Here is a 55,525-nt window from a genome sequence, read left to right as displayed (position 1 = left end):
GCGCCGGGCTTTTTGCCGCGGATGAACAGCGACTTGTCGGAAAGCGGCACCACGTCGATCATATCGGCGCTGCCGATGACAAGATCACCGAAGGGCTGGCCTGTATTGAGCGTCAGCGTCTCGTTCGGAGGCAAGGTCACATGCTGGACTGATTCGCCTAAAGTGATGGACTTCTCCTGTGCGTTGGCGCGGCCGGCAACTCCGGGGCCCAAACACACACAGGCCGAAAACACTGCCGCTAGTGCCGCAAGGCTTTTCGTCCTCGCGATTTTTCTCTTGCCGTTCGCCATGCCTGCTTTAGCCCCCTCATCCGGCTCGCCGCACCTGCGGCATTCCGCATCAACATCACTGGACCAGGCCGACTCGGTGCTCCTCGCGCTTCGTCGTGTTCCAGACTCCCACTGTCACCCACTTCGGCTCAACCGGCAACACCGGCTCAACCTTTTGTTCCACAATCTGCACTTGTTTTGCCGGTTCTGGCAACTGCTTTTCCAAATCCTTGCCCAGTTCTGTCGCCATCGCCCCGCCACCGAGGTCGGCGACAGTGATCGGCCGGGTCTGCTCGACTGAGGAAGAGGCAACATTGCGAAGCGCCAGCGAGAGCGTGCCGACACTGGAGCCGAGGGTCAGGCGCTGCGCCTCGTCGGTCGTGACCTCAAAGGTCACCGTTTTCACGACGGATGGCTCGTCCTTGCGCTCGTCTGCCGTCTGGTCCACCGCAAGGACCTTGACGCCTTGCAGCAGCACGTCGACGAAGGTCTGATCGTTGCCCGCCTGCCCGCGCACGACCCGCGTCAGAAGCACGTCGACGCGATCGGAAGGCCTAACGAAGCCGGCAACGCCGAGCACATCGTTGACGCGAATGGAAACGGCCTTCATGCCCTGATCCAGCGCCGCCGACAGAGTGGCGCGTTCGCCAGTACCGGTGATTTTCGAGGATAGAACCGGCTCGCCAGGGTCGATCGCCGCCATGGCATAGCGCGGCTGGGCATCATTGCCGACGACCATCTCGATGCTGACGAATGAGCCTGCGGGTGTTTCATTAGAGGGCCACGGAATGGCTCTGAGGTTTTCGGATCGGATCCGGTCACCGAAGCGCATCGGAGTGGCGGCGACAACAAGTGTCCTTTCCTCCGCCTTTACGCCGCTCATCGCCAGCAGCTTGGCCTTCTGATCGGAAAGATACGCGCGCATGCCGAAAACTGCGGCGGCGGCGAGTACAAATGCAATAACGAGGCTTAAAATTGTTGAAGAACGCATCGCGGTTACTCGCTACACTGGACGGAGCGCATCCATTCATTGATGCTAATTTAGAAGAGAGGGGTTAACAAAACCCCTCGCTTCTGCGAATGCCAGCTTCAGGCTGGGGCCGTCAGGTTGGTCGTAAACCAAGTTGCCCAGCCGTTCCATACGGTAGCGAGATTGGTGCCGGCCAGTGTCACCGCCCCGATCACGCCGCCAACCAGCAACGCAAGCAGAATAAGGTATTCGGTGAGTGCGACGCCATCTTCTTCCCGCGCGAAAGCGCGTACGCTATTTACAAATGCTTTCATCGAGAATTACCTCCCAGGTAAGTGGTGCGCCGTATTTCCCCCGGCACTAGTCGTCGAGACCGCCCCTTCGACTGGGAATATTAATATTCTGTTAATTCTAATTTAGTCAATTGTTTTATACGTGGGCGATATACATATATACTTTATGGTTAAATTGAAAAGTCATATTATTTGTATTCTAAAACAACCTAAGTCGCCGAAGCTGAGTGAAATTGAACGCGAAAGTAGACTATCATAGCCCAGGAAGGTTGGATTCAATGAGAGACATAGTCGTTTTTATTAATTCTATTTCAGTATTACTATTTCTCTACGCCGCCTGGACAGATTTCCGCACATGGAAGATCCCCAACGCAGTCGTGCTTGCGCTCGTGACACTTTATGCGCTGCGCGCGCTGGCCGTGATGCTTGGCTCCGAGGACGTCGGCGCAGCCCTGTTTGCTTCGAGCGGAATTGGTGGCGACCTAGGGGCTGGTCTGCTGATGTTCATGCTTGGGGTAGCGCTCTGGACGTTCCGGCTGTTTGGCGCAGGAGACGCCAAGCTTTTCCTGCCGATCGGTCTTTTTATCGGATGGCACGGAATGCTGCCGTTTGCGGTGCTGCTCTTCGCGCTCGGCATTTTGACGCTGCTGGCCCTGCGGCTGCCGGTGCCGCTGTCCGTCGCGCATCTCGCCTTTTTCATGCGCATTGAGGAAATTCGGGTGAGCCGGAAGATACCCTATGGCGTCATCATGGTTTTCGCGACGCTCCTGACCCTGGCTTTGCCAATGATCCGGCAGCACCTGCAGCTACGGTGACCTACCCTGAAAGGGCTCTGGTCGACCTGTTCTCCAACGCGGCGATCTCCTCGGAGACCTCGCTCAATCGCTGACGCAGGTCGCTGTCGGTGCCGTCATCGACCTCTTCCTCGCCAAAACAATAGCGTGCCTCGTGAAGCTCGAGCTTGGCTTCGAGCTCGGCGCGTCTGGCATATAGGCGCTTGAGATAGGCGTAGTTCATCTCCCGGTCTCCACATCGTCCCGGTGATGGAAAAACGGTGTGGAGGCGGTAAGGTTCCGGTCTATCAGGTGAAAGAAGCGATCGCTGCTCGGCAGGCCTTGGCGAAATGGCCGCAACAGCCGGCGGCGCCCATTGCCTGACGGCTGACGCGCGCGCCTTCGAGCAGCAGCGTCAGCGTATCGGCAAGAAGTTGAGGTTCGCGCGCACCGGCTGCCGAACAGAGCGCGGCCAAGCGATCACGCTGTTCGGCCTTGTGCCTCTCGATCATTTCATGGGCGGGATGCCCTTCTCCCTTGAGCTCGATGGCGGCGTTGGCGAGATCGCAGCCGGCGGGCTCGCCGTTCAGACACTGCGCCCGCATCTCCACCCAGGCGTCGAGCTGGGCGCGGGGATCGCCGGGATGAGCGGCCTCCAGATCGCGCCAAATGGCATCGGCCTTTTCGGAGGCACGCCGCAGCGTCTCGCAGACGAGTTCGTCCTTCGAGCCGAAATGCCGGTAGAGCGTCATCTTATTGGTCGAGGCGGCATCGGCGATGGCATCGACGCCGATGCCGCGGATGCCGCGCTCACGGAAAAGCTCCACGGCCGTCGAGACTATGCGCTCCCGCGGCGGGATGCGATCTTCTGAAACGGTTGCGGAGATTTCATTCGAAGTTTCTGATTTTTTTGCGGACGAAGTCCTTGACATCAATGTGACCGATCGGTAACAACAGCATTGTTACTTACCGGTAACACCACAGGCCGCGAAAGTCAACGCAGAGGGTTGGCGGCGGATGTGGAACACGGGCGACCGCCCACGAAAGGAGGACAAGCCATGAGACAGACCAGAGACGACCTGACAATATCCGAAGCCCTTCGCGACCCCCTGATCGCCATGGTGTTGCGCGCCGACGGCGTGAAGCTCGAAGACTTCAAGCAACTCCTGGAAGCGGCCGCCGGGAAACGCGAATCGCGCCCGACGCCGGTGGGCAAGATGATCGGAGCGCTTACGAGCCGCGCCAATCTGCCGGCTATTGCCTGCTTCGGCTGAAAAAGCCGCCTGAACACCGGGGGATCTCTCCCTGCCCCCGACAAGGGCTGTCGTCATAAAGAGGCGGCGGCCCTTGCTGCTTCATCGTAGTGGCCGGAAAGCGGCGGCGATCAACTTCTCCTTGCCCGCCCGCGCGCCTTTCACGAGGCCGCGCTTTTCGAACTTTCTCCGCTGCGACCAGGCCCTGCTCGCCGCCGGCGACGCCGTGATCGTCACGACGCCGACCGGCGGCGGCTACGGCAAGCCGTGACTGAAGCGCGCATCCTGCCAGATCGTGATTACGCGCTTCAGCTCCTTCTATCCGTGCATGCCTTCATCCCGGAACCGCCAATTCCGGGCGACATGCATTAAAGGATTGGCTTGCCGCCTGTAACCGCGATGGTCGTGCCGGAAACATAGCTCGACAAGGGATCGGCCAGCATGACATAGGCGGTGGCCAGTTCGGCCGGCTGACCCGGCCGTTTCATCGGTACCTGCTTACCGAAATTGCTGACGCTGTCTTCGGGCAGCGTCGAAGGAATGAGCGGCGTCCAGATCGGGCCCGGCGCCACGGCATTGGCGCGAATGCCCTTGTCGGCCAGAAGCTGGGCCAGGCCGGCGGTGAAATTCTGGATCGCGCCCTTGGTCGTGGCATAGGCCAGCAGCGTCGGGTTCGGATTGTCCGAATTGATCGAAGCCGTGTTGATGATGGCGCTGCCGGGCTTCATATGGGCGACGGCCGCCTTGGTCAGGTAGAACATCGCATGGATATTGACCTTGAAGGTCAGTTCCCACTCCTCGTCGCTGATCTCGTCGATACTCTTGAAGCTTGCCTGATGCGCGGCATTGTTGACGAGAATATCGATACCGCCAAGCTCCTTGACCGCGGTTTCGACAATTTGCCGGCAATGGGCGGGATCCTGAATATCGCCGCTGACGAGCACGGCCTTGCGGCCGGCCTGTTCGACGAGCCGCTTCGTCTCGTCGGCATCCTCGTCCTCGTCGAGATAGGAGATTACCAAGTCTGCGCCTTCCCGGGCATAGGCAATTGCCACTGCCCGGCCAATGCCGCTATCGCCGCCGGTAATGATCGCCCGCTTGCCCTTCAGCCGTTCGGATCCGCGATAGGTTTTTTCGCCATGGTCGGGAACCGGGTCCATCTGGGCGGTGAAACCCGGCATGGGCTGTTTCTGGGATGGGAAAGGGGGTGTTGGATAATGCGTCATTATAGCCTCCTGAGTTGAGGGACAAACTCAGGCTGCGGCTGGTTGTTCCAACGGCATTGCAGCCACATCGCTTTCCGAATAAAATGACCAGAAAATTGGTCACGGGGACAATATGATGGCACGTGTCAACCTGGCGGAAGCAAAAGCCCACCTGAGCGAGTTGCTCAATAGGGTGGAGGCCGGCGAAACGATCGAGATATTGCGGCATGGCAAGCCGGTGGCGCAGCTCGTGCCGGTGAAGACGCCGAAACAACCGATCGATGTCGAACGGCTGAAAGCATTGACGGCCTCGATGAAGCCACCGGCCGAGCCGGTCGATTCCGCGACCTTCATTCGCGATCTGCGCGATACCAATCGTTATTGATGCTTTACATCGACACACCAGTCCTCGTCGCCGCATGGACGGTCGAAACCCGCACGGACGACGTGCAGCAATGGCTGGCGGAGCGTCGATCCGACGAGATCGCCGTCAGCAGCTGGACGATAACCGAATTTTCAAGCGCTGTCGGAGTCAAGGCGAGAAACGGACAGATCGATCCGGCCGATCGCAGCAAAGCTTTGGCGCTGTTCAAGGAACTATGTTCGACGACCTTCGAATGCCTGCCGATATCGCGGGCGCACTTCATCGAAGCGGCGCGAATAATCGAACAGTTCAATATCGGTCTTCGTGCCGGTGATGCGCTGCATCTCGCCGTCGCAATCGATAGCGACGCCACGCTCGTCACGCTGGACAAGGGGCTGGCAAAAGCCTGCAGCCTCATCGGAGCGCGTCACCGCTTGTTATGAGGTCGGCGGTATCGGCGGATGCGGAAACCACGCACTCTCCCGGCTCCACCGCCGCCACATTCGCACCGACGATCAACCTACAAAATGTTGCAATTTGCCACAGCGACCGCTGTACCATAGTAATGTAATATGGTCGCAGTGTTCATGAGGTGCATGAAATTGGACGGAAAGACATCGCCCGCAGTTTACTCCGAAGATGAGAGCCTTGCCGGCGAAGCCGGCGGCAAGAGCGCGCGCCGCGCCCGCGTCAGCGGCATCGACCGCGCTCTTCAGGTGATCGATCATCTCTATGAAACAGGATCGCCGGCCGGCGTCTATGCCATCGCCAAGGCGGTAAAGGCGCCGCTATCGACCGTCTACGTCATCGTCGACGACCTCGTCGAAAAGAATATGCTCACGCGCCAGGCGGATGGCTCGGTCTGGCTCGGCGCCCGGCTTTATCATTACGGGCTTGCCTATGCCCGGTCGCTGGATTTCATGAGTATCGCCACTCACGAAATGCACGATCTCTGTCGCCAGGCCGGCGAAACCGTGCAGGTCTGCGGCCGTGACGGCGATTACATGCTGGTGCTTGCCATGGCCGACGGCCCAAGCCACTTCCAGGTGGCGTCGCGCGTCGGTACCCGGGTGCCGCTCAACTGGACGGCGTCGGGCCGCCTGCTCGTCGGCCACCTGCCCGAAGAGGAACGCATCGAGCTTTTCAAACGCTGCGCCCGCTCGTCGCCGACCGGCCGCGCCGAGATTGATCCGCGCACCCTATCGGAAGCGGCCGGCAAGGCCTTCGAGTCGCGCCTGTCGATCCAGGCCGGCGAATCCGATTATGCGGTCGCCTGCATCGCCTCGCCGATCTGCGATCGCGAGGGCCAGTGCGTTGCCACCATTTCGATCGTGCTGCCGGAGCAGAAGGCCTTTTCCGACGAGAACCATTATACGGCGCATGTGCGCAATTCTGCGGAGCGGATCGAAAAACTGATGGGTTGGCGCAACCGCTGACGCGACACGATCCTCGAAGGATTGTCCTCTGACTCGCATTGCATCTATGTTGACGTCACTGACAGCATTTGGGGTCTGAATATGGCCGTTCTGACAGTTCGAAACATGCGCGATGACGTGCATCGCGCATTGCGTGTCCGGGCGGCGATGCATGGCCGCAGCACCGAGGCGGAAGTGCCCGAAATCCTGGAAAATGCCGTAAAGCCCGAGCAGCGCATTCGCATGGGAGACGCTTTGGCTGAACTCGGCCGGCAATTGGCGCTGACCAATGATGATCTCGAGGTGCTTGATCAGCTGCGCGAAAGGGCGGCGGCGGAGCCCTTGAGGTTTGAATGATCGTACGAATGTGCTTTCCGAGATGATGAAACCGACGCCCAGTTTGGCTGTGCGCGCGTGGCTCAACGAGCAAGCCGCGGAAACGCTGTATTTGTCGAGTGTTACCTTGGCCGAATTGATGTTCGGCATCGGCGCCTTACCGGACGATCGACGCAAAGCGGCCCTGACCGAGATGTTTGGCGGCTTACTAGCACTCTTTGGGGATCGGGTATTGCCATTCGACGTCGGAGCGGCCCGGCATTATGCCGACCTTGCCGTCAGAGCTAGAACGAACGGAAGGCTTCCCGACGCCGGCCGGATATATCGCCGCCATCGCCGCTTCGAAGGGCTTTGTTGTCGCGACACGCGATATAAGCCCCTTCGAGGCGGCGGGACTGACTGTCGTAAATCCCTGGAACCATCGATCATCTGAGGCCTCTCGGGAGAATTTATGATCGAACCCCGCCTCGCGGCGGATTCTACCTGTAGGAATAGCCGTGGCTGTGGCGCACCAGCCTGCGCGCCCGCGGCACGTAGCGGCTGGCGGCGACGGCCTCGGCACCCATCACCGCATAGCGTGGCTCGAACAGCTTGTTGAGGACCGAGACATCACCATTCGAATCCGTCGCCTCGAGTTCGGACTCGACGAGGTCGAAAACGGTGAATTCGGCTTGCGCGCCAACCGCAAGCCGGTTCTCCATCGACAGCTTGATGACCGAGGCCGGCGCATGGGTGACTGCTTCCACGACCTTGTCGAAGGGCATGCCGACGCTCAGCAGCTTCGACATCGTCGTCGCCAGGTCCCAGACCGGAAAGTTCATCGAATGGCCGTGCAGGTCGGTCGAGATCGAGAACGGCAGAAGCCCGCGCGCGATCGCCGCTTCGGCGACCTTGAAGGAGAAGGAGGCGCCGCCATGGCCGATGTCGAGGCGGATGCCTTCGGAGGCGCAGCGCTCGGCGAGATTGAAAAGATCCTCGTCCTCCATGATGCTCGAACCGGCCTTCCCGTTGAAGCAATGGGTGACGACGTCACCGGGGCCGAGAATTTCAAGCACTTCGTCATAAAGCGCCGGCGGCTCGCCGACATGGACCATCATCGGCACTTTCAGGATCTTGGCGATCTTCTTGCCGAGCTTGACGGGAGTGACACCCCAGGAGCCGGTGATAACGTGGCTGGCGCGCACCTTGATGCCGACGATGTGCTCGCTGTTTTCAGCGTAGACTTGGAGAATGCGGTCGAGATCGATATCTCTGATATCCCTGAGCTCGGCGACGCGGTTGCAGGCGACGAGACCGATCGAGCCCAGGTTCAGGAAGGCCTTGATGCGCTCGCGCGAGGGCTCGATGATATACTCGCGGAAGCCATGGAAATTCGCCTCGCCGGCCGAACCGGCGTCGACCAGGGTGGTGACGCCGCGCTCGAGACCGCATTCGGACGGGCGGATGGAGATGTCGGTGCCGCCGTGCCAGATGTGGACGTGCAGATCGATCCAGCCCGGCGAAATGAAAGCCCCCTTGCCGTCGATCAGTGTCGCATCCTCAGCGGCTGGAAGCGATGGACCGATCCGGGCGATGCGGCCGTCGGCATTAACGAGAATGTCGATCACCCCCTCGGATGCGCCCGCACCGAAAGCCGTCGGCCTGACATTGGTGAGGAGAAGCGGCTTTTTCGCCTGGTCGCCCGACATGATCATATTTCAAATTCCATAGTTATGGTACATGAAGCCTTATAATAGAATAAAGTCGAAGAGACTGCTGTCAAGAGAATGAAGCGCAGTAACCGCACGGGAACGGCGGCAGCGCGCTCGTTCTCAACCGCCCTCCCCGTCCAGGAGCGGCAGATTTTTCCAGCGATTTCAATCCCGCAGGATTGAATAATCAAGCCGTTCAAGGTGGTCGGGGTCGGCGATGGCTTCGATTGCCGCAATCCTCTTGTCGGCGATAGTAAACGCCACCACGACGCGGATCTGACCCGCGATGCGCACGACGAAGCCAAGCTCGCCGTCGACGATGGCGATCTCTGCCGCCTGCGCCCGGCCCTTGAACAACTCTGCCACTTCGGATGCGCCGCGCCTTTCGCCAAAGGCGCCGAAACGCGCCGCCGTCGCGTCGAGCCGGAAAACAACATCTGGGGCGAGCACCGCAATCAGCGCCTGCAGATCGCCGCTCCGCGAAGCCGCCAGAAAGGCCTCGGCAATCGTTCGCTTGCGGCCAAGATCGACATCCGGCGTCTCGTCCATGCCCTGCACCCGACGGCGGGCACGGCTCGCGAGCTGACGGGCGGCGGCGGATGACCGGCCGATAATCGGCGCAATTTCGTCGAAGGAAAGATCGAACATGTCGTGCAGCACGAAGGCAACTCGTTCGGCAGGCGCCAGCGTCTGCAACACGACGAGCACCGCCACGCCCACCGAATCGGCGAAGGCGGCGTCGCGTTCCGGATCCTTGGCCGGATCGGCGATCGCTGCATGGACCGATGTCTCCAGCCGCTCCTCGCGCCGGGTCTTGCGGGCACGCAGCATATCGAGGCAGATGCGCGCCACCACCGTCGTCAGCCAGCCGGCGAGATTGCCGACGTCAGTCCTATCCGCGCGGGTGAGCCGCAGCCAGGCCTCCTGAACCGCGTCTTCGGCCTCGCTGCGCGACCCCAGCATGCGATAGGCGGCCGCCTTCAGATGCGCCCGGTTGGCTTCGAATTGATCGGCCAGCCAGTTATTCTCGTTCATCCGTCACATTCCTTCGCTGCGTTCCGTCACATCAATGACGAATGAAACCGGGCCGGTGTGACAGCGCCGGCGGATCGTCGCACCCTAAACCATCAAGGAGACCTATCATGCAGGAGAGAATGGGAAATCCCGCCCTCGTGCTTCCAGAAGCCATGCAGGCGCTCAATGCGCTCAGCAAGGTGCCGACCGAAACAGGCCTTTCGCCAAGGCTGCTCGAACTTGTCAATCTGCGCGCCAGCCAGATCAACGGCTGCAGCGTCTGCATCGATGGTCATTGGCGCATTGCCCGCAAACACGGCGAAACGGATGAGCGGCTCTTTGCCGTCGCCGGCTGGCGCGACGCTCCCTATTATAGCGAGGCTGAACGCGCCGCTCTCGCCTTGACCGAGGCGGTGACCCGCACCAGCGACCGCGCCGACCCGGTGCCTGACGAGATCTGGGACGAGGCGACCCGGCATTATGACGGCCGCAGCCTTGCGGCTCTCGTCATCGCCATCGCCAACATCAATGTCTGGAATCGGCTGAACATCGCAACCCGTCAGATCGCCGGCGCCTGGAAACCCTGAGCGATTGCCGGCAGCGTTTCACCCCACGTTGCCGGCGACCACACTTTTATTCAGCCCGGCAGCTCAGATGATGCCGCCGCCGCCGGCAACCGAGGCCGGACGTTCGGCCGCCACCTTTTTGCGGTAGCCGCTGACGCGGTAGGCGGCAATCGGATCGATCGCGCCGCCGGCCCGGCGGCGGGCCTCGGCGAGGATCGGCTCGACATCGGCGCGGTAGGCGCGCTTCAGTGTTTCCGAGGCCATCAGCGCATCATTGTCCTGCTGATAGCCCTCGAGCGCCTTGCGGTCGACGATGAGCGCCTGCGCATAGGCGCGGCGGATTTCGTTGGCGCTGTTGATCAGGCTTTCGATCGGGTCGGTGACATTGTGCGACTGGTCGATCATATGGGCCGGGTTGAAATCGTTGACGCCGCGCTGTTCGGCATCCACCAGCTCGTTGAACACCAGGAACAGCCGGTAGGGATCGATGACGCCGGCGTCGAGATCATCGTCGCCATATTTCGAATCGTTGAAGTGGAAACCGCCGAGTTTGCCGAACTGGATCAGCCGGGCGACGATCATCTCGATATTGGTGTTGGGCGCATGGTGGCCGAGATCGACGAGGCACTGGGCTTTCGGGCCGAGGATCTGGGCGATCAGATAATTGGTGCCCCAGTCCTGAACGATCGTCGAATAGAAGGCCGGCTCGTACATCTTGTGCTCGGAGAAAAGCTTCCAGTCGTCGGGCAGCGCCTTGTAAATGTCAGTCATCGAGGCGAGGTAACGCTCGAATGCCTTGGTGAAATTGCTCTGGCCGGGGAAGTTCGACCCATCGCCGATCCAGACGGTCAGTGCCTTGGAGCCGATCGCTTTGCCGATCTCGATGCATTCGAGATTGTGCTCGACCGCCTGGGCGCGCGTCGCCGCATCGGTATGGCTGAGCGAGCCGTATTTGTAGGAGTGGGCCTGGCCCGGCGCATCGGAAAAGGTGTTCGAGTTCATCGCGTCGAAACCAAGGCCGAGCGCATCGCCCTTGGCCTTCAACTCCCGTGCATCCGCCTTGTCCCAGGGAATATGCAGCGACACATTCGGCGTTGCCTGGGTCAACTGGTTGATGACGGCGCAATCGTCGAGCTTGTCGAAGATGCCGCGCGGCTCGCCGGCGCCGGGGAAGCGGGCGAAACGCGTGCCGCCGGTGCCCACGCCCCAGGAAGGAACGGCGACGGAAAATTCGCTGACCTTGCTTGTCACCGCCTCGATATCGACGTCGCGCCGATCAAGCGTCGCACCCAACGCCTCATAGTCGGCTTTCAGCGCCGCCGCCCGCTTGTCATTTTCACTCGCGATCAGATCTTGTGCGATCCTGAATTCAGCCATTGTTTCCTCCCACGTCGCGAACCACAGAACGTGGTTTGCGTTCTAAAGCTTACATGTCTTCAAAACTCAGGAGCTACGATGGACGTTATCCGCATTCTTCTTGCGATCATCCTGCCGCCCCTCGGCGTATTTCTGCAGGTCGGGATCGGCCTGCATTTCTGGCTCAACATATTGCTGACGCTTTGCGGCTATGTGCCGGGGATCATCCACGCAATATGGGTGATCGTCCGGAAGTAGCTCTGCCCGTTTGCTTGCGCAATTCCGGACGCAAAACCGCTGCACACTTTTGCCGGAATTGCTCTAGCGCGTAAAACTCTGCACGTTGCCGGCGTCGACGTTGATGATGTTGCCGGTCGATTTCGCCGATAGATCTGACGCCAGGAAGTAGACCGCCTCGGCGATATCTTCCGGGAAGACATTGAGCTTCAGCATCGACCGCTTGCGGTAATGTTCCTCCAGCTCGTCGACCTCGATCTTCGAGGAGGCCGCACGCTGTTCACGCCACTCGCCGCTCCAGATCTTCGAGCCACGCAGGACGGCATCGGGATTGACGGTGTTGACGCGGATGCCGGCATCGGCGCCTTCCAGCGCCAGGCAGCGGGCAAGATGGATTTCAGCCGCCTTCGCCGTGCAATAGGCGGACGCATTCGGCGAAGCGGCAAGACCATTCTTCGATGCAATGAAAACGATATTGCCGCCGAGCGCCTGACGGCGGAACAGGCGGAAGGCCTCACGCGAGACGAGGAAATAACCGGTCGCCAGAATGTCGATATTGCGGTTCCACGTCGACAGTTCCGTCGTTTCAATCGGCGCCGACGAGGCGATACCGGCATTCGAAACGAGGATGTCGATGCCGCCGAATTCGACGCAGGATTCGGCGAAGGACGCGATAACGGCATCTTCCTTGGTGACGTCGAGCTTCGCCGTGCGCACGGCGTCCGCGCCATACTTCTTCACGAACTCGGCTTCAGTCGATTCAAGTGCTGCCTGATCGATATCGGCGAGCACCACACAGGCACCCTCGCCGACGAGGCGCGCCGCCGTCGCCCGGCCGATGCCGCCGGCGCCGCCGGTGACGAAGGCGACCTTGCCGGCAAGGCTCTTCGGCTTCGGCATGCGCTGCAGCTTGGCCTCTTCGAGTAGCCAATATTCGATGTCAAAGGCTTCCTGCTCCGGCAGTCCCTGATATTCCGAGACCGTCGAGGCGCCGCGCATGACGTTGATGGCGTTGACGTAGAATTCGCTGGCAACGCGAGCCGTCGCCTTGTCGCGGGCGAAGGACAACATGCCGACACCCGGCACCAGGAAGATGACGGGATTGGCGTCGCGCATGGCGGGCGAATTGTCATGTTTGCAGTCGTTGTAATAGCGGGCGTAGTCGGCGCGGTAATCCTCCAGCGCCTTGTCGAGACCCGCGACGATCGCGTCGACATCCGGTTTGGCCGGGTCGAAATCGATGATCAGCGGCCGAATCTTGGTGCGCAGGAAATGATCGGGGCAGCTGGTGCCGAGCGCGCCGAGCGGCCGCAGGTCGCGGGAGTTGACGAATTCGAGCACGGCGTCCTGATCGTCGAAATGGCCGAGCTTGCGCTCCTGCTTGCCGATGCGACCGCGAATTTCGGGCATTAGGCGAGCGGCGATAGCCCGGCGTTCGGCAACCGGCAGACTCTGCACGACCGCGCCGCCGAAGATCGTCTTGCCCTCGGTCTGAGCGGCGAACCATTCGATCGCCTTGTTGATGATATCGAGCGTCAGCTCGTAGCAGGCCTTGGCTTCGTTGGCCCAGGTGAAGAGACCATGGCTTTCGAGTATGACGCCCTTGGCGTTCGGGTTCGCCTTGACGAAGGCTTCGAGATCGAGGCCGAGCTGGAAGCCCGGACGGCGCCAGGGCAGCCAGCCGATCTCGTCGCCGAAGATCTGCTGCGTCAGCTCGCGCGAGTTTTTCGAGGCGGCGATCGCAATGATCGCATCGGGATGCATGTGATCGACATGGGTGAAAGGCACGAAGCCGTGCAGCGGCGTATCAATCGATGCGGCGCGAGCATTCAGGTTGAAGGTGCAATGCGGCAGGAAGCCGACCATGCGGTCTTCATCCTCGACACCTTTGTAGATTCCCTTCAGCGATTCCAGCTTGTGCTGGTAGAGTGTGGCGAAGCCGTCGAGCTTGATAGTGCCGACATCGCCGCCCGAGCCCTTGACCCAGAGAACCTTGACCTTCTCGCCGGTCAGCGGATCGGTCTCCATGACCTTGGCCGAGGTATTGCCGCCACCGTAATTGGTGATGCGCTTGTCGGCGCCGAGCAGATTTGAGCGATAGAGAAGCTTGCCGGGTTCGTCGAGGCCTGCCGCGTAACCCTCGTCCCACCGGTTTTCCAGAAGCCGGACGTTCGCCGCCATGTCATCCTCCCATATGAAATCATTATCGGGACGCGATAGTTCGCGCCCCTTTTCGCTGACCGGTATCGCTCATGAAAATGGGGTTTGTCAATCGAAAACGATCAAATTCGATTATTGTGCAGCGCAATATGAAAATTTATGATCGTTTATGATTGACAGCTTTTAACGGATACGAAATAAATACGACACGAGGAGGAGCCCAATGCACGAACGCGAACGTCATCGCATCATCTTGAGCGCCGTTCAGGAAAAATCCGTCGTCACGATCCAGGACATTTCCGAATTGACGGAAGCTTCTGAAGCGACAATCCGGCGCGACATTGCGGCTCTTCATGTGCAGGGCAAGATCCGTCGTGTCCGCGGCGGAGCGGAGGCGGTGCATCCGCCGCAGCTCGGCAATCTCGCCGGCCGCCCCTTCCGGGTTTCAGAATCGGTCAACATCGATAAAAAACGCGCAATTGCACGCGCCGCGGTCGATCTCTGCGAGGCTGGCGACGCCATCATTATCAATGGCGGCACCACAACCTTCCAGATGGTGCATTACATGGCCGGCCATCGCATGCAGGTGATGACCAACTCTTTTGCCATCGCCGAACATCTGGTGAAGCATTCCAAGAACACGGTGACGGTGCCGGGCGGCGCGATCTATCGTGAACAGAGCCTCATCCTGTCGCCTTTCGACAATGACGCGATCCGCAATTTTTATGCGCGGCGCATGTTCATCGGCGCGCAGGGCGTCGGCCCGCTCGGCATCATGGAGGCGGACGCCCTCATCATCCAGAGCGAGCAGAAGCTGATGCACCAGGCCGACGAACTCGTCGTCATGGTGGATTCAAGCAAATTCAATCGCCGGTCGAGCCTCATTCTCTGCGCGCTCGACCGCGTTTCTGTGGTCATCACCGATGACGGTATTGCCGATGAGGCGGCTCGCATGGTCGAGAATGCCGGCGTTCGGCTCGTCGTCGCCAGCCCGGTGACCCAGCTTGTGAAGGAGGATTCCTCGTCGGTCGCATGAGGCGCCGCCGAGGTGTGGAAGTCTAATCTTAATGGGAGGAAAGTGACATGAAATTCGCAAAGACACTGGCGCTCGGCGTAGCGCTCGCAGTCGCCATGATGGCCGGCACCGCCAGCGCCAAGGACATCAAGATCGGCCTCGTCGTCAAGTCGCTCGGCAACGGCTTCTTCGACGCCGCCAACAAGGGCGCGCAGGAAGCAGCCAAGGAACTCGGCGGCGTGGAGGTAATCTACACCGGCCCGACCTCGACGACGGCCGAGGGTCAGATCGAAGTCATCAACTCGCTGATCGCTCAGGGCGTTGACGCCATCGCCGTGTCGGCCAACGATCCGGACGCGCTCGTTCCGGCGCTGAAGAAGGCTACCCAGCGCGGCATCAAGGTCATTTCCTGGGATTCCGGTGTTGCACCCGAAGGCCGCATCCTGCAGCTGAACCCGTCGTCCAACGAGCTGATCGGCAAGATGTGCCTGACGCTCGCTAAGGATCATCTGGAAGGCGGCAAGGGCGACTTCGCCATCCTGTCGGCGACGACCACCTCGACCAATCAGAATATCTGGATCGACCAGATGAAGAAGCAGCTCAAGGATTTCCCGGGCCTCAACCTCGTCACCACGGTTTACGGCGACGACCTCTCGGACAAGTCCTATCGTGAAGCCGAAGGCCTGCTGAAGTCGTACCCGAACGTCAAGGTCATCGTCGCTCCGACGACGGTCGGCGTTCTCGCTGCTTCCAAGGTCGTCGAAGACAAGGGCCTTGTCGGCAAGGTCTACGTCACCGGTCTCGGCCTGCCGTCCGAAATGGCCGGCGCCATCAAGTCGGGCGCCACGAAGGAATTCGCCATCTGGAACCCGATCGACCTCGGCTACTCCGCCACCCAGATCGCCTATCGCCTCGTCAAGGGTGAAACCGACGGCAAGCCGGGCAGCGAAATCGAAGCCGGCCGCATGGGCAAGATCAAGGTTGGCGACAACGGCGAAGCCGCCATGGCCGATCCCTTCGTCTATAATGCCTCGAACATCGACCAGTTCTCCAAGGTCTTCTGATCCGAAGCAGCCGTATAAAGCCCGGCGGCCTGATAGCCGCCGGGATTTCTCATTCGACACTGGTAGAAGCTGATGAACGCTGCCTTTCAACAACCCGCCACGGACAGCAAAACCGGCGAAGCGCCCGCCATTCTGGAAATGTGCGGCATCTCCCAGATCTTTCCCGGGGTGAAGGCGCTCGACAATGTCAGCATTGCGCTCCATCCCGGTACGGTGACGGCGCTGATCGGCGAAAACGGCGCCGGCAAATCGACGCTCGTGAAGATCCTGACCGGCATCTACAGGCCGAACGAAGGCGAGATTCTCGTCGATGGCCAGCCGACGAGCTTCGCCAGCGCCCAGGCCGCGATCGACGCCGGAGTCACCGCCATCCATCAGGAAACCGTGCTGTTCGACGAGCTGACGGTTGCCGAAAACATCTTCCTCGGCCATGCGCCGCGCACGCGCTTTCGCACCATCGACTGGCAGGTGATGAACAGCCGCTCGAAGACGCTGCTGACCGCACTTGAAAGCAATATCGACCCGACGATCCGGCTGAAGGACCTCTCGATCGCGCAGCGCCACCTGGTAGCGATTGCCCGCGCTTTGTCGATCGAGGCCCGCATCGTCATCATGGACGAGCCGACGGCCGCCCTTTCGCGCAAGGAGATCGACGATCTCTTCCGCATCATCAAGGGCCTGAAGGAGCAGGGCAAGGCGATCCTGTTCATCAGCCATAAGTTCGACGAGCTTTACGAAATCGCCGACGATTTCGTTGTCTTCCGCGACGGCCGCGCCGTCGGCCAGGGGCGGCTGAAGGAAACGCCGCAGGACGAAATTGTCCGCATGATGGTCGGCCGCGACGTCGAAAACGTTTTTCCGAAGATCGAGGTTGCCATCGGCGGCCCGGTGCTCGAAGTCGAAAAATACAGTCACCGCACCGAGTTCCGCGACATTTCGCTGACGCTTCGCAAGGGCGAGATCCTCGGCATTTACGGCCTGATCGGCGCCGGCCGCTCGGAATTGGCGCAATCGCTCTTCGGCATCACCAAGCCGCTATCGGGGCGGCTGACGCTCGAGGGCCGGGAAATTTCGATCCATTCGCCGCATGATGCCATCAAGGCCGGCATCGTCTATGTGCCGGAGGAGCGCGGCCGCCACGGCCTGGCGCTACCGATGCCGATCTACCAGAACATGACGCTGCCGTCGCTGACACGGACCTCGCGCAAAGGTTTCCTGCAGGCGGCGGAAGAACTCGCGCTCGCCCGCAAATATGCCGAGCGGCTGGATCTGCGCGCCGCAGCCCTCTCCGTCCCGGTCGGCACCCTGTCGGGCGGCAATCAGCAGAAGGTCGTCATCGGCAAGTGGCTCGCCACGATGCCCAAGGTCATCATCCTCGACGAGCCGACGAAGGGCATCGACATCGGCTCGAAGGCCGCCGTCCACGGCTTCATCAGCGAGCTTGCCGCAGAGGGCCTCTCGATCATCATGATCTCGTCCGAACTGCCCGAAATCATCGGCATGTCGGACCGGGTGCTTGTCATGAAGGAAGGCCTGTCCGCCGGGCTCTTCGAGCGCGATCAGCTTTCGCCGGAAGCGCTGGTGCGCGCGGCGACCGGAAATGCATGAGGTGATGAGCATGGCCAAACTGATCAAAAAACGCGAAAATCTGCTCTTTGCCATCATCGTGGTAATGATTGCCGCCTTCTCGACGCGGGCCGCCGATTTCGCCACACCGGACAATCTCGCCGGCATCTTCAACGACACCGCGATCCTCATCATCCTGGCGCTTGCCCAGATGACGGTCATCCTGACGAAATCGATCGATCTCTCGGTTGCCGCCAATCTCGCCTTCACCGGCATGGCAATCGCGATGATGAACGCGGCCTTTCCGGGCCTGCCGCTGATCGTGCTGATCCTTGCGGCGGTGGTGATCGGCGCGGCCCTAGGCACTATCAACGGCTTCCTCGTCTGGCGCCTCGAAATCCCGCCGATCGTCGTCACCCTCGGCACCCTCACCATCTATCGCGGCATGGCCTTCGTGCTGTCGGGCGGCGCCTGGGTGAACGCACACCAGATGACGCCAACCTTCCTCGCCGTTCCCCGCACGCCGATCCTCGGCCTGCCGATGCTGAGCTGGGTTGCGATCGTCATCGTCGCGCTGATGTATATGCTGCTGCGCTACAGCCAATTCGGCCGCGCGGCCTATGCGACCGGCGGCAATCCAACAGCGGCCGTCTATGCCGGCATCGAAACCGGCCGGACGAAGTTCCTGGCTTTCGTGTTGTCAGGCGCGCTTGCCGGCCTCTCCAGCTATCTCTGGGTGTCGCGTTACGCGGTCGCCTATGTCGATATCGCCAACGGCTTCGAACTCGACAGCGTCGCGGCCTGCGTCATCGGCGGCATTTCGATTGCTGGCGGCGTCGGCTCGGTCGCCGGCACGGTGCTCGGCGCACTCTTCCTCGGCGTCATCAAGAACGCCCTGCCGGTCATCGGCATTTCGCCCTTCACGCAGATGGCGATCTCCGGCACCGTCATCATTCTCGCCGTCGCCTTCAACGCCCGGCGTGAGCGCAACCGGGGCCGCATCATCCTGCGCGACCGCGCCGCAGCCGAAATCAGAACGGAGGCCGCAGCATGAGCACCCTGTCCACCCACGAAAAGCGCGTCATCCCCGACCGCCTCGGCACGCCCTTCCGCCGCATCGTCGCAAGCTGGGAAGTGCTGCTCTTTGGCGTCGCCGTCCTGATCTTCATCTTCAATTCCCTGGCCTCGCCCTATTTCCTCGATGCCTGGAACCTGTCGGACGCCACATTCAACTTCACCGAAAAGGCAATGATCGCCTTCGCCATGGCGCTGCTCGTCATCTCGGGCGAGATCGACCTCTCGGTGGCCGCGATCATCGCGCTCGCCTCGACGGCGATGGGCGCGGCAGCACAGGCCGGCATCGGCACGCCGGGCCTGGTGCTGATCGGCATCGGCACCGGCCTTGCCTGCGGCATCTTCAACGGCGTGCTCGTTTCGGTGCTGAAGCTGCCGTCGATCGTCGTCACCATCGGCACGATGAGCCTGTTCCGCGGCATTTCCTATATCGTGCTCGGCGACCAGGCCTATGGCAAGTATCCGGCCGACTTCGCCTATTTCGGCCAGGGTTATGTCGTCTGGGTGTTCTCGTTCGAATTCGTGCTATTCATCGTGCTGGCGATTCTCTTCGCCATCCTGCTGCACGCGACGAATTTCGGCCGGCAGGTCTATGCGATCGGCAACAACGATTTCGCCGCCCGCTTCTCCGGCATTCCGGTCGAACGCGTCAAATTCATTCTTTTCCTGCTGACCGGCATCATGAGCGGCATTGCTGCCGTTTGCCTGACCTCGCGCCTCGGCTCGACCCGGCCGTCGATCGCCCAGGGCTGGGAACTCGAAGTCGTCACCATGGTCGTTCTCGGCGGCATCTCGATCCTCGGCGGCTCCGGCACGATCGGCGGCGTCGTCATCGCCGCCTTCGTAATGGGCCTCGTCACCTTCGGCCTCGGCCTCTTGAACGTGCCCGGCATCGTCATGTCGATTTTCATCGGCCTGCTTCTGATCATCACCATCGCCATCCCGATCCTCGCCCGCCGCATCAAGCTCATGAGCTCCCGATGACCCTGGAAAAACACGCCTTCAAGATGCAGCTCAATCCCGGAATGGAAGCCGAATACCGCAAGCGGCATGACGAGATCTGGCCGGAACTGGTCGATCTCCTGCATCAGTCGGGCGCCAGCGACTATTCCATCCATCTCGACCGCGAGACCAATATGCTGTTCGGCGTTCTCACGCGGCCAACCGATCACACGATGGCGAGCTTGCCGGACCATCCTGTCATGAAGAAATGGTGGGCTCATATGGCCGATATCATGGCGACCAATCCGGATAATTCGCCCGTTCAAAGCGACCTCGTCACCCTCTTCCATATGCCATGACCGCCAGCTCCTACCGCCGCATCGCCGTCCTCGACATCGGCAAGACCAATGCCAAGGTCGTCGTGCTCGACAGCGCGACCGGTGCCGAAATTGCCGTCCTGAAGCGGCCGAACATTGCGATCAAGAAAGGTCCCTACCCGCATTACGACATAGAGGCGCTCTGGGCCTTCGCTCTCGATGCGCTGAAGAGCCTGGCGCGGGAACCGGGTTTCGATGCCATTTCGATTACCACCCACGGCGCCGCAGCCGCACTGCTCGACCGCAATGGCGCGCTCGCCATGCCTGTGATCGATTACGAACACGAATATCCTGAGGCGATCCGCGATTCCTATACCGCTTTGCGTCCCTCCTTCGCCGAAACCTTCTCGCCGCGCCTGGCGATGGGCCTCAATGTCGGCGCGCAGCTGCACTACCAGAAGAGCGCCTTTCCGGAAGACTTCGCCGAGGTCGCAACCATCCTCACCTATGCGCAATACTGGACGGCGCGACTGACCGGAGTCGCCGCCAATGAACTGACGTCGCTCGGCTGCCACACCGACCTCTGGAACCCGAAAACATCAAGCTATTCCTCGCTCGTCGACCGGCTCGGCATCCGCGATCTGATGGCGCCGATCCGTTCCGCCTTCGATGCGCTCGGCCCGGTCCTGCCCGAGATTGCCGCCGCGCTCGGGCTTTCAGCGCCGGTGCCGGTCTATTGCGGCATCCACGATTCCAACGCCTCGCTGCTGCCGCATCTGGTTCATCGCGAAGCGCCCTTCGCCGTCGTCTCCACTGGCACGTGGGTGATCAATTTCGGCGTCGGCGGCGAGCTCGACCATCTTGATCCGAGCCGCGATGCGCTTGCCAACGTCGACGCCTATGGCCGCGCCGTTCCCTCCTCGCGTTTCATGGGCGGGCGGGAATTCGAAATTCTTTCGGCCGAGATCGGTCCGGTGGATGACGAGGCCGCCTGGGCTGCGATCGGTGCGGTGATCGGCAAGGGCATGATGCTGTTGCCCAACGTCGCCCCCGGCTCCGGACCCTTTCCCGGAAAGGCAAGCCGGTGGATCGGCGCGGAGGGAGCAGGCCGCGAGGCGCGTCATGCCGCTGCCTGTCTTTATCTGGCGCTGATGACCGATGCCTGCCTCGGGCTGATCGGCGCCAAGGGCCCTGTTGTCGTCGAAGGGCCTTTTGCCCTGAACGAACCCTATCTTAAGCTGCTCGCCGCCCTCACCGGCCGTGTTGTTGTCGCCCATCCAGGCTCCACCGGCACCAGCCAGGGGGCTGCACTTCTGACTGGCATCCGGCCAGTCTCCGGTGCCGAGACACATGTTCCGCCGTCCGAAATTGCCGGGTTGAAGGTCTATCGCGATCGCTGGTTCGCGGAAATGGAATAGGAGCTTTTCCTGCAACGCCCCCTTGTTCCTCACCGGCTTGCGGTTAGTGTGACGCCTCGAAACTCAGGTCCGGGAGACAGCATGACAGAAGCATTCGATCCGCGCGCCCTAGCAGCCAGGCTTTACAGTCTGCGGCGGGCCGGCAGACAGGAGGCGACCAGCGCCTTTCTGTCGCCTGCCGACCTCCAACAGGCGATGGAAGCGCAGCATTTTCTCGCCGCGGCCGACGGCATTTCCAGCAATGCATGGAAGGTGACGGTTTCGCCGCAAGGCCAGGCCGTCAGCGGTCCGCTGCATCCCTATGCCGAAGCCGTCTCAGGTGCTGAAATCCCCTGGTATCCAGGGCTGAAATTCGAAACCGAGATCGCCGTGCGCCTCGGCAAGGACCTGCCGATCCGCGCGGGCAAGCCGTACAGCCGCGCCGACGTGGTCGAGGCGATCTCCGCCGTCCATCTCGGCGCCGAACTGCTGATCAGCGCCGTCAGGGAAAGCGGCAGCGTTTCCTTCCTGCTGTTTGCCGCCGACCGCCTCGGCAACAGCGGCTATGTGCTCGGCCCGAGGCTCGACAACAGCCTTGTTGATACCGCCGGCGGCACCCCGCTCAAGGTCACGCATGCCGGGCGCACCATCTATGACGGCCCTGCCCAGCATCCGAAGGGCGACGTTCTCACTTGGCTCGTCGACTACGCCAATGACGGCTTGCGTCCGCAAACATCACTTAAGGCAGGCGCGCTGATCACAACGGGCACGTTGAGCGGCGCGATCGAACTGGCCGAACCCGGCGAGATCGACATCCTTTTCGGCGATGCCAGGCTAAGTTTTTCGGTATCGAAGACATGATGAACGTTGATTATACCCGCGGCCGCGGCAATTCCCCGCGGTCTCACCTTCTCCAGAGAAAAGGTAAGTTGACAATCCAGGTTTAGTTTTGCAGGAACCGGGTGTGGATGGGAGGCCGATGCATGTCAGAGGCACTCCCCAACCTGCAGCGCCGAACCCGGAGCAGACCATGCCGTCGTCTTTCCTTGCCCTGTCGGGAATCACCTATGCCATCGGCCCGAAGCCAATCCTCTGCGGCATCGACCTGACCCTTGAAGCAGGCCGCATCTACGGGCTGGTGGGGCCGAACGGGTCCGGCAAGAGCACGCTTTTGAAGATCATCGCCCGCCAGATCGGGCCGCAATCCGGCACCATTACCTTCGGCGGCAGGGCGGCGGCTGACTGGGGGGCGCGGGAATTTGCCCGGCACGTGGCCTATATGCCGCAATTCACGCCGGCGACCGACGGGATGTCTGTGCGGGAACTGGTGGCGCTTGGCCGTTTTCCCTGGCATGGCACGCTCGGCCGCTTCACCGCGACGGATCACAGCAAGGTGGAGGAGGCAATCGCCCGCACCGAGCTTCAGGATTTTGCCAATCGCCTCGTTGCCGACATGTCCGGCGGCGAGCGCCAGCGCGCCTGGATTGCCATGATGCTCGCCCAGGATGCCCGCTGCCTGATGCTCGATGAACCGACATCGGCGCTCGACCTCGCCCATCAGGCCAGCGTCCTCTCCCTGGTACAGCAACTCAGCCATGAACGCGGGCTGACCGTCATCATCGTGTTGCACGATATCAATCTCGCCGCCCGCTACTGCGACGCGATCGTCGCACTGAACCGCGGCCGGATCACGGCCGAAGGCACGCCCGGCGAGATCATGCAGGCCGAGAAGCTGCATTCGATTTTCGGCGTCGGAATGGGCGTCTTCGCGCATCCGGTGCGAAACGAGCCGGTCAGCTATCTCTTATAGGCCGCCGCCTCACACCTTTTCGCGGAACATCTCGATGATGGCGGAGAAATCCCGACCGCCGTTACCCTGCTTTTCGAAGAGCGAATAAAGCTGCGCTGCCTCCGCGCCGAGAGGCGTCGAGGCGCCGCTTGCCAGCGCCGCCTCCTGCGAGAGCTTGAGATCCTTTAGCATCAGCGCCGCGGCGAAACCCGGCTTGTAGCCGTTGTTGGCGGGCGAGGTCGGCACCGGCCCGGGCACCGGGCAATAGGTATTGATCGACCAGCACTGGCCTGATGAGGTCGAGGCGACGTCGAACAGAGCCTGATGCGAGAGGCCGAGTTTTTCGGCCAGCACGAAAGCCTCGCAGACGCCGACCATCGAGATGCCGAGGATCATATTGTTGCAGATCTTCGCCGCCTGGCCAGCGCCGGCCTCGCCGCAATGGACGATCCTCTTCCCCATCGCCTCGAGGATCGGCTTCGCCCGCGCGAAGGCTTCGTCCGAGCCGCCCGCCATGAACGTCAGCGTGCCCGCGCTCGCCCCACCCGTACCGCCGGAGACGGGCGCGTCGAGCGACAGGCAGCCTGCGGCCTTGGCCATTTCATGCGCCTTGCGGCTGCTTTCCACATCGATTGTGGAGCAATCGATGACCAGCGTGCCCTGCGCAGCGGTCTGCAGGATATCGGTCCAAGCCGTCAGCACATGCCGGCCCTGCGGCAGCATCGTGATGATGATCTCCGCGTCCTTGACCGCTTGGCTGGCATGGCTTGCCGGCTTGACGCCGCTTGCCTCGGCCGCCTTCAGCACCGAAGCAGCGAGATCGAAGCCAAGGACCTCGTGGCCTGCCTTGACGAGATTGGCCGCCATCGGGCCGCCCATATTGCCGAGGCCGATGAATGCAATCTTTGCCATGGTCTTCTCCTATCGATTGTCTTCGAGGATCATCCCCGCCGCCTTTTCGGCGATCATGATGGTCGGCGAATTGGTGTTGCCCGAGGTGATCGACGGCATCACCGAGGCGTCGGCGATCCTGAGCTTGCCGAGCGCCCTTAGTTTCAGCCTGGGATCGACGACGCTGTCCCGGTCGGCCCCCATACGGCAGGTACCAACCGGATGAAAGATCGTCGTGCCGATATCGCCCGCCGCCCGCTCCAGATCGGCCTCCGTCTGGTAGTTCGGCCCGGGCTTGAATTCTTCCGGCCTAAAACGGGCGAAGGACGGCTGCGCCACGATCCTGCGCGTCAACCGTATTGAACGGACAGCTATGTCACGGTCGCGCTGCGTCGAGAGGTACTTCGGGCTGATGGTCGGCTGGGCGGCGAAATCCGGGCTCGACAGGTGCACCGAACCGCGGCTTTCGGGCCTCAGATTGCAGACGCTGGCAGTGATCGCCGGGAAAGGATGGACCGGATCGCCGAACTTCTCCAGCGACACCGGCTGCACATGATATTGCAGATCCGGCGTTTCCCGGTCCGGGCCTGACCGGGTGAAGATGCCGAGCTGGCTCGGCGCCATCGCCATCGGGCCGGAGCGGCGGACGAGATATTCGAGCCCGATCGCCGCCTTGCCGATCAGCTTCGTCGCCTTCTCGTTCAGCGTCGGAACCCCGGTCACCTTATAAGCCAGGCGCAGTTGCAAATGATCCTGCAGGTTCTCGCCGACCGCCTTTACCTCGGTGACCACATCGACACCCGCCTGCCGCAGAACTTCGCCCCTGCCAATGCCCGATAGCTCGAGAATATGCGGCGAACCGATGGAACCGGCCGAAAGCACCGTTTCTTTCGCCGCATAGGTGCGCTTCGCAGCGCCCTGATGCTGGAATTCGACGCCGACGACGGCCCCCTCCTCCACCAGCAGCCGCCGGACCTGCGCCTTGGTCAGCACCGTCAGGTTGGCGCGCCGCATCGCCGGGCGCAGGAAGGCCTTCGACGTGTTCCAGCGAATGCCGGAGCGCTGGTTGACGTCGAAATAGCCGGAGCCTTCGTTGTTGCCGCGGTTGAAATCCTCTGTCTCCGGAATGCCGGCTTCCCTCGCCGCCTGCTGGAAAGCGTCCAGCACGGCCCAGCGCACACGCGCCTTCTCGATGCGCCATTCGCCGCCGGCCCCATGCATCTCGTCTTCGCCGCGGTAAAAATCCTCTGACTTGCGGAAGAAGGGCAGAACATCGTCCCATCCCCAGCCGGTGCAGCCCATCTGCCGCCAGAGATCGTAATCGCGCGCCTGCCCGCGCATATAGATCATGCCATTGATCGAAGAGCAGCCGCCGAGCACTTTTCCGCGGGGATAGCTCAGCGCCCGGCCGTTCAGCCCGGCTTCCGGCGCGGTGGTGAAGCACCAGTCGGTGCGTGGATTGTTGATGCAATAGAGATAACCGACCGGAATATGGATCCAATGGTAATTGTCGCTGCCGCCGGCTTCCAATAGCAGCACGCGGCTCCTGCCGTCGGCCGATAGCCGGTTGGCGAGCACGCAGCCGGCACTGCCTGCCCCGATGATGATGTAGTCGTAGCGGTCCATGCCCCTCACGAAACTCCAGATGCTTGCCGCCTGCCTCTGCCCGCGCTGCGGGAGAGGAGAGGTCAGCGGCGATAGACGAAGCCTAGTCTCCGCCCCAGCCGCGAAGCATAGAATTCGCCGATGATGCCGCGGCGGAAGATCAGCACGCAGACCATGAAGACGATGCCGGTGATGATCGTCACCGGGAATTCCGAGGTGGCGAGGTAGTTTTCCAGCGCCACCACCAACCCAGCACCGAAAAGCGGGCCGATCAACGTGCCGATACCGCCGAGCAGTGTCATCAGGATCACCTCGCCCGACATCTGCCAGGCGACGTCGGTGAGCGTCGCGAACTGGAAGACGATCGATTTCACCGCGCCCGCCAGCCCGGCCAGCGCCGCCGACATGACGAAGGCGCCGAGCTTGTAGCGTGCCACGGAATAACCGAGAGAGATCGCTCTTTGCTCGTTTTCGCGGATCGATTTCAGGATCATGCCGAAGGGCGAATTGATGAAACGCCAGATAATCAGCACGCCGATAATGAACACGGCGAGCACGAAATAATACATGTTGGTCGAGCTGTTGAGATCGATGACGCCGAAGAGATGGCCGCGCGGCACCGACTGGATGCCGTCTTCGCCCTCAGTGAACTTCGCCTGCAGGCAGAAGAAGAAGAACATCTGCGACAGTGCCAGCGTGATCATCGCGAAATAGATGCCCTGGCGGCGGATGGCGAAGAAACCCATGACGAGGCCGAGGAACGCAGCGCCCGCCACGCCAATCAGAATGCCGAGCTCCGGCGGCAGCCCCCATGACTTTACCGTATAGGCGGTAAAATAGGCCGCCCCGCCGAAGAAGGTGGCATGGCCGAAGGAAAGCAGGCCGGTATAGCCGAGCAGCAGGTTGAACGCGCAGGCAAACAGCGCGAAGCACAGCAGCTTCATCAGGAAGATCGGATAGAAGAAAAACGGGGCGAGCAGCAGAAGCAGCAGCCCCACGAGAAGGAAGCCGGCCTGGACCGACAGAGCGGTTCGGCTTTTTTCAGTTCGGATGGTTTCGGTGATGTCAGCCATGTCAAGCATCCCGGCCGAAAAGGCCCGCGGGCCTGATGAGAAGCACGATCGCCATGATGACGAAGATCACGATGTTGGATGCCTCGGGATAGAAGACCTTGGTCAGTCCCTCGGCGATGCCGAGCACGTAACCGGTGATGATCGCGCCCATGATCGATCCCATGCCGCCGACGACGACCACGGCGAAGACGACGATGATCATGTTCGAGCCCATCAGCGGCGAGACCTGATAAATCGGTGCGGCCAGCACGCCGGCAAAGGCCGCAAGCCCGGTCCCAAGCGCGTAAGTGAGCGTGAGCAGCACCGGCACGTTGACGCCGAAGACCTGCACCAGGACCGAGTTTTCGGTGGCGGCGCGAAGGTAGGCCCCGAGTTTGGTCTTCTCGATCAGCAGCCATGTTCCGAGGCAGACGACGAGCGAGACGACGACCACCCAGCCGCGATAGATCGGCAGGAACATGAAGCCGAGATTGGCGCCGCCTGCAAGGGCTGGGGGCGTCGCGTAGGGCTGGCCGGACGAGCCGTAGAGATAGCGGAAGGTGCCCTCGACGGCGAGCGCCAGCCCGAAGGTGAAGAGCAGGCCGTAGAGCGGATCGAGATCGTAGAGCCGGCGCAGGAACAGCCGCTCGATGATCGCGCCGGCAAGTCCGACGATGACGGGCGCCAGGATCAGCGACGGCCAGTAGCCGATGCCAGCATAGGTCAACAACAGATAGGCGACGAAGGCGCCGAGCATATATTGGGCGCCATGGGCGAAGTTGATCACCCTTAGAAGGCCGAAAATGATCGCGAGGCCGAGGCTGAGCAGCGCATAGAAGGAGCCGTTGATCAGGCCGATCAGAAGCTGGCCGAGCAGCGCCTGCAGGGGAATGCCGAAGATCATCGTCATCTGGTCACACTCCCAGAACCTTGTGCAGCGTATCCATACGCTGCGGCAGTTCGCCGACCGGGAATTCCGACACCATCTGCCCATGATCCATCAGATAGAAGCGATCGGCAATACGGCTGGCGAAGCGGAAGTTCTGCTCGACCAGCAGGATCGTCATGCCGCGCTCCTTGAGTTTCTTCAGCACCTCGCCGATGCGCTGGACGATGACGGGAGCAAGCCCTTCCGTCGGTTCGTCGAGGATCAGCAGCCGCACACCCGTGCGCAGGATACGCGCGATCGCCAGCATCTGCTGCTCGCCGCCTGATAGTTTGGTGCCCGGGCTGCCGCGGCGCTCGTAGAGATTGGGGAAGAGCTCGTAGATCTCCTCGAGCGTCATGCCACCGCTGGCAACGACCGGCGGCAGCAGCAGATTTTCCGAAACGGTGAGCGTCGAAAAGATACCGCGCTCCTCCGGCACGAAGCCGATGCCGCGGTGCGCCGTCTTGTGCAGCGGCACATGCATCATGTCGCTGCCGGCAAAGCTGATCCTTCCCTTGCGGGTCCGCACGATGCCGGTGATGGTGCGCAGCGTCGTCGTCTTGCCGACGCCGTTGCGGCCGAGAATGGTGATCGTCTCGCCCTCGCCGACATGCATGTCGACGCCGTGCAATATATGGCTTTCGCCGTACCAGGCGTTGAGGCCCTGAACCTCGAGGAGAGCGGCCATCAGCGCTCCTCCGTGCCCATGTAGGCCTCGCGCACGCGCTCATCCTGACTGACCGTGGCATAATCGCCCTCGGCAAGGATCTCGCCGCGCTGCAGCACGGTGACTTGCTGGCAGATATTGGCGACGACGGAAAGATTGTGCTCGACCATCAGCACCGCCCGATCGCGGGCAACACCGCGGATGATCGCCGAGACGACGCCGACATCCTCATGCCCCATTCCGGCCATCGGCTCGTCGAGTAGAAGCACTTTCGGCTCCAGCGCCAGCGTCGTGGCGATCTCCAGCACGCGCTTGCGGCCATAGGAAAGATCGGCGGCGAAATGGTCGCGCTCCTTGGAAAGGCCAACGCTCGCAAGCAGCTGTTCGGCGCGCTCGTTCAGCCGGTCGAGCGCCGACAGTGGCCGCCAGAACTGCGTCGACAGATGGTTCGGCCGCTGCAGCGCCACGCGCACATTGTCGAGGACCGAGAGATGCGGGAAGACCGCCGAGATCTGGAAGGAGCGCACCAGCCCCATGCGCGCCACCCTGTCGGGCGGCGTGTCGGTGATATCGGTGTCCAACAGGGTGATGGTGCCAGACGTCGGCTGCAGGAACTTCGTCAGCAGGTTGAAGACCGTGGTCTTGCCGGCGCCGTTCGGGCCGATCAGCGCATGCACGCTTGCGTCGTGCACGTCGAGATCGACATTCTTGACGGCGGTGAAGCCGCCGAAATCGCGGCGCAGGCCGCGGGCGGACAATACCACCCGCGGCTTTTCCTGAGTTTCAATCGCGGAAACCGCCATCGTGCTTACTTCACCAGATCGCAGCCGCTCTTGGCGGGATCGATATAGGCGTCCTTGCCGGGAATGGTCGCGAGAACGTTGAAGTAATCCCACGGCTCCTTGCTGTCGGCCGGCTTCTTGACCTGCAGCAGATACATGTCATGGATCATGCGGCCGTTGGCGGCGACCGTGCCGCCGCGGCCGAAGACGTCGTCAACAGGCATCTCATGCAACTGCTTGGCGACGGCTTCTGTCTCGTCGGTGCCGGCTTTCTGCACCGCCTTCAGATATTGCGTCACCGCGGAATAGGTGCCGGTATGGATCATATTCGGCATCTTGCCGGTGCGGTCAAAGAACTTCTTGGCGAAGGCGCGGCTTTCGTCGTCGCGGTTCCAATAGTAGCCCTCGGTCAACGTCAGGCCTTGAGCCGCTTCGAGACCGAGCCCATGGACTTCGGCCAGCGTGAAGAGCAGCGCCGCCAGATGCTGGCCACCTTGGGTAATGCCGAATTCGGCTGCCTGCTTGATGGCGTTCGAGGTATCGAGGCCGGCATTGGCAAGGCCGATCACCTTGGCGCCGGATGATTGCGCCTGCAGCAGGAAGGAGGAGAAGTCCTGGGTCGACAGCGGATGGCGGACGGCACCGACGACCGTACCGCCACTCGCCTTGACATATTCACTGGTCTGCTGCTCCAGCGAGTAACCGAAGGCGTAGTCGGCGGTCAGGAAGAACCAGCTGTCGCCGCCCTGCTTGACGAGCGCACCGCCGGTGCCGACAGCGAGCGCGTGGGTGTCATACGCCCAGTGGAAGCCGTAGGGCGAACAGGCCTTGCCGGTGAGATCCGTCGTCGCAGCACCGGTGACGATATCGATCTTCTTCTTCTCCTTGGCGATCGCCTGCACGGCGAGCGCTACGGACGAGGTCGTCAGTTCCATGATCGCATCCACCTGCTCGGTGTCATACCATTGGCGGGCGATATTGGAGGCGATATCCGGCTTGTTCTGGTGGTCGGCATCAACGATCTCGACCGGAACGCCGAGCACCTTGCCGCCGAAATCCTCGACCGCCATCTTGGCCGCCTCGACGGAAGACTTGCCGCCGAAGTCGGCATAGACGCCCGATTGGTCGTTCAGGATGCCGATCTTGACCTTGCCATCGGTCGCGCTCTGCGCGAGCACCGCTGTGCTGCTCGCAAGCAGAAATGCAACTGATGCAACGAGATTCTTACGCATATTCTCTCCTCCCAGAGATGAGCCAGATTGCGGGTCTGTTCAGATTTGGCCAGCCGCACTCCTCAGAGCGGCCGAGCCTTGGCCTACGATCACGGAAATTCCGCATTGAAGCAACGGGTGGTTTACAACTAATTCCAAACAGTATCTGTTCGTTTTTGAACAGATAGGGACGGCGATGACCAATCCACCGCAGTTTACTTGGGATGATCTTCAGTTTTTTCTAGCGGTCGCCCGTACCGGACAGCTCTCGACGGCGGCCCGGCAGTTGCGCTCCAGCCATGCCACCGTTTCGCGACGTATCGACCGGCTGGAATTTACCCTCAAGGTCAAGCTGTTCGAGCGCAATCCGCGCGGTTACGTGCTGACTGTCATGGGCACGCGTTTCATCGAGACGGCCGAGCGGATGGAGCAGGAGACCGAGCGGCTGCGCGCCGACCTTGCCGATGGCTCGATGGCGCAGCGCGGCCTGGTGCGCCTCAGCGCGCCCGAGGGCTTTGCCAATTTCTTCTTCGCCACCGTGCTGCCGCGCTTTGCCGCCCAGCATCCGCATCTTTCGCTCGAGCTGGTGACAATCCAGCAGATCATGTCGCTGTCGCGCAAGGAGGCCGATCTTTCCGTTGTGCTCGACGAGCCGAAAGGCGGGCCTTATTACGCTGAAAGGCTGACCGACTATCACCTGCAGATCTACGGCTCGCGCGACTATCTGGCAAAGGCGCCTGATATCACCAGCCGCGAAGATCTGCTTCAGCATCCCTTCGTTAGCTATATCGAGGAAATGATTTTTGCGCCGGGGCTGGATTATCTCAGCGATGTGCATCCGCGCATCAAACCGCAGTTCCAGAGCTCCAGCATTTTCGCGCAGCTCACCGCCACCCGAAACGGCCTCGGCCTGTGCATCCTGCCCTATTTCTTCGCCAGCCGTTATCCCGAACTCGTGCGCGTGCTGCCCGAGGAGATCGACCTCAAGCGCCATTACTGGATTACCTGCCATCGCGACCTGAAACAGGCGCCGCGTGTGCGGGCCGTTATCGACTTTCTGCGCGAGGCCGTGCGCGGCGAAGATGCGCGCTTCGTGCCGCCTTTTGTCGCCAACGCCCAGCGCCAACTAGAATCCGAAACGTGATTACTTGAGAAACTCTGCCCGGTGCGGCGTGAAGGTATCGATCAGCCGGCCCCTTTCCAGTGCCCTGACGCCATGGACGAGATTGGGCGGCACGATGAAGCTGCCACCCTGCCGCAGCAGTTCAGTGCGCCCATCAATCGTCACCTCGAAGCTGCCTTCGGCGACATAGCTTGCCTGGATGTGCGGATGCGAATGGGCTGCACCCACGGCGCCGCTTTCGAACGCCACTTCCACCATCATCATCTCGGGCAGATAGGTCATGATGCGCCTGGTGACGCCCGGCTCCGGATTGACCCATTGGGCACCTTCGGCCGATACGAACAGATCGCTTGACGACATTTCCGCCTCCTCATTCCAGAATCGAACGCGGGCAAAGTGGATCATGCCGCGGCGTTTGAAAAGATGGTGCGGCTCATCTTTTCGACGCGAGCGCCCGCTGTTGACGCCATCGGCCGGGGGGTCTATGGCCAGTTTGAAGGCAAGCCTGATGAATGGTGAGGAGACGCCGCCATGCAGCATACGCGCGAGGTTTTCGACTGGGCCGACCCATTCCGCCTGGTGGAGCAGCTGACCAATGAGGAGCGCATGGTGCAGGATACCGCCCATGCCTATGCGCAGCAAAAACTCGCTCCTCGCGTCCTCGACGCCTTTCGCAATGAAAAGACCGATCCAGCCATCTTCCGCGAAATGGGCGAACTCGGCCTGCTCGGCCCGACGATTTCGCCCGATTATGGCGGCGCCGGCCTCGGTTATGTCGCCTACGGCCTGATCGCTCGCGAGGTCGAACGGGTCGACAGCGGCTACCGTTCGATGATGAGCGTGCAGTCCTCGCTGGTCATGGTGCCGATCGAAACCTTCGGCTCAGAGGCACAGAAAATGAAATACCTGCCGAAGCTAGCGACCGGAGAATGGATCGGCTGCTTCGGCTTGACCGAGCCCGATCATGGCTCCGACCCCGGCTCGATGGCGACACGCGCCAAGAAGGTCGACGGCGGCTATAGCCTCACCGGCTCGAAGACCTGGATCTCGAATGCGCCGATCGCCGATGTCTTCGTCGTCTGGGCAAAGACCGAGGACGGCCTCATCCGTGGCTTCATCCTCGAAAAGGGCTGGAAAGGGCTTTCGGCGCCTGCCATCCATGGCAAGGTCGGCTTGCGCGCCTCGATCACGGGCGAAGTGGTGATGGATGGAGTTTTTGTGCCGGAGGAAAACCTGCTGCGCGGCGTCACCGGCCTCAAGGGGCCGTTCACCTGCCTCAACTCGGCCCGCTTCGGCATTGCCTGGGGCGCACTTGGTGCGGCCGAGGATTGTTATGCGAGGGCCCGGCAATATACGCTGGAGCGCAAGCAGTTCGGCCGGCCGCTCGCCGCCAACCAGCTGATCCAGAAGAAACTCGCCGACATGGCCGCGGAAATCGCGCTCGGCCTTCAGGGCTGCCTGCGGCTCGGCCGGATGAAGGAGGAAGGCCATCCGCCGGTGGAGCTGACCTCGATCCTCAAGCGCAACAGCTGCGGCAAGGCGCTGGAGATGGCGCGTGCTTCCCGCGACATGCTCGGCGGCAACGGCATCTCCGACGAATTCGGCATCGCCCGCCATCTCGTCAACCTCGAAGTGGTCAACACCTATGAGGGCACGCACGACATCCACGCGCTGATCATCGGCCGTGCGATCACCGGCATCGCCGCCTTCGCGAACTAAGTCAGCGGCGCCGGTCAGCGCCGGCGAATTGCCACGCGCCTGACAATGTGCGACCTTCCCTGGCTGCGGCACACGGCCGGCAATGAGGGGATCGCGCATGTTTCTGCTTCTTGCATTGGTGATCGGTGTCATCTCTGGCCTTCGCGCCATGACGGCGCCGGCCGCCGTCGCCTGGGGCGCGGCGCTCGGCTGGTTCGACGTGTCGCAGACGCCGCTTGCCTTCATGGGCTACCGGTGGACGCCTTGGATTTTCACCCTTCTCGCGATCGTTGAACTCATCACCGACCAGCTGCCGTCGACGCCGTCGCGCAAGGTACCGGTGCAGTTCTCCGCCCGCATCGTCACCGGAGCACTTGCCGGCGCCACCATCGGCGCGGCGAGCAGCCTGCTTTTCGGCGGGCTGATCGCCGGGGTGATCGGCGCCGTCATCGGCACCTATGGCGGCGCCGCCCTGCGCACAAGGCTTGCCGCCGCCTTCGGCAAGGATCTGCCGGCCGCCCTCATCGAGGATGCCGTTGCCGTTGTCGGCGCTCTATTAATCGTGGGAGCCGTATCATGAAGAGCTTCGACGCCATCGTTATCGGCGCCGGCCAGGCCGGCCCGTTCCTCGCCGCCCGCATGGTCGAAAAGGGCATGAAGGTAGCGCTGATCGAACGCAAATTTCTGGGCGGCACCTGCGTCAATGCCGGCTGCATGCCGACCAAGACGCTGGTCGCCAGCGCCCGCGCTGCCCATGTCGCAAGAAGTGGCGCCGCCTACGGTGTCAATATCCCCGGCGAAATCGCTATCGACATGAAGGTGGTGAGAGCCCGGGCGGAAACGGTGACGATGAATGCCCGCAACGGCCTGATCGGCTGGTTTGACAGCATGGAGGGCATGAGCGTGATCTACGGCCATGCCCGTTTCGAGGATGCGAAAACCATCCGCGCCAATGGCGAGACACTGACGGCGCCGCGCATTTTCCTCAATGTCGGCGCGCGGCCCGTCATTCCCGAACTGCCAGGTATCGACGATATCGACTATCTCACAAGCACGTCGATCATTCATCTTGACACGCTGCCGCGGCACCTTGCGGTGATCGGCGGCAGCTATATCGGGCTGGAATTCGCGCAGATGTATCGCCGCTTCGGCGCCGAAGTCAGCGTCGTCGAGCACGGCCCGAAGCTCGCATCACGCGAGGACGAGGATATATCGGACGCGATCGCCGACATCCTCCGTTCCGAAGGCATTGCAGTCCACACCGACGCCGGCGACATCGCCTTTGCCCGAAACGGAAGCGGAGTGAGCGTCACCGCCGGCGCGGCGAAGATTGAAGCAAGCCATGTTCTGATCGCCACCGGCCGCCAACCGAATACCGACGACCTCGGCCTCGGTGCCGCCGGCGTGGCGACCGACAAGCGCGGCTACATCACCGTCGACGACAAGCTTGCCACCAATGTCGAGGGCATCTTTGCGCTCGGCGACTGCAACGGCCGCGGCGCCTTCACCCATACCTCCTACAATGATTTCGAGATCGCCGCCGCCAACCTCCTCGATGGCGACGACCGCAAGGTCTCGAGCCGCATCCCGGCCTATGCGCTCTATATCGACCCGCCGCTCGGTCGCGTCGGCATGACGGAGAAGCAGGCGCGTGCATCCGGCCGCAGGATCATGGTCTCGACCCGGCCGATGAGCCGCGTCGGCCGCGCCAATGAACGCGGCGAGACCAAGGGCTTCATGAAGGTGATTGCCGATGCCGAGACCAAAGAGATCCTCGGCGCGGCGATCCTCGGCATCGAAGGCGACGAGGTGATCCACGGCCTGATCGATGCGATGAATGCCGGAACCACCTATCCCGCACTGAAATGGTCGGTGCCGATCCATCCGACGGTGTCGGAGCTGATTCCGACCCTGCTTGGGGATCTGAAGCCGGTTTAAGGCCAGGAACGCGTGTCCATCGAACTACTGATCGAAAATTATGGCCTGCTGGCGATCTTTCTGGGCGCCGCCTTCGAGGGCGAAACCGCGGCTTTTCTCGGCGGCGTGATTTCCCACCGCGGGCTGCTGTCCTATTGGTCGGCGTCGCTCGCGGCCGTCGCAGGCTCCTTCGCCGGCGATCAGTTCTGGTTCTTCGCCGGCCGCTATGCTGGGCAATGGGCTCCCGTCCGCCGGCTGATGGAACGACCCGCGCTCGCCCGTGCGACACGGCTGCTTGAAAAATATCAGACCGGCTTCATCCTGGCGTTCCGTTTTCTCGTCGGCTTGCGCACGATCAGCCCGATCGTCATTGGCACGACGCGGATAACGACCGGTAAATTCGTCATCCTGAATGCGGTAGCCGCTCTGGTGTGGGGGCAGCTCTTCACAGCACTCGGTTATCTGTTCGGCAACGGCATCCAGCAGATACTGGGCCACCTTCCCCTGCACCGGCATCTGCTGATCGCCGTCGCGGCCGCCGCTGTCGTCGCAGCCGCGGCTCTACTCTTTCGCAGGATGAAACCAAGCGGCAGGCATCCGTAAAGGCGCTGCGGCGCCTATTCCATAACGATCTGCAGCTTCACGTCGCTCGGCCGGGCTTCGACGGCGCGGTCGAATGCCTTGACCGAATCTTCGAACTTGAACGTCTCGGAGATCAGTGGCTTCAGATCGACCCGGCCCGAACCGAGCAATGCGATCGACCGCTCATATTGGTGAGCATAGCGGAACACCGTTTCGATGCGGATTTCCTTGGTGGAGGCCATCGAGACGTCGAAGCCGATCGGGTTCACCGGCAGGCCGACGGCGACGATGACACCGCCCGGGCGCGGCAGCGCCACGATCGTCTCCCAGGCCTTCGGCGACCCGGAGCATTCGAAGACGACATCCGCACCCCAGCCGTCGGTCAGCCGACCGACCTCTTCGGCCAGGTTCTTCTCGCGGATGTTGACCGGGATGACACCCTGATATTGCGCGGATATATCGAGCTTCGGCTGGGCGAGATCGGCAACGATCGCGCGAGCGCAGCCGCCGGCAAGAGCGGCAATCGCGACCATCGTGCCGATCGGCCCGGCGCCGAGCACGACGGCAGTATCGCCGGGCGCGATCTTCGCCTTGGCTGCCGCCTGCATGCCGACGGCAAAGGGTTCCACCATCGCGCCTTCCGCGAAGCTGACATTGTCGGGCAGCTTGAAAGTATAGTTGGCCGGATGCACCACTTCGGGCGTCAGTACGCCATGGATTGGCGGTGTCGCCCAGAAGCTGACGGCAGGATCGATATTGTACATGCCGAGCCTGCTCGCCTTCGAGTTCGGATCGGGAATGCCGGGCTCCATGCAGACACGGTCGCCGATTTTCAGATGTGTCACACCGGCCCCGACCTCGACCACCGTGCCGGCCGCCTCATGGCCGAGCACCATCGGCGCGTTGACGACGAACGGGCCGATCTTGCCGTGGGTGTAATAATGAACGTCCGAACCGCAGACGCCGACAGTATGAATCTTGATCCTCACCTGCCCTGGCCCTGTCTCCAGCGGCAGATCGATATCGCGCAACGCAAGCTCATGCTGGCGCTCCAGCACCAGCGCACGGACTTTGGTCATTGTCGGTTTCCTTCCCTATGGCCCCGAAGATTCAGAGGTGCCGTTGAGGCGACTATAAGACCGCAGGGCGCTTCGATTCAACCGCCTGAGTAAGCTTTTGCCCATCACGCGACGAAATGCTCATGTGCGTAGCCCGAAAGATAAGCGCCGATAAACCTCCGTATGATTCCGGAAGAGCACAGCGCGCGGTACAGTCTTACTCGTGAGCCACGGCAAGGCGGGAAGGCGACAAGTGATGAAGCATGATAACGACAATGTCGGCGGAAGCCGGCTTTCCCAGAGGATGCTTAGACCGCTTCGAAAATTCTGGCGCAGACTGGTGGCCGATTTGAACGCCGCCCTTCGCAGAGACAACCCGGGGCAGCCAATGCGCGTCATTCTGCGGACGCGGGATCGAAATCGCCCCCGGCAGCGTTGATAGCATGCAGCCCGCATGGCGTGGCGGGAGCATGACGGCTCCCGGCGCCAATGGCTCGGCAATATAGGAAGGCCATCATGAAGTCGGTCGTGTCATTCTGCCTGTTCGCATCCCTTCTTTTCGCCGGCAACCAGGCGGCCGCGGCCCTCGAACAAGCGTCGCTGCCCCCGCAGCAGCAGGAACAAGAGCTCGTGCCGGCCAATGTCGAGCTTACCTTCAGCGGTCCCGTCGATCTTGCCCGCTCGACCGCCACCTTGCTCGATGCCCAAGGCAGGGCGCTCCCCCTCGGCAAGCCGTTCCTATCCGGCCCCGAAGGATCCATATTCAAGATCCCTCTCGATCCCGCAATGGCGCCCGGCCTCTATACCCTCGACTGGCGCGTCCTCTCGATGGACGGCCACAGCGCCGAAGGCCGCTACCAGTTCCGGGTCGACCCTTGAATTTCAAGATCGCGCCCTGCTCTCGTTCCCGCTGCAGCCGCCTGAAAGCATTTATAAGATTTTTATATTGATGCGGTTTCGGCCGTCTCGAACCTTTATGCGCTCCGGCTCCATATTGGTACCCGAGAGATCGAAGGATCCTCTCCACGCCAGACAGCATAAAAGGCAGTCTCCAACGGCGGCGCCCTTTGTCTTGTCTGACTCCAACAAGAACAACATGAGTCACGATCATGATGGATACCATTCTGCTCGGCACAGCGATCCTATTCTTCGCGCTGTGCTTTGCCTATGTCGCAGCCTGCGACAAGCTCTAAGGAGAAGCGACGATGACCCTCGATTATGTCCTGAGCGGCGCCGTAACCGTGTTTCTCACTGTTTACCTCACCTACGCTCTCTTACGCCCAGAACGCTTCTGAACCGGCGCTTGCGAGGCCGCGCTGCGCGACCGAGAACCAGCCGGGTATTGAAAGTTTTAGCTCCATGACCCTCAACGGATGGCTTCAGATCCTGCTCTATTGCGGGATCGTCCTTTTGCTCGTCAAACCGCTCGGCGGCTATATGACGCGCGTCTATAACGGCGAGCGAACGTTCCTCTCGCCCGTCCTCGTCCCGATCGAACGCGGACTTTACCGTATGGCCGGCACCGGCGAAGGCGAGGAGCAGCATTGGACCTCCTATGCCTTGGCGATGCTGATGTTCAACCTTCTCGGCGTCCTCCTCCTCTACGCGTTGATGCGCCTGCAGGGCGTTCTGCCCTATAATCCGGCCGGCATGGCCGCTGTTCCGCCCGACCTTTCCTTCAACACCGCCGTCAGCTTTCCCACCAATACCAACTGGCAGAACTACGGCGGCGAAAGCACCATGTCGTATCTGACGCAGATGGCCGGCTTCACGGTGCAGAATTTCCTGTCCGCCGCCACCGGCATGGCCATCGCCGTCGCCTTCATCCGTGCTTTCGCGCGGGCGTCTGGCAAGGCGATCGGCAATTTCTGGGTCGATATGATCCGCGGCACGCTCTACATCCTGCTGCCGATCTGCATCGTGCTGACGCTCGTCTTCGTCTATCTCGGCGTACCGCAGACGCTCGGGCCCTATGTCGACGCGACGACTCTCGAAGGCGGCAAGCAGACGATCGCGCTCGGCCCGGTCGCCTCGCAGCTCGCCATCAAGATGCTCGGCACCAATGGCGGCGGCTTCTTCAACGCCAATTCGGCCCATCCGTTCGAAAATCCCGATGCGATTTCCAACCTCATCCAGATGGTTTCGATCTTCGCGATCGGTGCGGCTCTGACCAACGTCTTCGGCCGCATGGTTGGCAACCAGCGCCAGGGCTGGGCGATTCTGGCCTCGATGGGCGCGCTGTTCGTCGTCGGCGTCGGAATCACCTATTGGGCCGAAGCGGCCGGCAATCCGCTGATGCATGGCTTTGGCCTCGCCGGCGGCAATATGGAGGGGAAAGAAGTCCGCTTCGGCGTCGCGCTGTCCTCGCTCTTCGCCGTCATCACCACCGCCGCCTCCTGTGGCGCCGTCAACGCCATGCATGGCAGCTTCACCGCGCTCGGCGGCCTCATTCCGCTGATCAACATGCAGCTCGGCGAAATCATTGTCGGCGGTGTCGGCGCCGGCTTCTATGGCATCCTGCTGTTCATCATCGTCGCCGTCTTCGTCGCCGGGCTGATGGTCGGGCGTACACCGGAATATCTCGGCAAGAAGATCGAGGCGAAGGAAATGAAGATGGCCGTTCTCGCCATCCTCTGCCTGCCGCTCGCCATGCTTGTTTTTACCGCCATAGCCACGGTGCTGCCCTCCGCTGTCGCCTCGGTCGGCACTCCTGGACCGCACGGCTTCTCCGAGATCCTCTATGCCTACACCTCGGCGGCGGCCAACAACGGATCGGCCTTCGGCGGTCTCACAGGCAATACGCCCTGGTACAATGTTACGCTTGGAATCGGAATGCTTGCCGGCCGGTTCCTGGTCATCATCCCGGCGCTCGCCATCGCCGATTCGCTCACCGCCAAGAAGACGGTTCCGGCCTCGGCAGGCACTTTTCCGACCGACGGTCCGCTCTTCGTCGGCCTGTTGATCGGCACGATCCTGATCGTCGGCGGCCTGACCTTCTTCCCGGCGCTGGCCCTCGGTCCGATCGTCGAACACCTGGTCGCGATCGCCGGACAGAGCTTCTGAGGCGATGCCGTAACCCACATCCCCAGGTTTCGTTGTCGTCCTCGTTTCAAAGCTGGAGTCTCTTATGAGCCAGGCAAAATCCGCGAGCATCATCGATTCTCGCATCCTTATTCCGGCCGTCGGCGCCGCCTTCAAGAAGCTCGACCCGCGCGCCCTTGCCAGAAATCCCGTCATGTTTGTCGTGGCCACTGTTTCGGTGCTGACCACCGTGCTCTTCCTGCGCGACCTCATCACCGGCAACGGCAATCTCGGTTTCTCTTTCCAGATCAATCTCTGGCTCTGGTTCACCGTGCTCTTTGCCAATTTCGCCGAGGCCGTCGCCGAAGGCCGTGGCAAGGCGCAGGCAGATTCGCTGCGCAAGGCGCGCACCGAAACCCAGGCCAAGCTGCTCACCGCCAATAATGGCAGCGACTACCGCATGGTGCCGGGCACCAGCCTCAAGGTCGGCGATATCGTGCTGGTCGAAGCCGGCGACATCATCCCTTCGGACGGCGAAGTCATCGAAGGGGTCGCCTCCGTCAACGAAGCGGCGATCACAGGTGAATCCGCTCCCGTCATCCGTGAATCCGGCGGCGACCGCTCGGCGGTGACCGGCGGCACGCAGGTGCTCTCCGACTGGATCCGCGTGCGCATCACAGCGGCGGCCGGCTCCACCTTCCTCGACCGGATGATTTCGCTGGTCGAAGGCGCGCAGCGCCAGAAGACGCCGAACGAGATCGCGCTCAACATCCTGCTCGCCGGCATGACGCTGATCTTCGTGCTGGCGACGGCGACGATCCCGAGCTTTGCCATCTATGCCGGCGGCTCGATCCCGATCATCGTGCTCGTCGCGCTTTTCGTCACCCTGATCCCGACGACGATCGGTGCGCTCTTGTCGGCGATCGGCATTGCCGGCATGGACCGGCTCGTCCGCTTCAACGTGCTTGCCATGTCCGGCCGTGCCGTGGAAGCGGCCGGCGACGTCGACACGCTGCTGCTCGATAAGACCGGCACGATCACGCTCGGCAATCGCCAGGCGACGGCCTTCCACCCGGTGCGCGGCGTCTCCGAGCAGGAGCTCGCTGATGCCGCGCAACTCGCCTCGCTTGCCGACGAAACGCCGGAAGGCCGTTCGATCGTCGTGCTCGCCAAGGAGAAATATGCGATCCGCGGCCGCGACATGGCGAGTCTCAAGGCCAGCTTCGTGCCTTTCACCGCCCAGACCCGCATGAGCGGCGTCGATCTCGAAGGCGCTTCGATCCGCAAAGGCGCGGTCGATACGGTGCTCGCCTATGTCAAAGGCGACGCCCCCTCGAAGAATGGCAACGAGCTGTTGCGCGAGCTGCAGTCGGTATCGGACGAGGTCGCCAAGTCAGGCGGCACGCCGCTCGCCGTTGCTCGCGACGGCAGGTTGCTCGGGATCATCCAGCTGAAGGACATCGTCAAGGGCGGCATCCGCGAACGCTTCACCGAGCTTCGCCGCATGGGCATCCGTACCGTCATGATAACAGGCGACAATCCGCTGACAGCAGCGGCCATCGCCGCCGAAGCCGGCGTCGACGACTTCCTTGCCCAGGCAACACCCGAGATGAAGCTGGCGCTGATGCGCGAGGAACAGTCCAAGGGCAAACTCGTCGCCATGTGCGGCGACGGAACCAACGATGCCCCGGCGCTGGCCCAGGCCGACGTCGGCGTTGCCATGAACACCGGCACCGTCGCAGCCCGCGAGGCCGGCAACATGGTCGATCTCGACTCGGACCCGACGAAGCTCATCGAGATCGTCGAAATCGGCAAGCAACTGTTGATGACACGCGGCGCGCTGACGACCTTCTCGATCGCCAACGACATCGCAAAGTATTTCGCCATCATCCCGGCGATGTTCCTGACCTTCTACCCGCAGCTCGGCATCCTCAACATCATGGGGCTTTCGACTCCGCAGAGCGCCATCCTTTCGGCGATCATCTTCAACGCGTTGATCATCATCGCGCTGATCCCGCTGTCGCTGAAGGGTGTGCGTTACCGTCCGATCGGCGCTGGCGCGCTTCTGTCACGCAACCTGCTGATCTACGGCCTCGGCGGCATTGTGGTTCCCTTCATCGGCATCAAGGCGATCGACATGGCCGTCGCGGCCCTCCGTCTCGCCTGACATCTCTAGGAGCTAAGAACAATGTTGAAAGAACTTCGCCCGGCCGTCGTTATGATCGTTGCCACTACAGCCATCACGGGCCTGCTTTATCCGCTCGCCATGACGGGAGCGGCCCAGGCGCTCTTCCCGACCCAGGCGAATGGCAGCCTGATCGAGAAGAACGGTCAGGTGATCGGCTCGAGGCTGATCGGCCAGGCGTTCACCAGCGACAAGTATTTCCACGGCCGTCCCTCGGCCGCCGGCGATGGCTACAATGCCGCCGCCTCCGGCGGCTCGAACCTAGGCCCGACCAGCCAGAAACTGATCGACCGCGTAAAGGGCGACTACGAAACAGCCAAGGCGGCAAACCCAAACGCCAAGGTGCCGGCCGACCTCGTCACCGCGTCCGGCAGCGGGCTCGATCCTGATATTTCGCCGGAGGCCGCCTACTTCCAGGTGGCGCGCGTCGCCAAGGCACGCAACATCGACGAGGCGAAGATCAAGGCGCTGGTCGACGGCGCCGTCCGGGACCGCGAACTCGGCATTTTGGGAGAACCTACCGTCAATGTTCTGGCGTTGAACCAGAGCCTTGATGCTTCTATGACTGAGTGAGTTTGGCAGGTTAGATGCTGTGGTTTGGCGACAAGGCCAACCCCACTCTGCGTCATCCTCGGGCTTGACTCACTGGTGTCCGGTTGGCGCTAACGGCTGCCCCTCATCCTAACCCTCTCCCCGTTCTGACGGGGAGAGGGACGTGCCAAGCGAGAGCTAGGCGAGGGACGGAGAGGTCGCGGCGCGTCCCCTTCGCCCCGTTTACAGGGAGAAGGTGGCGGCAGCCGGATGAGGGGCTGCTCTCGCCGCGTCAACATCGGGAATGCCATCCGCCAGCTGAACCTCGATTGCAGCCATTCGCAGAAAGACAACACGCATGCCAGACGACAACCGCGACCAGGCCGGCAGGCCCTCGCCCGATGCGCTTCTCGAAAAAGCCCGGGCGGAGATGCGCGGCCGTCTGAAGATCTTTCTGGGCGCCGCCCCAGGTGTCGGCAAGACCTATGAAATGCTGGTCTCCGGCCGTGCCAAACTCTCCGACGGCCTCGACGTTGTCATCGGCGTCGTCGAGACTCACGGCCGCAAGGAGACCGAGGCACTGCTCGCCGGTTTCGAGATCATTCCTCGCGTCAAAATCGACTATAAGGGCCGTCCGCTCGAGGAAATGGACCTCGACGGCATCCTCGCCCGCAGGCCCGATCTCGTTCTGGTCGACGAACTCGCCCATACCAATGCCGAAGGCAGCCGCCATCCGAAGCGCTACCTCGACGTCAAGGAATTGCTCGGCCGCGGCATCGACGTCTACACGACGCTCAACATCCAGCATGTCGAAAGCCTGAACGACGTCGTCTCGCAGATCACCCGCATCCGCGTGCGCGAGACGGTGCCGGATTCGATCATCGACCTGGCCGACGACGTCGAGATCATCGATCTGACGCCGGACGATCTGATCAAGCGCCTGCATGACGGCAAGGTCTATGTGCCCCGCACCGCCGAGCGGGCATTGGCAAACTATTTCACCCCGGGCAACCTGACGGCGCTGAGAGAACTTGCGCTACGCAAAACCGCCCAGCGCGTCGACGATCAGTTGCTCACCCACATGCAGGCTCACGCGATCTCCGGCCCTTGGGCGGCGGGCGAACGTATCCTCGTCTCGATTGACCATCACCCGCGCTCCGCCTCGCTGGTGCGATATGCAGCTCGTATGGCCTCGCGCCTGCGCGCGCCCTGGGCCGCCGTCTATGTCGAGACCAACCGTTCGGTCAATCTGACCGAAGCTGAGCGCGACACTGTTGCCGCAACGCTGCGTCTTGCAGAACAGCTCGGCGGCGAGGCGATCACGATTCCGGGCCGCGAGGTCGCCGAAGAGCTCGTCCGTCACGCCACAGCAAACAATGTCACCCACATCGTCATCGGCGCCCCAAAGATGGCGACATGGCGCGACTGGTGGAGCCGTTCAATCACCGACGAACTGATCCGCAAGACCGGCGAGATCAGCGTCCATGTCATTTCCGGCAATGAGAAGGACGGCACCACCGCGCGCGGCATCCGGGCGGCGGCCACGGCCCCTGAATTCGATTTCAGAGCCTATCTGCTGGCGACCGTCTATGTCGTCATCGCGCTTGGCGTCAGCATCGTGCTCGATCAGGTGCTCGACGTGCGTAACCTTGCCCTCGTGTTCCTGATGGCGGTGCTGACCTCCGCCGTGCTGCATGGGTTACGGCCGGCGCTCTACAGCTGCATTCTCGGCGCGCTGTCCTTCAACTTCTTCTTCCTGCCGCCGCGCTATACGCTGACGATCAGCGATCCGGAAAGCGTGCTGGCCCTGTTCTTCTTCCTCGGCGTCGCCATCATCGCCAGCAATCTGACCGCGACCGTGCAGCGGCAGGCTGCCGCCGCCAGGCAGCGGGCCCGCACGACGGAAGATCTCTATCTTTTCTCAAAGAAGCTCGCCGGCACCGGTACGCTCGACGACGTGCTCTGGGCGACCGCCTTCCAGCTCGCCTCCATGCTGAAGGTCCGTGTCGTGCTGCTCTTGCCGGAAGAGGGCACCATCGCCGTCAAGGCCGGTTATCCGCCCGACGACACGCTCGACGATGCCGATATCGCCGCCGCCCGCTGGGCCTGGGAGCACAATCACGCCGCCGGCCGCGGCGCCGATACCCTGCCCGGCGCCAAGCGGCTCTATGTGCCGCTGAGGACCGGGCGCACCGCCGTCGGCGTCATCGGCCTCGACAGCGACCGCCGCGACGGGCCGCTGCTGACGCCGGAGCAGCAGCGGCTGCTCGATGCGCTGGCCGATCAGGCGGCTCTTGCGATCGAACGCGTCCAGCTGGTCGCCGATGTCGACCGGGCAAGGCTTGCGGCCGAAGCCGACAGGCTGCGTTCGGCCCTGCTCACCTCGATTTCGCATGATCTGAAAACGCCGCTTGCGGCTATCCTGGGCGCCGCCGGCACGCTGCGCGACTATTTCGCCTCCATGCCGGAGGAGGACCGCGCCGATCTGCTTTCCACCGTCGTCGACGAATCCGAGCGCCTCAATCGTTTCATCGCCAACCTGCTCGACATGACCAAGATCGAATCCGGTGCGATGGAGCCGAATTTTGCGCTGCATTATGCCGGCGATATCGTCGGCAGCGCGCTGCGTCGCGCCGCAAAGATCCTCGAGCGCCACAAGACCGAGACGAGCATTCTCGCCGACCTGCCGATGGTGCGCGTCGATCCTGTCCTGTTCGAGCAGGTGATCTTCAACCTCCTCGACAATGCCGCGAAATATGCGCCCGAGGGATCCGTGGTCCATATTGAGGGCTGGGCCGATGCCGACAATGTCGTGCTGCAGGTCTCGGACGAAGGCCCGGGCATTCCACCCGCCGACCTTACCCGCGTCTTCGACACCTTCTATCGCGTGCGCAAGGGCGATCAGGTGCGCGCCGGCACCGGCCTCGGCCTTTCCATCTGCCGCGGTTTCGTCGAGGCGATGGGCGGCACGATCACCGCCGCCAACCGAAAGGGCCGCCCGGGCGCCGTCTTCACCATCCGCCTGCCGAAACCCAACGACATACCGAAACTGGATGAACTCAGATGACCGGTTCAGCCGTCAAGATCCTCGTCGTCGACGACGAGCCTCCAATCCGCAAGCTTCTTCGCGTCGGCCTGACCGCGCAGGGCTACGAGGTGCAGGAGGCGCCGAATGCGGCAATCGCCCGCCAATCGGTTGCCGACGGCAGGCCCGATCTCATCCTGCTCGATCTCGGCCTGCCCGACACGCCTGGCCATGACCTCTTGCAGGAGTGGCGCGACGAAGGCCTGTCCCTACCCGTCGTCATCCTCTCCAGCCGCACCGACGAGGCCGGCATCGTCAAGGCGCTGGAAAGCGGCGCCGACGATTATGTCACCAAGCCCTTCGGCATCAACGAACTTGGCGCCCGCATCCGCGTGGCGCTGCGCCATCGCTTGCAGCAGCAGGGCGAAAAGGCGATCTTCCAGACCGGCGGGCTGTCGGTCGACCTCGTCAAGCGCATCGTCAAGGTCGACGGCGAGGAAATGAAATTGTCGCCTAAGGAATATGACATCTTGCGCGTGCTCGCCCAGCATGCCGGCAAGGTGCTGACACACCAGTTTCTTTTGAAGCAGGTATGGGGGCCGGCGGCTGACGTGCAATATCTGCGCGTCTATATCAGGCAGCTCAGGCAGAAGATCGAGCAGAGCCCCGACCAGCCACACTATATCACCACCGAAACCGGCGTCGGCTACCGGCTCAGGGAAGCGGACTGACATCTCCTCCCTCCCGATGCCGACCACATCGAGCCGCCCACATCGAGAATGACATGAACCTTCACAACATCATCCGGCCGGAGCACACTTTCATCGGTGTCTCGGCACCGACGAAATGGCGCGCGCTGCAGATCATCGCCGATAAGGCGGCGAAGGCCTTCTCCGTCGACGGCCAGACCATCCTGAAGGCGCTCGAAGCGCGTGAGAGGCTCGGCTCTACGGGGATCGGCAATGGCATTGCCATCCCGCATGCCGCCATAGACGGCATGACGAGCCCTCGCGGCCTTCTCATTCGTTTCGCGCAGCCGCTGGATTTCGAGGCGATCGACGATATCCCGACCGATATCACCTTCGTGCTCATCTTCGGGGCGAACAATCGCGCCGAATATCTGAATGTGCTCTCGGCCATCGCCCGACGGCTGCAATCGGACGGCGTGCTTGCTGCCATGCGCAAGGCAAGGACGGCGGACGAATTCTATTCCGCTTTCATCGCTGATTCCCGGGAATAAAAGGCGCGGCCCGAAGGCCGCGCCCGCTCGTCTGTATAGGACGATCTTAGAAATCGCGCTGGAAGCGCAGGAAGCCGAAGACTTCGTCGTCGCCTTCGTCCTCATCGTGGTACTGCACGCTGAGCTTCGTCCTGAGGTCGTCGACGATGCGGTAGTCGATCGTCACCCCGGTCGTGTAGGCGCTGCCGCCAGTGAAGCCGTTACCGTCAGCCTCGAGGGCGATGTTTTCGAAGTACTGGAACCCCGGGGTTACCGTCCACTTGTCGTTGACCTTCAAGGCGTATTCTGCTGCGATCGTCCACTCGGACTCTTCGTAGTAGTAGTTGGCGCCGCTTGCCCAGACGCCGGCGATGCCGAGCGTGCCCGGACCGATGTCGGCGTAGACGATGCCGCGGACGGCGACTTCGCTGGTGTCGGTGTCATAACCGGCAAGCAGGTAAGCGCTGATGGCGCCGGCCTTGTAGGAAACCTGGCCTGCGACACCGAAGTTGTTCGGGCCTTCGCCCGGCTTGGTGGCATAGTCTTCTTCCAGCTCGTCGACCGAGAGGCCGGCGGCGAAAGCGCCATTCTCGTACTGATAACGGATCGAGTTGTGGGTCGTCTCGTTGCTGGCGAGCGTATCGGTCTCGCCGCTCATGTCGTCGTCCCACCAGCTATAGAGCTTACCGACGCGGAAACCGGCGATATCGATGTAGCCCTCGTCCAGCAGCGCTTCCTGATCGGAGGCGTTGTCGGCATTGTAACGCAGCGTCAGGACGCCGGTCAGCGTGCCGTACTCGGTGTCGTTCTTGGCCTGGAAGGTGACCTGACCGCGAGTCCAGAAGTTTACGTCGGAATCGCCGGCAATGTTATCACCGAAGCGCACTTCGGTACGGATGTAACCGCCGATCGAAAGGCATGTTTCCGTTCCCGGAATATAAAAATAGCCGGTACCGTAAGCGTCGCAAACGCGAACATATTCCACCGGCTCGGGTTCCGCCGCCACGATGGCGTCGGCTGCGCGTGCTCCGGAGGCCGCGGCAAGGGCGGCAACGGAGGCAAAAAGGATAGTTCTGATATTCATTTTGAATGGCCCTAACAGGTTTGAATTGTGAGGCGCATTTCAAGGGATGCCCCCACGTAGCGGCCGGTGAACACGACCGCACGGAGGCCCATATAGGAATCCGCAAGTGTCATCGCGGCAAAACCATCGCAAAAATCGGTTTCACCATGGCGCTTTCGTGGAAGAACTGTGGCTAAAAAAACACGGTCTGCCCCAATTGGCCGCGGCCAACTTCGGCACGCTCATTTCCAAATCAGCCCCGAAATGGAATGACATTCTAAGGCCAAGCCCGGAACCGGAAGAACCTTTGTTTCATTATACGACTGACTTGATAGAGTTAAGACATAACAGGAGAGGGTTCCTCAATGCAGACACAACGGTTCACCCGGCTCATCGCAGCCGCGGTCATGGCAGGCAGCTTTGCGATCGGGGGCATCGCTCCGGCATTCGCCGATCAAACGCTTCTCAACGTTTCCTATGATCCGACTCGCGAATTGTATAAGGATTTCAATGCCGCCTTTGCCGCCAAGTGGCAGAAGGATACGGGTGAAACAGTGACGATCCAGGCATCGCATGGCGGCTCCGGCGCTCAGGCCCGCTCGGTCATCGACGGTCTCGACGCAGACGTGGTCACCCTGGCCCTCGAAGGCGATATCGACGCCATCGCCAAGAAGACCGGCAAGATCCCGGCCGACTGGAAGACCAAGTTGCCCAACAATTCGACGCCCTATACGTCGACGGTCGTCTTCCTCGTCCGCAAGGGCAACCCGAAAGGCATCAAGGACTGGGGCGACCTGGTCAAGGATGACGTGCAGGTCATCACCCCCAACCCCAAGACCTCGGGCGGCGCACGGTGGAACTTCCTGGCAGCCTGGGCATGGGCCAAGCAGGCAAATGGTGGTGACGATGCCAAAGCGCAGGAATATGTGACGAAACTGCTGCAGCATGTTCCTGTTCTCGACACCGGCGCCCGCGGCGCCACGACCACCTTCGTCCAGCGCGGCCTCGGCGACGTGCTGCTCGCCTGGGAAAACGAAGCCTATCTTTCGCTCGAAGAACTCGGTCCTGACCAGTTCGAGATCGTGACGCCAAGCTTCTCTATCCGCGCCGACCCGCCAGTCGCCGTCGTCGACGGCAATGTCGACAAGAAGGGCACGCGCAAGGTCGCCGAAGCCTATCTCAACTACCTCTATTCGGATGAAGGCCAGAAGATCGCCGCAAAGCACTACTACCGGCCGATCAAGCCTGAAGCCGCCGATCCGGCCGATATCGCCCGCTTCCCGAAGCTGCAGCTCGCCACCATCGACGACTTCGGCGGCTGGAAGGAAGCCCAGCCGAAATTCTTCGGCGATGGCGGGGTATTTGACCAAATCTACAAGCCGGCCCAATAATAGACTTCATGAAAGCACATAGCCCCACGCGGTGGCGGTTCAAGCGGCCGAGCGTCATTCCGGGTTTCGGAATGGCGCTCGGTCTTACATTGACCTGGCTCACCCTTCTGATCCTCATCCCGCTCTCCGGCCTTGCCGTCCGGTCGAGCGCGCTCGGCTGGGAGAAATTCTGGTCGATCGCGTTCGATCCGCGCATATTGAACGCGCTACGCATCAGCTTCGGCAGCGCTTTCATCGCTGCGATCATCAACGCCGTCTTCGGCATCATCCTCGCCTGGGTGCTGGTACGCTATCGTTTCCCCGGCAAGCGCGTCATCGACGCCATGGTCGACCTGCCCTTCGCGCTGCCGACGGCCGTCGCCGGCATTGCATTGGCGGCGCTCTACGCGCCGAACGGCTGGGTCGGCCAGTTGCTGACACCGCTCGGCATCAAGATTGCCTTTACCCCGGCCGGCATCGTCGTGGCGCTGATCTTCGTCGGCCTGCCCTTCGTGGTGCGCACCGTGCAGCCTGTCATGGAGGAAATCGACAAGGAGGTCGAAGAGGCCGCGGCAACGCTCGGCGCCAACCGCTTCCAGACGATTTTCCGCGTGCTGCTGCCGGGGCTGGCGCCGGCCGTGCTGACCGGCTTCGCGCTCGCCTTTGCCCGCGGCGTCGGCGAATACGGCTCGGTCATCTTCATCGCCGGCAACCTGCCGTTCAAATCGGAAATCGCACCGCTGCTGATCGTCATCAAACTCGAAGAGTATAATTATGCGGCAGCGACTGGCATCGCGGCGATCATGCTGGTGATCTCGTTCGCCTTGTTGCTCGTCATCAATCTCATCCAGAGCTGGAGCAGGCGGAGGTACGGCTATGGCGCTTGATGCGACCGTTCAACCGACGAAACTGCGTTCGGTGACCACCGAACACAGAATGGCGCGATACACGCTGATCGCCGTTTCGCTGCTTTTCTTGCTGCTAATCCTGCTGTTGCCGCTCGCCGCCGTCTTCGTCGAGGCTTTTCGCAAAGGTGCCGGCCCCTTCCTCGAGGCGCTTGGCGATGCAGAGACCTTCTCGGCGATCCGCCTGACGCTCGTCGTCGCCGGCATCAGCGTACCGCTGAACCTCGCCTTCGGGGTCGCCGCCGCCTGGGCGATCGCCAAGTTCGAGTTCAAGGGCAAGGCATTCCTCACGACGCTGATCGACCTGCCCTTCTCGGTTTCACCCGTGATTTCAGGCCTGGTCTTCGTGCTCTTGTTCGGCGCCAACACGTGGCTCGGCCATTGGCTCACCGCAAACGACATCAAGATCCTCTTCGCAGTGCCGGGGCTGATCCTGGCGACGATGTTCGTCACCTTCCCGTTCGTCGCCCGCGAGCTGATCCCGCTGATGCAGGAGCAGGGAACGGCCGACGAGGAGGCAGCCCTGTCGCTCGGCGCCAGCGGCTGGCAGACCTTCTGGCACGTGACGCTGCCGAACATCAAATGGGGCCTGCTCTACGGCGTGCTGCTTTGCAATGCCCGCGCCATGGGCGAATTCGGCGCGGTCTCTGTCGTCTCCGGCCACATCCGCGGCCAGACGAACACCATGCCGCTGCAGGTCGAAATTCTTTATAACGAATATAATTTCACCGGCGCTTTTGCCGTCGCCACGCTTTTGGCCTTGCTCGCGCTCGTGACTCTTGTTTTGAAGACGCTGCTGGAAATGCGCTACAGCGCTGAAATCTCCGCCAGCCGGCGGCACTGAAGGATCTGGAATGGAAGTACGCGTTCAAAACATCCGCAAGGAATTCGATCGTTTTCCGGCGCTCCACGATGTCTCGCTCGACATCCGCTCCGGCGAGCTGATCGCACTGCTCGGCCCTTCGGGCTCCGGCAAGACGACATTGCTGCGTCTGATTGCCGGCCTGGAAAGCCCGACCGAGGGACAGATCTTCTTCGGCGACGAGGATGCCTCGAAGAAATCGGTGCAGCAGCGCAATATCGGCTTCGTCTTCCAGCATTACGCCCTCTTCCGCTACATGACGGTGCTCGACAACGTCTCCTTCGGCCTGAGGGTCAGAAAGGGCGCGCGGCGGCCTGCGAAGGCCGATATCCGCCGACGGGCGCTGGAACTGCTTGACCTCGTCCAGTTGTCCGGCCTTGAAAAACGCTATCCCGCCCAGCTTTCCGGCGGCCAGCGTCAGCGCGTGGCGCTCGCCCGCGCCATGGCCGTCGAGCCGAATGTGCTCTTGCTCGACGAACCCTTCGGGGCGCTCGATGCTCAGGTGCGCAAGGACCTGCGCAAATGGCTGCGCGAGATCCACGACCGTACCGGCCACACAACCGTCTTCGTCACCCACGACCAGGATGAGGCACTGGAGCTTGCCGATCGCGTCGTCGTGATGAGCCAGGGCGCGATCGAGCAGGTCGGGACGCCCGACGAAGTCTATGATTATCCGAACTCGCCCTTCGTCTTCGGCTTCATCGGCCAATCCAACTGCCTGCAGGTCGAGATTTCGGGCGGCGATATTCTCTTCGAAGGCCGCTCGCTCGGCCTCAATGCCGAGGGCGAGCCGGATGGACCGGCGCAGCTCTACTTCCGCCCGCATGATGTCAGGCTCTGCGAATCAGCCGAAAACTGCATTGGCGGCCAGCCGGTCTCCAGCCGCCGCGTCGCCGGTACGCGCCATATCGAACTCGATATCGGCAATGACCGGCCAAATATCGAAATCGAGCTGCCGCCGAGCGAGGCTGACCGGCTCGACCGTCACCGCGTGGCGTTCAAGCCGACCCGCTGGAAGCTGTTCCGCGGCTGATCCCGATTGCGCGCGTCGTTCCTGACGCGCTCACGGCGCTTGCTTAATAATTCGTTAACCCTCCGGATTTATGCATCGGTCGGTCCCAGGCCTCAGCCGGAATCGCCCTTCGCGGGAGTCCATCCGGCCTTTTGTTATCTGAGGTTGTTTGTATTTCAGTCATATGACGAGTAAAAGATTTTGCGCGTTAATCATAAAGGGCTGGACTAATCCCATAGGAGGCACCTGGCGTTGAGGGCGGAGATTTCCTTTCGAAAATCCCTGATCGGGATTTTATTCGTAGGACTGGCGGCTGCAGGCTGCACCACAACACCGAAGCCGGCGACGACGCCGGCAAAGACAAAACAGGCTCAAGCGGCGAAAGTCACTTTCAATTATACCGCCAAGGATCGCGACTGCCTAAAGCGCGCGATGTATTTCGAATCGCAGCATTCCGACGAGGATGGTTATCTGGCCGTCGGCACCGTCGTCATGAACAGGCTGACGTCAGGCGCCTACCCCCCATCGATCTGCGGTGTCGTCGCCCAGGAGAAGCAGTTTGCGCCCGGGGTCATGACGCGCGAAGTCAAGCCTCAGGCGGAACCGGAACTTGCCACCGCGGCTGATGCGATCCTGCTGAAGGGGGCGCGCCATCCGGCCGTGAAGGATGCAATGTTCTTCCACACCGATGGTCTGAAATTCCCCTACGACAACATGCATTATGTGACGGTCGCCGGCGGCAACGCCTTCTACGAGAAGCGCGATTCGAACGGCATGCTGGAAACGCCGCCGCCGCTGCCGTCCTATGAGGTGGCGATGAATTATGTGCCCGGCGAAAGCATGCTGCCGCCGCAATTCGAGGCGCTGATACCCTCGGCCGTTCCCGTTCCTCTGCCGGCGCCCGATCCGATGGCGACGGCGAGCACGGCGCCAATGCAGATAACGGCTCCGGTGACCCAACCGGAAACCGCGCCTGCGCCCGAGCCGGCGATGCGGATCGCGATCCCGACCCCCCGTCCCGCCTATGACAGCGTGATGCTGCGCGGCGAGATCCCGGTAAATGGCGGCTAAAACTGGATTTTCCTAGCGGGAGGAGCGCCTTAGGCGCGCTCTTCCCAGATCTTTGCAAGCTCCACGATCGTTGCGACCGCCTTTTCCATATCCTGGCGGCTCACCCATTCGAGCGGCGAGTGGAAGGCATGGCCGCCGGCAAAAATGTTCGGGCACGGCAGCCCCATGAAGGAGAGGCGGGAGCCGTCCGTGCCGCCGCGGATGCTGCCGCGTACCGGCGTCATGCCGGCACGACGCACCGCTTCAAGCGCGTTCTCGACAATCTCCGGATGGCGGTCGAGCACCGTCTTCATGTTGCGATATTGTTCCGTCACCTGGAAATGGTAGGTCGAGCCGGGATAGGCCGACATCACCTGCTTGACGATAGTTTCCAGCATCGCCTCCTTCTCAGCGAGCCCCTCCTCCGTGAAGTCGCGGATGATGAAGCTCAGCGACGCCTTTTCCATCGAGCCGGTCACGCCGACCGGATGGATGAAGCCCTGCCGGCCTTCCGTCGTCTCCGGCGCCAAATCTTTCGGCAGCCGGTCGATGATGGCGCCGGCGATCTTGATAGCGTTCTCCATACGGTCCTTGGCGAAGCCCGGATGGATCGCCACGCCTGTTATGCCGATCTCGACGCCGTCGGCCGAGAAGGTTTCGTCCTCGATGTGACCCGCCGTCTCGCCGTCCATCGTATAGGCGAAGTCCGCTCCGAGTTTGCCGAGGTCGACCTTGTTGACGCCGCGACCGACCTCCTCGTCAGGCGTGAACAGGATCTTGATCGTTCCATGTCGGATGTCGGGATTGTCGACCAGAACCCGGGCCGCGGTCATGATTTCCGCCAGTCCCGCCTTGTCGTCGGCGCCGAGTAATGTCGTTCCGTCGGTCGTGACGATGTCGTTGCCGATCTGGTTGTTCAGCTCCGGATGTTCGGCGACACGGATCACCCGGCTCGAATCGCCGATAAGCCTGATGTCGCCGCCGGCATAATTCCTGACGATCTGTGGCTTGACGTTGGTGCCGGGGAAATCGGGCGCCGTGTCCATATGCGAGCAGAAACAGAGGACCGGCACCGCCTTGTCGCTATTGGCCGGAATTGTGGCGTAGACATAGCCGTGTTCATCGAGACGGGCATCGGCAAGACCGATCTCCAGCAGTTCGTCGACCAGAATCCGGCCGAGATCCTTCTGCTTCTCGGTGGTCGGCTGCGTCGACGAGGAGGGGTCGGATTGAGTGTCGATAACGACATAACGGAGGAAGCGGTCGAGAACAGTGTCGGTCATTTCAATCCAATCCAATGAGATCACCAGAGGATATAGCCCTTCCGGGCGAGGCGACAAAAGAATTTTCCGCTCGGCGCATGGTTCTATGACGACGGCCCCTACTGAGGAGCGGGGATGATCTGGCTCGCCCGGGCGCGTCTAGCCGAGGAGCTGTAGCAATCGTTCTCTCGCATCCAACAGCGGCAGGCGGAATTTGTCCTGTAGGCATACGCCATTAATGGATTATCGCTGCGGTCTTGAACTACCGGCAGCCATTTCCAATATTTTTATGGGATCAAGCTGGCATCGAAAGGAGGAAGAAGAAAATGCCGCTGAACGATGTGCTCTGGACTCGTCCAGTGACGGTCCGGCTGCAGTGCGGCCTGGAACGAACTTTTACGGGCGTCTATGACGCCTTGGATTTCCTGGAAAACGAATGGCCGTTGGGCCACGGAGAGCGCCACAAGCGCGCGGTCAAGACCTGTCGGGGCGCTCTTAACCGGATTATTGCCCCTTTGATTGCGCGGGAGGCTTTCATGGCCGCGTGCGTCGAAGCCGGCATGCCCGCGGTCGTGGCTCCCTGGCAGGTGCAGGCTACGAGCCGCCCGGTGCGACCCACGCGTGTCGCTGCTCTTGGCTAAGGGCCAGGCGTGCGCAGTTCACGTCGGGACCCTGATTTCAAGATACCTGTCGCGGCCCCGGGAGGAGCCGCGCCAGATCAAAACCCAAGGCATCTCGATCTCCTTTGCCGTCTGGGCTTCGGAGCTGAAATTGTAGTTGTTTCCCTGTAGAACCGTCGCTGTCGTGCCTACTCAAACGGGGAACGCTGCCGCGGCTGGAACAACGATCACCAATATTTCGTTTGAGGACCGAATGCCCGGGAACAGCCATGGCCAGCGACAAGCTATCAAGCTATCGATCAAAACGCGACTTTCAGAAGACTGCTGAGCCCAGCGGCGAGCGGCCCCTCAAACGGAGCAACCGCCGTCGCTTTGTCATTCAGAAGCACGATGCGACACGTCTGCACTACGACCTGCGGCTTGAGCTCGACGGCGTGTTCAAGAGCTGGGCTGTCACGAAAGGTCCGTCGCTCGATCCGCAAGACAAGCGGCTGGCCGTCGAGGTCGAGGACCATCCGCTCGATTATGGCGATTTCGAAGGGACGATTCCGAAAGGCCAGTATGGCGGCGGCACGGTCATGCTGTGGGATCGCGGCTATTGGGAGCCGGAGGGGCGGAAGAGCCCTGAGCAGGCGCTTGCCAAGGGCGATTTCAAGTTCACGCTCGAGGGCGAGCGCTTGCACGGCAGCTTCGTGCTTGTGCGCATGCGCAACGATCGCGACCGCAGCAAGCGTACCAACTGGTTGCTGATCAAGCATCACGACGAGTTCTCCGTGGAGGAAGACGGTGCTGCCATTCTGGAAGAGAACGTCACCTCGGT

General features: G+C 61.8%; 59 protein-coding genes and 1 pseudogene (2 of these 60 only partly in view). 39 read left to right on the top strand and 21 right to left on the bottom strand.

The genetic code is table 11. The features are described 5' to 3' along the window. The 3 genes from PH551_RS23465 to PH551_RS23455 all read right to left on the bottom strand — a co-directional run. Positions 1–290: the 5' end (the start) of a type II and III secretion system protein family protein gene (locus tag PH551_RS23465; protein WP_097600795.1), read on the bottom strand. 1,201 nt of this gene lie to the left of the window's left edge; only the first 290 of its 1,491 coding nucleotides appear in the window; the start codon lies at positions 288–290; its stop codon lies off the left edge, out of view. Between the two features lie 55 nt (positions 291–345). Next, positions 346–1,260 (bottom strand): Flp pilus assembly protein CpaB, encoded by a 915-nt coding sequence (gene cpaB, locus PH551_RS23460; RefSeq protein WP_088392444.1) that lies wholly within the window; start codon positions 1,258–1,260, stop codon positions 346–348. Between the two features lie 98 nt (positions 1,261–1,358). Then, positions 1,359–1,553: a Flp family type IVb pilin gene (locus PH551_RS23455; RefSeq protein ID WP_285195237.1), complete on the bottom strand. Its 195-nt coding sequence runs from the start codon at positions 1,551–1,553 to the stop codon at positions 1,359–1,361. A 257-nt stretch (positions 1,554–1,810) separates the two neighbouring features. Here PH551_RS23455 and PH551_RS23450 point away from each other — a divergent pair, with 257 nt between their 5' ends. Next, positions 1,811–2,347 (top strand): prepilin peptidase, encoded by a 537-nt coding sequence (locus tag PH551_RS23450; protein WP_285195236.1) that lies wholly within the window; start codon positions 1,811–1,813, stop codon positions 2,345–2,347. 1 nt (position 2,348) lies between these two features. On the opposite strand, the gene PH551_RS23445 is transcribed toward PH551_RS23450, so the two are convergent. Together PH551_RS23445 and PH551_RS23440 are read right to left on the bottom strand one after the other, a co-directional pair. Then, positions 2,349–2,549, bottom strand: a complete 201-nt coding sequence (locus tag PH551_RS23445; protein ID WP_285195235.1) for a hypothetical protein — start codon at positions 2,547–2,549, stop codon at positions 2,349–2,351. A 64-nt stretch (positions 2,550–2,613) separates the two neighbouring features. Further along, positions 2,614–3,237, bottom strand: a complete 624-nt coding sequence (locus PH551_RS23440; protein WP_285195234.1) for a TetR/AcrR family transcriptional regulator — start codon at positions 3,235–3,237, stop codon at positions 2,614–2,616. Between the two features lie 126 nt (positions 3,238–3,363). Between PH551_RS23440 and PH551_RS23435 the strand changes: the two genes are divergently transcribed. Together PH551_RS23435 and PH551_RS23430 are read left to right on the top strand one after the other, a co-directional pair. Continuing rightward, positions 3,364–3,579 carry a hypothetical protein gene (locus PH551_RS23435; RefSeq protein WP_285195233.1) on the top strand — a complete coding sequence of 72 codons (216 nt, stop codon included), beginning with the start codon at positions 3,364–3,366 and terminating at the stop codon, positions 3,577–3,579. A gap of 73 nt (positions 3,580–3,652) precedes the next feature. Further along, positions 3,653–3,829 (top strand): hypothetical protein, encoded by a 177-nt coding sequence (locus tag PH551_RS23430; protein ID WP_157131511.1) that lies wholly within the window; start codon positions 3,653–3,655, stop codon positions 3,827–3,829. Positions 3,830–3,926: 97 nt separating this feature from the next. On the opposite strand, the gene PH551_RS23425 is transcribed toward PH551_RS23430, so the two are convergent. After that, positions 3,927–4,784, bottom strand: a complete 858-nt coding sequence (locus PH551_RS23425; RefSeq protein ID WP_285195232.1) for an SDR family oxidoreductase — start codon at positions 4,782–4,784, stop codon at positions 3,927–3,929. A 115-nt stretch (positions 4,785–4,899) separates the two neighbouring features. Between PH551_RS23425 and PH551_RS23420 the strand changes: the two genes are divergently transcribed. The 5 genes and pseudogenes from PH551_RS23420 (at position 4,900) to PH551_RS23400 (ending at position 7,333) form a co-directional block, all read left to right on the top strand. After that, positions 4,900–5,148, top strand: coding sequence for a type II toxin-antitoxin system Phd/YefM family antitoxin (locus PH551_RS23420; protein ID WP_085781292.1), 249 nt, complete (start codon positions 4,900–4,902; stop codon positions 5,146–5,148). Further along, positions 5,148–5,570, top strand: coding sequence for a type II toxin-antitoxin system VapC family toxin (locus tag PH551_RS23415; protein ID WP_285195231.1), 423 nt, complete (start codon positions 5,148–5,150; stop codon positions 5,568–5,570). Before PH551_RS23420 ends, PH551_RS23415 begins: the two co-directional genes overlap by 1 nt. A 153-nt stretch (positions 5,571–5,723) precedes the next feature. Beyond that, on the top strand, positions 5,724–6,563 hold the full coding sequence (locus PH551_RS23410) for an IclR family transcriptional regulator (protein ID WP_285195230.1): 840 nt from the start codon (positions 5,724–5,726) through the stop codon (positions 6,561–6,563). An 81-nt stretch (positions 6,564–6,644) separates the two neighbouring features. Beyond that, complete coding sequence (locus tag PH551_RS23405; protein WP_285195229.1) at positions 6,645–6,899, top strand: FitA-like ribbon-helix-helix domain-containing protein; 255 nt, start codon at positions 6,645–6,647, stop codon at positions 6,897–6,899. A 22-nt stretch (positions 6,900–6,921) separates the two neighbouring features. Further along, a pseudogene (locus tag PH551_RS23400) lies at positions 6,922–7,333 on the top strand (PIN domain-containing protein). Between the two features lie 24 nt (positions 7,334–7,357). Here the strand turns inward: PH551_RS23400 and PH551_RS23395 are convergent. After that, positions 7,358–8,566 carry an amidohydrolase/deacetylase family metallohydrolase gene (locus tag PH551_RS23395; RefSeq protein ID WP_285195279.1) on the bottom strand — a complete coding sequence of 403 codons (1,209 nt, stop codon included), beginning with the start codon at positions 8,564–8,566 and terminating at the stop codon, positions 7,358–7,360. 168 nt (positions 8,567–8,734) lie between these two features. Continuing rightward, positions 8,735–9,604, bottom strand: a complete 870-nt coding sequence (locus PH551_RS23390; protein ID WP_285195228.1) for a sigma-70 family RNA polymerase sigma factor — start codon at positions 9,602–9,604, stop codon at positions 8,735–8,737. Between the two features lie 107 nt (positions 9,605–9,711). Between PH551_RS23390 and PH551_RS23385 the strand changes: the two genes are divergently transcribed. After that, a complete protein-coding gene (locus PH551_RS23385; RefSeq protein WP_085781091.1) occupies positions 9,712–10,170 on the top strand; it encodes a carboxymuconolactone decarboxylase family protein in 459 nt (152 codons plus the stop codon). Positions 10,171–10,233: 63 nt separating this feature from the next. Here PH551_RS23385 and rhaI read toward each other — a convergent pair whose 3' ends face one another. Continuing rightward, a complete protein-coding gene (gene rhaI, locus PH551_RS23380) occupies positions 10,234–11,526 on the bottom strand; it encodes an L-rhamnose catabolism isomerase (protein WP_285195227.1) in 1,293 nt (430 codons plus the stop codon). Positions 11,527–11,604: 78 nt separating this feature from the next. Between rhaI and PH551_RS23375 the strand changes: the two genes are divergently transcribed. After that, on the top strand, positions 11,605–11,763 hold the full coding sequence (locus PH551_RS23375; protein WP_285195226.1) for a YqaE/Pmp3 family membrane protein: 159 nt from the start codon (positions 11,605–11,607) through the stop codon (positions 11,761–11,763). A gap of 63 nt (positions 11,764–11,826) precedes the next feature. On the opposite strand, the gene PH551_RS23370 is transcribed toward PH551_RS23375, so the two are convergent. Continuing rightward, on the bottom strand, positions 11,827–13,923 hold the full coding sequence (locus PH551_RS23370) for a bifunctional rhamnulose-1-phosphate aldolase/short-chain dehydrogenase (protein WP_285195225.1): 2,097 nt from the start codon (positions 13,921–13,923) through the stop codon (positions 11,827–11,829). Positions 13,924–14,125: 202 nt separating this feature from the next. Between PH551_RS23370 and PH551_RS23365 the strand changes: the two genes are divergently transcribed. From PH551_RS23365 to PH551_RS23325, 9 genes are all read left to right on the top strand, one after another. Then, positions 14,126–14,938: a DeoR/GlpR family DNA-binding transcription regulator gene (locus PH551_RS23365; protein WP_285195224.1), complete on the top strand. Its 813-nt coding sequence runs from the start codon at positions 14,126–14,128 to the stop codon at positions 14,936–14,938. Positions 14,939–14,985: 47 nt separating this feature from the next. Then, complete coding sequence (gene rhaS, locus PH551_RS23360; protein ID WP_221156450.1) at positions 14,986–15,981, top strand: rhamnose ABC transporter substrate-binding protein; 996 nt, start codon at positions 14,986–14,988, stop codon at positions 15,979–15,981. Positions 15,982–16,053: 72 nt separating this feature from the next. Next, entirely contained in the window at positions 16,054–17,589 is a 1,536-nt protein-coding gene (locus tag PH551_RS23355) for a sugar ABC transporter ATP-binding protein (RefSeq protein WP_285195223.1), read from the top strand. A gap of 10 nt (positions 17,590–17,599) precedes the next feature. After that, the gene (locus PH551_RS23350) at positions 17,600–18,601 is read left to right on the top strand and encodes an ABC transporter permease (protein ID WP_285195222.1); all 1,002 of its coding nucleotides are present in this window, start codon (positions 17,600–17,602) and stop codon (positions 18,599–18,601) included. Next, the gene (locus tag PH551_RS23345) at positions 18,598–19,605 is read left to right on the top strand and encodes an ABC transporter permease (protein ID WP_285195221.1); all 1,008 of its coding nucleotides are present in this window, start codon (positions 18,598–18,600) and stop codon (positions 19,603–19,605) included. The genes PH551_RS23350 and PH551_RS23345 overlap by 4 nt, the downstream gene beginning before the upstream one ends. Further along, complete coding sequence (rhaM, locus tag PH551_RS23340; protein ID WP_285195220.1) at positions 19,602–19,922, top strand: L-rhamnose mutarotase; 321 nt, start codon at positions 19,602–19,604, stop codon at positions 19,920–19,922. Before PH551_RS23345 ends, rhaM begins: the two co-directional genes overlap by 4 nt. After that, a complete protein-coding gene (locus PH551_RS23335) occupies positions 19,919–21,298 on the top strand; it encodes an FGGY-family carbohydrate kinase (protein ID WP_285195219.1) in 1,380 nt (459 codons plus the stop codon). Before rhaM ends, PH551_RS23335 begins: the two co-directional genes overlap by 4 nt. Before the next feature lie 81 nt (positions 21,299–21,379). Then, complete coding sequence (locus PH551_RS23330; RefSeq protein ID WP_285195218.1) at positions 21,380–22,138, top strand: fumarylacetoacetate hydrolase family protein; 759 nt, start codon at positions 21,380–21,382, stop codon at positions 22,136–22,138. 169 nt (positions 22,139–22,307) lie between these two features. After that, the gene (locus tag PH551_RS23325; protein ID WP_285195217.1) at positions 22,308–23,087 is read left to right on the top strand and encodes an ABC transporter ATP-binding protein; all 780 of its coding nucleotides are present in this window, start codon (positions 22,308–22,310) and stop codon (positions 23,085–23,087) included. 9 nt (positions 23,088–23,096) lie between these two features. Here PH551_RS23325 and mmsB read toward each other — a convergent pair whose 3' ends face one another. From mmsB to PH551_RS23290, 7 genes are all read right to left on the bottom strand, one after another. Beyond that, the gene (gene mmsB, locus PH551_RS23320) at positions 23,097–23,978 is read right to left on the bottom strand and encodes a 3-hydroxyisobutyrate dehydrogenase (RefSeq protein WP_183701216.1); all 882 of its coding nucleotides are present in this window, start codon (positions 23,976–23,978) and stop codon (positions 23,097–23,099) included. 9 nt (positions 23,979–23,987) lie between these two features. After that, positions 23,988–25,583 (bottom strand): GMC family oxidoreductase, encoded by a 1,596-nt coding sequence (locus PH551_RS23315; protein WP_285195216.1) that lies wholly within the window; start codon positions 25,581–25,583, stop codon positions 23,988–23,990. A gap of 62 nt (positions 25,584–25,645) precedes the next feature. Continuing rightward, positions 25,646–26,635 carry a branched-chain amino acid ABC transporter permease gene (locus PH551_RS23310; RefSeq protein ID WP_285195215.1) on the bottom strand — a complete coding sequence of 330 codons (990 nt, stop codon included), beginning with the start codon at positions 26,633–26,635 and terminating at the stop codon, positions 25,646–25,648. Position 26,636: 1 nt separating this feature from the next. Beyond that, positions 26,637–27,524, bottom strand: a complete 888-nt coding sequence (locus PH551_RS23305) for a branched-chain amino acid ABC transporter permease (RefSeq protein WP_285195214.1) — start codon at positions 27,522–27,524, stop codon at positions 26,637–26,639. A 4-nt stretch (positions 27,525–27,528) separates the two neighbouring features. After that, positions 27,529–28,230, bottom strand: a complete 702-nt coding sequence (locus PH551_RS23300; RefSeq protein WP_085781076.1) for an ABC transporter ATP-binding protein — start codon at positions 28,228–28,230, stop codon at positions 27,529–27,531. Then, the gene (locus PH551_RS23295; RefSeq protein ID WP_285195213.1) at positions 28,230–29,012 is read right to left on the bottom strand and encodes an ABC transporter ATP-binding protein; all 783 of its coding nucleotides are present in this window, start codon (positions 29,010–29,012) and stop codon (positions 28,230–28,232) included. Before PH551_RS23295 ends, PH551_RS23300 begins: the two co-directional genes overlap by 1 nt. A 5-nt stretch (positions 29,013–29,017) precedes the next feature. Beyond that, a complete protein-coding gene (locus tag PH551_RS23290; protein ID WP_285195212.1) occupies positions 29,018–30,223 on the bottom strand; it encodes an ABC transporter substrate-binding protein in 1,206 nt (401 codons plus the stop codon). A gap of 175 nt (positions 30,224–30,398) precedes the next feature. Between PH551_RS23290 and PH551_RS23285 the strand changes: the two genes are divergently transcribed. After that, positions 30,399–31,346 carry a LysR family transcriptional regulator gene (locus tag PH551_RS23285; protein ID WP_285195211.1) on the top strand — a complete coding sequence of 316 codons (948 nt, stop codon included), beginning with the start codon at positions 30,399–30,401 and terminating at the stop codon, positions 31,344–31,346. On the opposite strand, the gene PH551_RS23280 is transcribed toward PH551_RS23285, so the two are convergent. Next, positions 31,347–31,685, bottom strand: a complete 339-nt coding sequence (locus tag PH551_RS23280; protein ID WP_085781288.1) for a cupin domain-containing protein — start codon at positions 31,683–31,685, stop codon at positions 31,347–31,349. A 171-nt stretch (positions 31,686–31,856) separates the two neighbouring features. Here PH551_RS23280 and PH551_RS23275 point away from each other — a divergent pair, with 171 nt between their 5' ends. The 4 genes from PH551_RS23275 to PH551_RS23260 all read left to right on the top strand — a co-directional run bounded on the left by PH551_RS23275 (position 31,857) and on the right by PH551_RS23260 (position 35,543). Further along, positions 31,857–33,044 (top strand): acyl-CoA dehydrogenase, encoded by a 1,188-nt coding sequence (locus PH551_RS23275; RefSeq protein ID WP_285195210.1) that lies wholly within the window; start codon positions 31,857–31,859, stop codon positions 33,042–33,044. Positions 33,045–33,141: 97 nt separating this feature from the next. Further along, positions 33,142–33,603 (top strand): DUF4126 family protein, encoded by a 462-nt coding sequence (locus PH551_RS23270; protein ID WP_285195209.1) that lies wholly within the window; start codon positions 33,142–33,144, stop codon positions 33,601–33,603. After that, positions 33,600–34,961, top strand: coding sequence for an FAD-containing oxidoreductase (locus PH551_RS23265; RefSeq protein WP_285195208.1), 1,362 nt, complete (start codon positions 33,600–33,602; stop codon positions 34,959–34,961). The genes PH551_RS23270 and PH551_RS23265 overlap by 4 nt, the downstream gene beginning before the upstream one ends. 12 nt (positions 34,962–34,973) lie before the next feature. Further along, complete coding sequence (locus PH551_RS23260; RefSeq protein WP_097600830.1) at positions 34,974–35,543, top strand: DedA family protein; 570 nt, start codon at positions 34,974–34,976, stop codon at positions 35,541–35,543. Positions 35,544–35,557: 14 nt separating this feature from the next. Here the strand turns inward: PH551_RS23260 and PH551_RS23255 are convergent, their stop codons facing one another. After that, positions 35,558–36,601, bottom strand: coding sequence for an NAD(P)-dependent alcohol dehydrogenase (locus tag PH551_RS23255; protein WP_183701250.1), 1,044 nt, complete (start codon positions 36,599–36,601; stop codon positions 35,558–35,560). A 495-nt stretch (positions 36,602–37,096) separates the two neighbouring features. On the opposite strand from PH551_RS23255, the gene PH551_RS23250 reads away from it, so the two are divergent. The 8 genes from PH551_RS23250 (at position 37,097) to PH551_RS23215 (ending at position 46,582) form a co-directional block, all read left to right on the top strand. Further along, the gene (locus PH551_RS23250) at positions 37,097–37,459 is read left to right on the top strand and encodes a copper resistance CopC family protein (protein WP_285195207.1); all 363 of its coding nucleotides are present in this window, start codon (positions 37,097–37,099) and stop codon (positions 37,457–37,459) included. A gap of 326 nt (positions 37,460–37,785) precedes the next feature. Then, positions 37,786–37,875: a K(+)-transporting ATPase subunit F gene (locus tag PH551_RS23245; RefSeq protein WP_003547774.1), complete on the top strand. Its 90-nt coding sequence runs from the start codon at positions 37,786–37,788 to the stop codon at positions 37,873–37,875. 64 nt (positions 37,876–37,939) lie between these two features. Beyond that, positions 37,940–39,643: a potassium-transporting ATPase subunit KdpA gene (kdpA, locus tag PH551_RS23240; protein ID WP_285195206.1), complete on the top strand. Its 1,704-nt coding sequence runs from the start codon at positions 37,940–37,942 to the stop codon at positions 39,641–39,643. Positions 39,644–39,707: 64 nt separating this feature from the next. Next, positions 39,708–41,768: a potassium-transporting ATPase subunit KdpB gene (kdpB, locus tag PH551_RS23235; protein ID WP_285195205.1), complete on the top strand. Its 2,061-nt coding sequence runs from the start codon at positions 39,708–39,710 to the stop codon at positions 41,766–41,768. Between the two features lie 21 nt (positions 41,769–41,789). Beyond that, on the top strand, positions 41,790–42,359 hold the full coding sequence (kdpC, locus tag PH551_RS23230) for a potassium-transporting ATPase subunit KdpC (protein WP_285195204.1): 570 nt from the start codon (positions 41,790–41,792) through the stop codon (positions 42,357–42,359). A 316-nt stretch (positions 42,360–42,675) separates the two neighbouring features. Further along, positions 42,676–45,384, top strand: coding sequence for a sensor histidine kinase (locus tag PH551_RS23225; RefSeq protein WP_285195203.1), 2,709 nt, complete (start codon positions 42,676–42,678; stop codon positions 45,382–45,384). Then, entirely contained in the window at positions 45,381–46,073 is a 693-nt protein-coding gene (locus tag PH551_RS23220; RefSeq protein WP_285195202.1) for a response regulator transcription factor, read from the top strand. The genes PH551_RS23225 and PH551_RS23220 overlap by 4 nt, the downstream gene beginning before the upstream one ends. 53 nt (positions 46,074–46,126) lie before the next feature. Beyond that, positions 46,127–46,582: a PTS sugar transporter subunit IIA gene (locus tag PH551_RS23215; protein ID WP_285195201.1), complete on the top strand. Its 456-nt coding sequence runs from the start codon at positions 46,127–46,129 to the stop codon at positions 46,580–46,582. Between the two features lie 46 nt (positions 46,583–46,628). Here PH551_RS23215 and PH551_RS23210 read toward each other — a convergent pair whose 3' ends face one another. Continuing rightward, positions 46,629–47,645, bottom strand: coding sequence for a porin (locus PH551_RS23210; protein ID WP_097600840.1), 1,017 nt, complete (start codon positions 47,643–47,645; stop codon positions 46,629–46,631). 344 nt (positions 47,646–47,989) lie between these two features. On the opposite strand from PH551_RS23210, the gene PH551_RS23205 reads away from it, so the two are divergent. The 5 genes from PH551_RS23205 (at position 47,990) to PH551_RS23185 (ending at position 52,844) form a co-directional block, all read left to right on the top strand. Then, positions 47,990–49,015 (top strand): sulfate ABC transporter substrate-binding protein, encoded by a 1,026-nt coding sequence (locus tag PH551_RS23205; protein WP_097600841.1) that lies wholly within the window; start codon positions 47,990–47,992, stop codon positions 49,013–49,015. Between the two features lie 8 nt (positions 49,016–49,023). Then, on the top strand, positions 49,024–49,881 hold the full coding sequence (gene cysT, locus PH551_RS23200) for a sulfate ABC transporter permease subunit CysT (protein ID WP_011428112.1): 858 nt from the start codon (positions 49,024–49,026) through the stop codon (positions 49,879–49,881). Continuing rightward, complete coding sequence (gene cysW, locus PH551_RS23195) at positions 49,871–50,743, top strand: sulfate ABC transporter permease subunit CysW (RefSeq protein WP_285195200.1); 873 nt, start codon at positions 49,871–49,873, stop codon at positions 50,741–50,743. Before cysT ends, cysW begins: the two co-directional genes overlap by 11 nt. Before the next feature lie 10 nt (positions 50,744–50,753). Continuing rightward, entirely contained in the window at positions 50,754–51,794 is a 1,041-nt protein-coding gene (locus PH551_RS23190) for a sulfate/molybdate ABC transporter ATP-binding protein (RefSeq protein ID WP_085781057.1), read from the top strand. A 231-nt stretch (positions 51,795–52,025) separates the two neighbouring features. Further along, complete coding sequence (locus tag PH551_RS23185) at positions 52,026–52,844, top strand: cell wall hydrolase (protein WP_085781056.1); 819 nt, start codon at positions 52,026–52,028, stop codon at positions 52,842–52,844. Positions 52,845–52,873: 29 nt separating this feature from the next. Here PH551_RS23185 and pepT read toward each other — a convergent pair whose 3' ends face one another. Continuing rightward, positions 52,874–54,106 carry a peptidase T gene (gene pepT, locus PH551_RS23180; protein WP_285195199.1) on the bottom strand — a complete coding sequence of 411 codons (1,233 nt, stop codon included), beginning with the start codon at positions 54,104–54,106 and terminating at the stop codon, positions 52,874–52,876. 305 nt (positions 54,107–54,411) lie between these two features. On the opposite strand from pepT, the gene PH551_RS23175 reads away from it, so the two are divergent. Together PH551_RS23175 and ligD are read left to right on the top strand one after the other, a co-directional pair. After that, positions 54,412–54,726 carry a DUF982 domain-containing protein gene (locus tag PH551_RS23175; RefSeq protein WP_285195198.1) on the top strand — a complete coding sequence of 105 codons (315 nt, stop codon included), beginning with the start codon at positions 54,412–54,414 and terminating at the stop codon, positions 54,724–54,726. A gap of 248 nt (positions 54,727–54,974) precedes the next feature. After that, positions 54,975–55,525, top strand: the 5' portion of a protein-coding gene (gene ligD, locus PH551_RS23170) for a DNA ligase D (RefSeq protein WP_285195197.1). The gene runs 2,095 nt beyond the window's last position; the window shows 551 of its 2,646 coding nt (coding positions 1–551); it begins with the start codon at positions 54,975–54,977; its stop codon lies beyond the right edge, outside the window.

This window comes from Rhizobium atlanticum (assembly GCF_030182485.1).
Classification (GTDB): Bacteria; Pseudomonadota; Alphaproteobacteria; order Rhizobiales; family Rhizobiaceae; genus Rhizobium.
This window is presented reverse-complemented; position numbering and strand designations above follow the sequence as displayed.

Coding starts and splice junctions, on each gene's coding strand:
- PH551_RS23285 (WP_285195211.1), top strand. CDS start 30,399: ATGACCAATCCACCGCAGTTTACTTGGGATGATCTTCAGTTTTTTCTA.
- PH551_RS23420 (WP_085781292.1), top strand. CDS start 4,900: ATGGCACGTGTCAACCTGGCGGAAGCAAAAGCCCACCTGAGCGAGTTG.
- PH551_RS23415 (WP_285195231.1), top strand. CDS start 5,148: ATGCTTTACATCGACACACCAGTCCTCGTCGCCGCATGGACGGTCGAA.
- PH551_RS23190 (WP_085781057.1), top strand. CDS start 50,754: ATGGAAGTACGCGTTCAAAACATCCGCAAGGAATTCGATCGTTTTCCG.
- pepT (WP_285195199.1), bottom strand. CDS start 54,106: ATGACCGACACTGTTCTCGACCGCTTCCTCCGTTATGTCGTTATCGAC.
- PH551_RS23280 (WP_085781288.1), bottom strand. CDS start 31,685: ATGTCGTCAAGCGATCTGTTCGTATCGGCCGAAGGTGCCCAATGGGTC.
- rhaI (WP_285195227.1), bottom strand. CDS start 11,526: ATGGCTGAATTCAGGATCGCACAAGATCTGATCGCGAGTGAAAATGAC.
- rhaM (WP_285195220.1), top strand. CDS start 19,602: ATGACCCTGGAAAAACACGCCTTCAAGATGCAGCTCAATCCCGGAATG.
- PH551_RS23455 (WP_285195237.1), bottom strand. CDS start 1,553: ATGAAAGCATTTGTAAATAGCGTACGCGCTTTCGCGCGGGAAGAAGAT.
- PH551_RS23265 (WP_285195208.1), top strand. CDS start 33,600: ATGAAGAGCTTCGACGCCATCGTTATCGGCGCCGGCCAGGCCGGCCCG.
- PH551_RS23250 (WP_285195207.1), top strand. CDS start 37,097: ATGAAGTCGGTCGTGTCATTCTGCCTGTTCGCATCCCTTCTTTTCGCC.
- PH551_RS23405 (WP_285195229.1), top strand. CDS start 6,645: ATGGCCGTTCTGACAGTTCGAAACATGCGCGATGACGTGCATCGCGCA.
- PH551_RS23205 (WP_097600841.1), top strand. CDS start 47,990: ATGCAGACACAACGGTTCACCCGGCTCATCGCAGCCGCGGTCATGGCA.
- mmsB (WP_183701216.1), bottom strand. CDS start 23,978: ATGGCAAAGATTGCATTCATCGGCCTCGGCAATATGGGCGGCCCGATG.
- PH551_RS23350 (WP_285195222.1), top strand. CDS start 17,600: ATGGCCAAACTGATCAAAAAACGCGAAAATCTGCTCTTTGCCATCATC.
- PH551_RS23210 (WP_097600840.1), bottom strand. CDS start 47,645: ATGAATATCAGAACTATCCTTTTTGCCTCCGTTGCCGCCCTTGCCGCG.
- PH551_RS23255 (WP_183701250.1), bottom strand. CDS start 36,601: ATGACCAAAGTCCGTGCGCTGGTGCTGGAGCGCCAGCATGAGCTTGCG.
- PH551_RS23275 (WP_285195210.1), top strand. CDS start 31,857: ATGCAGCATACGCGCGAGGTTTTCGACTGGGCCGACCCATTCCGCCTG.
- PH551_RS23300 (WP_085781076.1), bottom strand. CDS start 28,230: ATGGCCGCTCTCCTCGAGGTTCAGGGCCTCAACGCCTGGTACGGCGAA.
- PH551_RS23390 (WP_285195228.1), bottom strand. CDS start 9,604: ATGAACGAGAATAACTGGCTGGCCGATCAATTCGAAGCCAACCGGGCG.
- PH551_RS23345 (WP_285195221.1), top strand. CDS start 18,598: ATGAGCACCCTGTCCACCCACGAAAAGCGCGTCATCCCCGACCGCCTC.
- PH551_RS23435 (WP_285195233.1), top strand. CDS start 3,364: ATGAGACAGACCAGAGACGACCTGACAATATCCGAAGCCCTTCGCGAC.
- PH551_RS23335 (WP_285195219.1), top strand. CDS start 19,919: ATGACCGCCAGCTCCTACCGCCGCATCGCCGTCCTCGACATCGGCAAG.
- cysW (WP_285195200.1), top strand. CDS start 49,871: ATGGCGCTTGATGCGACCGTTCAACCGACGAAACTGCGTTCGGTGACC.
- PH551_RS23305 (WP_285195214.1), bottom strand. CDS start 27,524: ATGACGATGATCTTCGGCATTCCCCTGCAGGCGCTGCTCGGCCAGCTT.
- PH551_RS23355 (WP_285195223.1), top strand. CDS start 16,054: ATGAACGCTGCCTTTCAACAACCCGCCACGGACAGCAAAACCGGCGAA.
- kdpB (WP_285195205.1), top strand. CDS start 39,708: ATGAGCCAGGCAAAATCCGCGAGCATCATCGATTCTCGCATCCTTATT.
- PH551_RS23290 (WP_285195212.1), bottom strand. CDS start 30,223: ATGCGTAAGAATCTCGTTGCATCAGTTGCATTTCTGCTTGCGAGCAGC.
- kdpC (WP_285195204.1), top strand. CDS start 41,790: ATGTTGAAAGAACTTCGCCCGGCCGTCGTTATGATCGTTGCCACTACA.
- PH551_RS23410 (WP_285195230.1), top strand. CDS start 5,724: ATGAAATTGGACGGAAAGACATCGCCCGCAGTTTACTCCGAAGATGAG.
- PH551_RS23440 (WP_285195234.1), bottom strand. CDS start 3,237: ATGTCAAGGACTTCGTCCGCAAAAAAATCAGAAACTTCGAATGAAATC.
- PH551_RS23450 (WP_285195236.1), top strand. CDS start 1,811: ATGAGAGACATAGTCGTTTTTATTAATTCTATTTCAGTATTACTATTT.
- PH551_RS23325 (WP_285195217.1), top strand. CDS start 22,308: ATGCCGTCGTCTTTCCTTGCCCTGTCGGGAATCACCTATGCCATCGGC.
- PH551_RS23225 (WP_285195203.1), top strand. CDS start 42,676: ATGCCAGACGACAACCGCGACCAGGCCGGCAGGCCCTCGCCCGATGCG.
- PH551_RS23315 (WP_285195216.1), bottom strand. CDS start 25,583: ATGGACCGCTACGACTACATCATCATCGGGGCAGGCAGTGCCGGCTGC.
- PH551_RS23175 (WP_285195198.1), top strand. CDS start 54,412: ATGCCGCTGAACGATGTGCTCTGGACTCGTCCAGTGACGGTCCGGCTG.
- PH551_RS23310 (WP_285195215.1), bottom strand. CDS start 26,635: ATGGCTGACATCACCGAAACCATCCGAACTGAAAAAAGCCGAACCGCT.
- PH551_RS23365 (WP_285195224.1), top strand. CDS start 14,126: ATGCACGAACGCGAACGTCATCGCATCATCTTGAGCGCCGTTCAGGAA.
- PH551_RS23270 (WP_285195209.1), top strand. CDS start 33,142: ATGTTTCTGCTTCTTGCATTGGTGATCGGTGTCATCTCTGGCCTTCGC.
- cysT (WP_011428112.1), top strand. CDS start 49,024: ATGAAAGCACATAGCCCCACGCGGTGGCGGTTCAAGCGGCCGAGCGTC.
- PH551_RS23445 (WP_285195235.1), bottom strand. CDS start 2,549: ATGAACTACGCCTATCTCAAGCGCCTATATGCCAGACGCGCCGAGCTC.
- kdpA (WP_285195206.1), top strand. CDS start 37,940: ATGACCCTCAACGGATGGCTTCAGATCCTGCTCTATTGCGGGATCGTC.
- PH551_RS23395 (WP_285195279.1), bottom strand. CDS start 8,566: ATGTCGGGCGACCAGGCGAAAAAGCCGCTTCTCCTCACCAATGTCAGG.
- PH551_RS23215 (WP_285195201.1), top strand. CDS start 46,127: ATGAACCTTCACAACATCATCCGGCCGGAGCACACTTTCATCGGTGTC.
- rhaS (WP_221156450.1), top strand. CDS start 14,986: ATGAAATTCGCAAAGACACTGGCGCTCGGCGTAGCGCTCGCAGTCGCC.
- PH551_RS23220 (WP_285195202.1), top strand. CDS start 45,381: ATGACCGGTTCAGCCGTCAAGATCCTCGTCGTCGACGACGAGCCTCCA.
- PH551_RS23295 (WP_285195213.1), bottom strand. CDS start 29,012: ATGGCGGTTTCCGCGATTGAAACTCAGGAAAAGCCGCGGGTGGTATTG.
- cpaB (WP_088392444.1), bottom strand. CDS start 1,260: ATGCGTTCTTCAACAATTTTAAGCCTCGTTATTGCATTTGTACTCGCC.
- PH551_RS23385 (WP_085781091.1), top strand. CDS start 9,712: ATGCAGGAGAGAATGGGAAATCCCGCCCTCGTGCTTCCAGAAGCCATG.
- PH551_RS23330 (WP_285195218.1), top strand. CDS start 21,380: ATGACAGAAGCATTCGATCCGCGCGCCCTAGCAGCCAGGCTTTACAGT.
- PH551_RS23245 (WP_003547774.1), top strand. CDS start 37,786: ATGACCCTCGATTATGTCCTGAGCGGCGCCGTAACCGTGTTTCTCACT.
- PH551_RS23370 (WP_285195225.1), bottom strand. CDS start 13,923: ATGGCGGCGAACGTCCGGCTTCTGGAAAACCGGTGGGACGAGGGTTAC.
- PH551_RS23425 (WP_285195232.1), bottom strand. CDS start 4,784: ATGACGCATTATCCAACACCCCCTTTCCCATCCCAGAAACAGCCCATG.
- PH551_RS23375 (WP_285195226.1), top strand. CDS start 11,605: ATGGACGTTATCCGCATTCTTCTTGCGATCATCCTGCCGCCCCTCGGC.